Origin of the sequence: Nocardioides sp. YIM 152315, from assembly GCF_029210375.1 — a bacterium.
Lineage (GTDB): Bacteria > Actinomycetota > Actinomycetes > Propionibacteriales > Nocardioidaceae > Nocardioides.
Genome location: NZ_JARGER010000012.1, coordinates 111,665 through 156,047, shown reverse-complemented (window position 1 = coordinate 156,047; position 44,383 = coordinate 111,665). Strand labels below are relative to the sequence as shown.

The 44,383-nt window shown below is 72.0% G+C and carries 54 protein-coding genes and 1 pseudogene (1 of these 55 only partly in view); 30 read left to right on the top strand and 25 right to left on the bottom strand.

Annotation, left to right across the window (positions count from 1 at the left end):
- The 10 genes from PZ894_RS03045 to PZ894_RS03000 all read left to right on the top strand — a co-directional run.
- On the top strand, positions 1 to 339 hold a 339-nt coding region (locus PZ894_RS03045), incomplete at its 5' end, for a hypothetical protein (protein WP_275742337.1).
- A 6-nt stretch (positions 340 to 345) separates the two neighbouring features.
- On the top strand, positions 346 to 1,464 hold the full coding sequence (locus PZ894_RS03040; protein ID WP_275742335.1) for an SRPBCC family protein: 1,119 nt from the start codon (positions 346 to 348) through the stop codon (positions 1,462 to 1,464).
- A gap of 28 nt (positions 1,465 to 1,492) precedes the next feature.
- Positions 1,493 to 1,921, top strand: coding sequence for a gas vesicle protein GvpJ (gvpJ, locus tag PZ894_RS03035; protein ID WP_275742333.1), 429 nt, complete (start codon positions 1,493 to 1,495; stop codon positions 1,919 to 1,921).
- Positions 1,918 to 2,721 (top strand): GvpL/GvpF family gas vesicle protein, encoded by an 804-nt coding sequence (locus tag PZ894_RS03030; RefSeq protein ID WP_275742331.1) that lies wholly within the window; start codon positions 1,918 to 1,920, stop codon positions 2,719 to 2,721. Before gvpJ (PZ894_RS03035) ends, PZ894_RS03030 begins: the two co-directional genes overlap by 4 nt.
- Complete coding sequence (locus PZ894_RS03025; RefSeq protein WP_275742329.1) at positions 2,712 to 2,957, top strand: gas vesicle protein GvpG; 246 nt, start codon at positions 2,712 to 2,714, stop codon at positions 2,955 to 2,957. The genes PZ894_RS03030 and PZ894_RS03025 overlap by 10 nt, the downstream gene beginning before the upstream one ends.
- Positions 2,950 to 3,444 (top strand): gas vesicle protein, encoded by a 495-nt coding sequence (locus tag PZ894_RS03020; protein WP_275742328.1) that lies wholly within the window; start codon positions 2,950 to 2,952, stop codon positions 3,442 to 3,444. The genes PZ894_RS03025 and PZ894_RS03020 overlap by 8 nt, the downstream gene beginning before the upstream one ends.
- The gene (locus PZ894_RS03015; RefSeq protein WP_275742326.1) at positions 3,441 to 3,842 is read left to right on the top strand and encodes a gas vesicle protein; all 402 of its coding nucleotides are present in this window, start codon (positions 3,441 to 3,443) and stop codon (positions 3,840 to 3,842) included. The genes PZ894_RS03020 and PZ894_RS03015 overlap by 4 nt, the downstream gene beginning before the upstream one ends.
- Positions 3,839 to 4,627, top strand: a complete 789-nt coding sequence (locus PZ894_RS03010) for a GvpL/GvpF family gas vesicle protein (protein WP_275742324.1) — start codon at positions 3,839 to 3,841, stop codon at positions 4,625 to 4,627. Before PZ894_RS03015 ends, PZ894_RS03010 begins: the two co-directional genes overlap by 4 nt.
- Entirely contained in the window at positions 4,624 to 4,863 is a 240-nt protein-coding gene (gene gvpJ / locus PZ894_RS03005; protein ID WP_275742322.1) for a gas vesicle protein GvpJ, read from the top strand. The genes PZ894_RS03010 and gvpJ (PZ894_RS03005) overlap by 4 nt, the downstream gene beginning before the upstream one ends.
- Positions 4,860 to 5,225 carry a gas vesicle protein K gene (locus PZ894_RS03000; protein ID WP_275742320.1) on the top strand — a complete coding sequence of 122 codons (366 nt, stop codon included), beginning with the start codon at positions 4,860 to 4,862 and terminating at the stop codon, positions 5,223 to 5,225. The genes gvpJ (PZ894_RS03005) and PZ894_RS03000 overlap by 4 nt, the downstream gene beginning before the upstream one ends.
- Positions 5,226 to 5,242: 17 nt before the next feature.
- Here PZ894_RS03000 and PZ894_RS02995 read toward each other — a convergent pair whose 3' ends face one another.
- Positions 5,243 to 6,241 carry an NADP-dependent oxidoreductase gene (locus PZ894_RS02995; protein ID WP_275742318.1) on the bottom strand — a complete coding sequence of 333 codons (999 nt, stop codon included), beginning with the start codon at positions 6,239 to 6,241 and terminating at the stop codon, positions 5,243 to 5,245.
- An 87-nt stretch (positions 6,242 to 6,328) separates the two neighbouring features.
- Complete coding sequence (locus tag PZ894_RS02990) at positions 6,329 to 6,613, bottom strand: Fe-S cluster assembly protein HesB (protein ID WP_275742316.1); 285 nt, start codon at positions 6,611 to 6,613, stop codon at positions 6,329 to 6,331.
- Positions 6,614 to 6,723: 110 nt separating this feature from the next.
- Between PZ894_RS02990 and PZ894_RS02985 the strand changes: the two genes are divergently transcribed.
- The 3 genes and pseudogenes from PZ894_RS02985 to PZ894_RS23490 form a co-directional block, all read left to right on the top strand.
- Positions 6,724 to 7,173: an OsmC family protein gene (locus tag PZ894_RS02985; protein WP_275742314.1), complete on the top strand. Its 450-nt coding sequence runs from the start codon at positions 6,724 to 6,726 to the stop codon at positions 7,171 to 7,173.
- A gap of 35 nt (positions 7,174 to 7,208) precedes the next feature.
- On the top strand, positions 7,209 to 8,066 hold the full coding sequence (locus PZ894_RS02980; protein ID WP_275742312.1) for an oxidoreductase: 858 nt from the start codon (positions 7,209 to 7,211) through the stop codon (positions 8,064 to 8,066).
- A 32-nt stretch (positions 8,067 to 8,098) separates the two neighbouring features.
- Positions 8,099 to 8,539: pseudogene (locus tag PZ894_RS23490) on the top strand (CDP-alcohol phosphatidyltransferase family protein); the annotation flags it as partial.
- Positions 8,540 to 8,555: 16 nt separating this feature from the next.
- Here the strand turns inward: PZ894_RS23490 and PZ894_RS02970 are convergent.
- The 5 genes from PZ894_RS02970 to PZ894_RS02950 are packed head-to-tail and all read right to left on the bottom strand — an operon-like array spanning position 8,556 to position 12,484.
- On the bottom strand, positions 8,556 to 10,226 hold the full coding sequence (locus PZ894_RS02970; RefSeq protein WP_275742310.1) for a sulfatase-like hydrolase/transferase: 1,671 nt from the start codon (positions 10,224 to 10,226) through the stop codon (positions 8,556 to 8,558).
- 32 nt (positions 10,227 to 10,258) lie between these two features.
- Positions 10,259 to 10,942, bottom strand: a complete 684-nt coding sequence (locus PZ894_RS02965) for a peptidylprolyl isomerase (RefSeq protein ID WP_275742308.1) — start codon at positions 10,940 to 10,942, stop codon at positions 10,259 to 10,261.
- A gap of 20 nt (positions 10,943 to 10,962) precedes the next feature.
- Positions 10,963 to 11,799: an aldo/keto reductase gene (locus PZ894_RS02960; protein WP_275742306.1), complete on the bottom strand. Its 837-nt coding sequence runs from the start codon at positions 11,797 to 11,799 to the stop codon at positions 10,963 to 10,965.
- A gap of 29 nt (positions 11,800 to 11,828) precedes the next feature.
- Positions 11,829 to 12,263: a hypothetical protein gene (locus PZ894_RS02955; protein ID WP_275742304.1), complete on the bottom strand. Its 435-nt coding sequence runs from the start codon at positions 12,261 to 12,263 to the stop codon at positions 11,829 to 11,831.
- Positions 12,260 to 12,484: a hypothetical protein gene (locus PZ894_RS02950; protein WP_275742302.1), complete on the bottom strand. Its 225-nt coding sequence runs from the start codon at positions 12,482 to 12,484 to the stop codon at positions 12,260 to 12,262. Before PZ894_RS02950 ends, PZ894_RS02955 begins: the two co-directional genes overlap by 4 nt.
- Positions 12,485 to 12,526: 42 nt before the next feature.
- Here PZ894_RS02950 and PZ894_RS02945 point away from each other — a divergent pair, with 42 nt between their 5' ends.
- The 3 genes from PZ894_RS02945 to PZ894_RS02935 are packed head-to-tail and all read left to right on the top strand — an operon-like array spanning position 12,527 to position 14,837.
- Positions 12,527 to 13,273, top strand: a complete 747-nt coding sequence (locus tag PZ894_RS02945; protein ID WP_275742300.1) for a M50 family metallopeptidase — start codon at positions 12,527 to 12,529, stop codon at positions 13,271 to 13,273.
- A 9-nt stretch (positions 13,274 to 13,282) separates the two neighbouring features.
- Positions 13,283 to 14,155: an LLM class F420-dependent oxidoreductase gene (locus PZ894_RS02940; protein WP_275742298.1), complete on the top strand. Its 873-nt coding sequence runs from the start codon at positions 13,283 to 13,285 to the stop codon at positions 14,153 to 14,155.
- Positions 14,142 to 14,837, top strand: coding sequence for a sortase (locus PZ894_RS02935; RefSeq protein ID WP_275742296.1), 696 nt, complete (start codon positions 14,142 to 14,144; stop codon positions 14,835 to 14,837). Before PZ894_RS02940 ends, PZ894_RS02935 begins: the two co-directional genes overlap by 14 nt.
- A 6-nt stretch (positions 14,838 to 14,843) precedes the next feature.
- Here the strand turns inward: PZ894_RS02935 and PZ894_RS02930 are convergent, their stop codons facing one another.
- Complete coding sequence (locus PZ894_RS02930) at positions 14,844 to 15,341, bottom strand: VOC family protein (RefSeq protein ID WP_275742294.1); 498 nt, start codon at positions 15,339 to 15,341, stop codon at positions 14,844 to 14,846.
- A gap of 247 nt (positions 15,342 to 15,588) precedes the next feature.
- Positions 15,589 to 16,086 carry a pyridoxamine 5'-phosphate oxidase family protein gene (locus tag PZ894_RS02925; RefSeq protein ID WP_275742291.1) on the bottom strand — a complete coding sequence of 166 codons (498 nt, stop codon included), beginning with the start codon at positions 16,084 to 16,086 and terminating at the stop codon, positions 15,589 to 15,591.
- A gap of 58 nt (positions 16,087 to 16,144) precedes the next feature.
- Here PZ894_RS02925 and PZ894_RS02920 point away from each other — a divergent pair, with 58 nt between their 5' ends.
- Positions 16,145 to 16,540, top strand: a complete 396-nt coding sequence (locus PZ894_RS02920; RefSeq protein WP_275742289.1) for an MmcQ/YjbR family DNA-binding protein — start codon at positions 16,145 to 16,147, stop codon at positions 16,538 to 16,540.
- Between the two features lie 4 nt (positions 16,541 to 16,544).
- On the opposite strand, the gene PZ894_RS02915 is transcribed toward PZ894_RS02920, so the two are convergent.
- The 4 genes from PZ894_RS02915 to PZ894_RS02900 all read right to left on the bottom strand — a co-directional run bounded on the left by PZ894_RS02915 (position 16,545) and on the right by PZ894_RS02900 (position 20,454).
- Positions 16,545 to 18,902, bottom strand: a complete 2,358-nt coding sequence (locus tag PZ894_RS02915; protein WP_275742287.1) for an excinuclease ABC subunit UvrA — start codon at positions 18,900 to 18,902, stop codon at positions 16,545 to 16,547.
- Between the two features lie 76 nt (positions 18,903 to 18,978).
- The gene (locus PZ894_RS02910) at positions 18,979 to 19,602 is read right to left on the bottom strand and encodes a glyoxalase (protein ID WP_275742285.1); all 624 of its coding nucleotides are present in this window, start codon (positions 19,600 to 19,602) and stop codon (positions 18,979 to 18,981) included.
- Positions 19,599 to 20,009: a VOC family protein gene (locus tag PZ894_RS02905; protein ID WP_275742283.1), complete on the bottom strand. Its 411-nt coding sequence runs from the start codon at positions 20,007 to 20,009 to the stop codon at positions 19,599 to 19,601. The genes PZ894_RS02910 and PZ894_RS02905 overlap by 4 nt, the downstream gene beginning before the upstream one ends.
- Positions 20,010 to 20,019: 10 nt before the next feature.
- Positions 20,020 to 20,454: a helix-turn-helix transcriptional regulator gene (locus PZ894_RS02900; RefSeq protein ID WP_275742281.1), complete on the bottom strand. Its 435-nt coding sequence runs from the start codon at positions 20,452 to 20,454 to the stop codon at positions 20,020 to 20,022.
- 224 nt (positions 20,455 to 20,678) lie between these two features.
- Between PZ894_RS02900 and PZ894_RS02895 the strand changes: the two genes are divergently transcribed.
- Positions 20,679 to 20,834 carry a hypothetical protein gene (locus PZ894_RS02895; RefSeq protein ID WP_275742279.1) on the top strand — a complete coding sequence of 52 codons (156 nt, stop codon included), beginning with the start codon at positions 20,679 to 20,681 and terminating at the stop codon, positions 20,832 to 20,834.
- Positions 20,835 to 20,851: 17 nt separating this feature from the next.
- Here PZ894_RS02895 and PZ894_RS02890 read toward each other — a convergent pair whose 3' ends face one another.
- Positions 20,852 to 22,540 (bottom strand): alkaline phosphatase D family protein, encoded by a 1,689-nt coding sequence (locus tag PZ894_RS02890; protein WP_275742277.1) that lies wholly within the window; start codon positions 22,538 to 22,540, stop codon positions 20,852 to 20,854.
- A gap of 102 nt (positions 22,541 to 22,642) precedes the next feature.
- On the opposite strand from PZ894_RS02890, the gene PZ894_RS02885 reads away from it, so the two are divergent.
- Both PZ894_RS02885 and PZ894_RS02880 read left to right on the top strand, forming a co-directional pair.
- Positions 22,643 to 23,053 (top strand): hypothetical protein, encoded by a 411-nt coding sequence (locus tag PZ894_RS02885; RefSeq protein WP_275742275.1) that lies wholly within the window; start codon positions 22,643 to 22,645, stop codon positions 23,051 to 23,053.
- Between the two features lie 86 nt (positions 23,054 to 23,139).
- Entirely contained in the window at positions 23,140 to 24,666 is a 1,527-nt protein-coding gene (locus PZ894_RS02880; RefSeq protein WP_275742273.1) for a UDP-N-acetylglucosamine 1-carboxyvinyltransferase, read from the top strand.
- Positions 24,667 to 24,876: 210 nt separating this feature from the next.
- Here the strand turns inward: PZ894_RS02880 and PZ894_RS02875 are convergent, their stop codons facing one another.
- Entirely contained in the window at positions 24,877 to 25,152 is a 276-nt protein-coding gene (locus PZ894_RS02875; protein WP_275742271.1) for a zf-TFIIB domain-containing protein, read from the bottom strand.
- A 102-nt stretch (positions 25,153 to 25,254) separates the two neighbouring features.
- On the opposite strand from PZ894_RS02875, the gene PZ894_RS02870 reads away from it, so the two are divergent.
- The 3 genes from PZ894_RS02870 (at position 25,255) to PZ894_RS02860 (ending at position 28,024) form a co-directional block, all read left to right on the top strand.
- Positions 25,255 to 26,061: a glycerophosphodiester phosphodiesterase family protein gene (locus PZ894_RS02870; RefSeq protein ID WP_275742270.1), complete on the top strand. Its 807-nt coding sequence runs from the start codon at positions 25,255 to 25,257 to the stop codon at positions 26,059 to 26,061.
- Positions 26,058 to 27,437 (top strand): MFS transporter, encoded by a 1,380-nt coding sequence (locus PZ894_RS02865; RefSeq protein ID WP_275742268.1) that lies wholly within the window; start codon positions 26,058 to 26,060, stop codon positions 27,435 to 27,437. Before PZ894_RS02870 ends, PZ894_RS02865 begins: the two co-directional genes overlap by 4 nt.
- Positions 27,438 to 27,640: 203 nt before the next feature.
- Positions 27,641 to 28,024, top strand: coding sequence for an RNA polymerase-binding protein RbpA (locus PZ894_RS02860; RefSeq protein WP_275742266.1), 384 nt, complete (start codon positions 27,641 to 27,643; stop codon positions 28,022 to 28,024).
- A gap of 3 nt (positions 28,025 to 28,027) precedes the next feature.
- Here the strand turns inward: PZ894_RS02860 and PZ894_RS02855 are convergent, their stop codons facing one another.
- From PZ894_RS02855 to lnt, 3 genes are all read right to left on the bottom strand, one after another.
- The gene (locus tag PZ894_RS02855) at positions 28,028 to 28,534 is read right to left on the bottom strand and encodes an FxsA family protein (RefSeq protein WP_275742264.1); all 507 of its coding nucleotides are present in this window, start codon (positions 28,532 to 28,534) and stop codon (positions 28,028 to 28,030) included.
- Entirely contained in the window at positions 28,531 to 29,250 is a 720-nt protein-coding gene (locus PZ894_RS02850) for a polyprenol monophosphomannose synthase (protein ID WP_275742262.1), read from the bottom strand. The genes PZ894_RS02855 and PZ894_RS02850 overlap by 4 nt, the downstream gene beginning before the upstream one ends.
- 73 nt (positions 29,251 to 29,323) lie before the next feature.
- Complete coding sequence (gene lnt, locus PZ894_RS02845; RefSeq protein WP_275742260.1) at positions 29,324 to 30,871, bottom strand: apolipoprotein N-acyltransferase; 1,548 nt, start codon at positions 30,869 to 30,871, stop codon at positions 29,324 to 29,326.
- A gap of 540 nt (positions 30,872 to 31,411) precedes the next feature.
- On the opposite strand from lnt, the gene PZ894_RS02840 reads away from it, so the two are divergent.
- The 5 genes from PZ894_RS02840 (at position 31,412) to PZ894_RS02820 (ending at position 37,388) form a co-directional block, all read left to right on the top strand.
- A complete protein-coding gene (locus PZ894_RS02840) occupies positions 31,412 to 32,173 on the top strand; it encodes an enoyl-CoA hydratase/isomerase family protein (RefSeq protein WP_275742258.1) in 762 nt (253 codons plus the stop codon).
- The gene (locus PZ894_RS02835) at positions 32,166 to 33,584 is read left to right on the top strand and encodes an AMP-binding protein (protein WP_275742256.1); all 1,419 of its coding nucleotides are present in this window, start codon (positions 32,166 to 32,168) and stop codon (positions 33,582 to 33,584) included. The genes PZ894_RS02840 and PZ894_RS02835 overlap by 8 nt, the downstream gene beginning before the upstream one ends.
- The gene (locus PZ894_RS02830; RefSeq protein ID WP_275742254.1) at positions 33,581 to 35,191 is read left to right on the top strand and encodes an amidohydrolase; all 1,611 of its coding nucleotides are present in this window, start codon (positions 33,581 to 33,583) and stop codon (positions 35,189 to 35,191) included. The genes PZ894_RS02835 and PZ894_RS02830 overlap by 4 nt, the downstream gene beginning before the upstream one ends.
- Complete coding sequence (locus PZ894_RS02825) at positions 35,188 to 35,781, top strand: hypothetical protein (RefSeq protein ID WP_275742252.1); 594 nt, start codon at positions 35,188 to 35,190, stop codon at positions 35,779 to 35,781. Before PZ894_RS02830 ends, PZ894_RS02825 begins: the two co-directional genes overlap by 4 nt.
- Positions 35,782 to 35,921: 140 nt before the next feature.
- Positions 35,922 to 37,388, top strand: coding sequence for a lysine 2,3-aminomutase (locus tag PZ894_RS02820; RefSeq protein WP_275742250.1), 1,467 nt, complete (start codon positions 35,922 to 35,924; stop codon positions 37,386 to 37,388).
- Between the two features lie 220 nt (positions 37,389 to 37,608).
- Here the strand turns inward: PZ894_RS02820 and PZ894_RS02815 are convergent, their stop codons facing one another.
- Positions 37,609 to 38,061 (bottom strand): AsnC family transcriptional regulator, encoded by a 453-nt coding sequence (locus PZ894_RS02815; protein WP_275742248.1) that lies wholly within the window; start codon positions 38,059 to 38,061, stop codon positions 37,609 to 37,611.
- Between the two features lie 67 nt (positions 38,062 to 38,128).
- On the opposite strand from PZ894_RS02815, the gene PZ894_RS02810 reads away from it, so the two are divergent.
- Entirely contained in the window at positions 38,129 to 39,031 is a 903-nt protein-coding gene (locus tag PZ894_RS02810) for a 5'-3' exonuclease (RefSeq protein WP_275742348.1), read from the top strand.
- A 38-nt stretch (positions 39,032 to 39,069) separates the two neighbouring features.
- On the top strand, positions 39,070 to 39,717 hold the full coding sequence (locus PZ894_RS02805; RefSeq protein ID WP_275742246.1) for an SDR family oxidoreductase: 648 nt from the start codon (positions 39,070 to 39,072) through the stop codon (positions 39,715 to 39,717).
- 5 nt (positions 39,718 to 39,722) lie between these two features.
- Here the strand turns inward: PZ894_RS02805 and PZ894_RS02800 are convergent, their stop codons facing one another.
- The 6 genes from PZ894_RS02800 to PZ894_RS02775 all read right to left on the bottom strand — a co-directional run.
- Complete coding sequence (locus PZ894_RS02800) at positions 39,723 to 40,238, bottom strand: hypothetical protein (RefSeq protein WP_275742244.1); 516 nt, start codon at positions 40,236 to 40,238, stop codon at positions 39,723 to 39,725.
- Complete coding sequence (locus PZ894_RS02795) at positions 40,235 to 40,678, bottom strand: SgcJ/EcaC family oxidoreductase (RefSeq protein ID WP_275742242.1); 444 nt, start codon at positions 40,676 to 40,678, stop codon at positions 40,235 to 40,237. The genes PZ894_RS02800 and PZ894_RS02795 overlap by 4 nt, the downstream gene beginning before the upstream one ends.
- Entirely contained in the window at positions 40,656 to 41,333 is a 678-nt protein-coding gene (locus tag PZ894_RS02790) for an NAD(P)H-binding protein (RefSeq protein WP_275742240.1), read from the bottom strand. The genes PZ894_RS02795 and PZ894_RS02790 overlap by 23 nt, the downstream gene beginning before the upstream one ends.
- Positions 41,330 to 41,803 carry a hypothetical protein gene (locus PZ894_RS02785; protein WP_275742239.1) on the bottom strand — a complete coding sequence of 158 codons (474 nt, stop codon included), beginning with the start codon at positions 41,801 to 41,803 and terminating at the stop codon, positions 41,330 to 41,332. The genes PZ894_RS02790 and PZ894_RS02785 overlap by 4 nt, the downstream gene beginning before the upstream one ends.
- A 75-nt stretch (positions 41,804 to 41,878) precedes the next feature.
- Complete coding sequence (locus PZ894_RS02780; RefSeq protein ID WP_275742236.1) at positions 41,879 to 42,370, bottom strand: MarR family transcriptional regulator; 492 nt, start codon at positions 42,368 to 42,370, stop codon at positions 41,879 to 41,881.
- 66 nt (positions 42,371 to 42,436) lie between these two features.
- Positions 42,437 to 44,383 carry the 3' portion of a DEAD/DEAH box helicase gene (locus tag PZ894_RS02775; RefSeq protein ID WP_275742234.1) on the bottom strand. It continues 858 nt past the right edge of the window, so 1,947 of the gene's 2,805 nt are visible here — the last part of the coding sequence; its start codon lies beyond the right edge, outside the window — the gene reads right to left on this strand; it ends in the stop codon at positions 42,437 to 42,439.

Here is a 44,383-nt window from a genome sequence, read left to right as displayed (position 1 = left end):
CCGGAGGACGAGGAGCCGGAGGACGAGGAGCCGGAGGACGAGGAGCCGGAGGAGGAGCCGGAGGAGGAGCCGGAGCCCAGGCGGTCGACTGCCAGGAAGACGGCGAAGAAGGCGCCGGCCAAGAAGACCGCGGCCAGGAAGGCACCCGCCAAGAAGGCGTCGGCCAAGAAGGCCGCGAAGAAGGCGCCGGCCAAGAAGGCGCCGGCCAAGAAGGCCGCGAAGAAGGCGCCGGCCAAGAAGACCGCGGCGAAGAAGACGGCCAAGAAGGCACCCGCCAAGAAGACCGCGACGAAGAAGACGGCCAAGAAGGCGTCCTCGCGTTCCCGGTCGGGGAGGTGAGCGGCGATGGCGACGAGCAGCGACGCAGGCGGCCGACTGAAGTCGGCAGGTGAAGACCTCTTCAAGACCCTCGGCGACAAGGCCGTCGGGAGCATCGGTGACCGGATGGGAGGGCTCACCGATCGACTCGAGGACGTGGCGAGCGGCAACTCGACGCTGAAGGCAGCCCTCGGGTCCGGCAAGTCCGCGGCGAAGGGGGACAGTCCGGTCAAGGGCGCACTGAAGGGCGCTGCGTCCGCGGTGAAGGATAAGGTCCCCGGCCTCGGTGGGGGCGGGGGCGGTTCGGGTTCGGGGGGCTCGGGCAAGGCGACGAAGGCCACCAACATCATCGAGCAGGTCGACGTCGGCGTGCCGGTCGACGTGGCGTACAACCAGTGGACCGAGTTCGGTGGGTTCCCGTCGTTCATGAAGAAGGTCGAGAACGTCGACGCCGACGAGGACAACAAGCTGGAGTGGAAGGCCCAGATCGTCTGGTCGCACCGGCACTGGCAGGCCACCATTCTGGAGCAGGTGCCCGACGAGCGGATCGTGTGGCGCTCCGAGGGAGAGAAGGGCCACGTCGACGGCGCGGTCACCTTCCACGAGCTCGGTCCGAACCTGACCCGGATCATCGTGGTCCTCGAGTACTACCCGCAGGGCCTCTTCGAGCGCACCGGGAACCTGTGGCGCGCCCAGGGTCGCCGCGCCCGTGCGGAGCTCAAGCACTTCCAGCGGCACGTGATGACGCGGACGATCCTCGAGCCCGACGAGGTCGAGGGCTGGCGGGGCCGGATCGAGGACAGCGAGGTCGTGGAGTCCCACGAGGAGGCACTCGAGCAGGAAGAGGCCGAGTCCGAGGAGCCGGACGACGAGTACGAGGACGAGGAAGCCGGCGACGAGGAAGCCGAGGACGAGCCGGAGGACGAGTACGAGGAAGCCGAGGACGAGCCCGAGGACGAGCCCGAGGACGAGGACGAGCCCGAGGAGGAGCCCGAGGAGGAGCCCGAGGACGAGTACGAGGACGAGTACGAGGAGGCCCCCGAGGAGGCCCCCGAGGACGAGTACGAGGACGAGTACGAGGACGAAGAAGAGCCGGAACCGGAAGAAGAGCCGCAGCCGCGCTCGCGCCGCAAGCGTGCGAGCTGAGTGATCGGGAAATCCAGGAGGCCATGCCATGACCGTGCAGACGCAACGCCGGAGCGGCGGCGGTTACCTCGAGCGCCCTGCGCCGAGCGGACTCGCCGACGTCATCGACATCATCCTCGACAAGGGCATCGTGATCGATGCCTACGTCCGGGTCTCGTTGGTGGGCATCGAGCTGCTGACGATCGACGCACGCATCGTGATCGCCAGTGTCGACACCTACCTCCGGTTCGCCGAGGCGACCAACCGGCTCGACCTGTACGAGCACGGCGGGAAGGACCTCGGTGAGATGGTCCACGACCTGCAGGAGACCGGTGCCTCGGGCAAGACCCAGGGCGCGGTGGAGGGCGTCAAGCGCGCGCTGGGTCGTGGGCACAGCGACGACGACGACGAGGAAGATCGCGAGCGTCGGCCCGCGAAGAAGGCCTCGAGCCGACGGCGGTCTGAGTCCTCGCGATGAGCGCCGGTCACGTGACCGACGACACCACCCGCAGCGAGGTCGAGGTCGGCACCGACCGCGCCCTCTTCGTCTACGGCGTGGTCCGGGCCGCGGACACACGCGGCGGTGCCCCGGAGCTCACCGGGCTCGACGGCGCGCCCGTGGGCTTCGTCGTCGACGGGCCGCTCGCGGCGGCGGTCACGCCGGTCTCCCTGGATCGGCCGCCGGGTCGTCGTGCCGAGCTGTTGGCCTACCAGTCGGTCCTCGACGTGCTGGCGGAGGCCGGCCCGGTCGCCCCGGTCAGGTTCGGCTCGGTGCTCGCCGACGGACAGTCGGTCGTGGAGGAGCTGCTCGGCCCGCGTCAGGAGGGGTTCGTGGCGTTCCTCGACCAGCTCGACGGGAAGCGGCAGTACAACCTCCGCGCCACCTACGTCGAGGAAGCCGTGCTGGCCGACCTCGTGGCCACCGAGCCGGAGATCCGTCAGCTGAGGGACTACACGAAGGACCTTCCCGAGCACGCTGGGTACGGGGAGCGGGCGCGGCTGGGGGAGCTGGTGTACCACGCGATGCAGGACCGCAGCAGCTTCGACGCCGACGTGCTCCTGGACGCCGTGGTCCCGCTGGCCGTCGCGCACCTCGTGCGTACGCCGCCGTCCGCGACGCAGGTGCTCGACGTGGCGCTGCTGGTCGAGGAGGCCCGCGCGGAGGCGCTGGTGGCGGCGCTGGAGGACCTGGCGGAGGCCGTGCACGAGCGGATCCGGATGAGGTTGGTCGGTCCGCTGGCGGCCTACGACTTCGTCGGGGAGGCCGGATGGGGCTGATCACGGGAATCCTGACCCTGCCCGTCGCACCGCTGCGAGGCACGATCGCGGTCGCCGACCAGATCCTGAGGCAGGCCGAGGAGATCTACTACGACCCGGCGGCGATCCGCAGCGAGCTCGAGGAGGTTGACCGCCTGCGGCAGGAGGGCAGCATCGACGAGACCACCGCGACCGCGTGGGAAGACGAGCTGATCGAGCGCCTGATGATCGGGCAGGAGAGGACCGGAAATGGCTGAGACGACGCGCTCGGCACGACCGGGGGGCGACGGGAGCCGCAAGGCGCCGGCCAAGGAGACGGCCAGGAAGACCGCCAAGACGACTCCGAAGAAGACTCCGAAGACGGCGGCCAAGAAGACGGCCGGGAAGAAGACGGCCGGGAAGAAGACGGCCGGGAAGACCGCGAAGGCGGCGCCGAAGGCGTCCGCACGTCCGCGGCCGCGTGGCGGGTCGGACTCCGGACCGCCTCGGGGCGGCCAGGTCGCCCTGCTCGGCGCCCAACAGCTCGTCGAGCTGACCGGCAAGGAGCTCGAGGGTGTCGTCGGCATCTCCAGGGACGAGGACGGCTGGACCATCCAGGTCGAGGTGTTGGAGATGCGGCGGATCCCGAACACCACGGACGTCCTCGCGGTGTACGACGTCACGGTCGACCGGGCCGGCGACCTCGTCGGGTACCGACGGGCGGACCGCTACGTCAGGGGGAGCGCCAGGGAGGAGCCGCGATGACGGAGTCACCGGGCGGCGTACCGACGTCGCGTCCCTACTACAGCGGGCCGCCGAGCCAACCTGGCCGCACCCAGCCGGCGACGCTCGCCGACATCCTCGAGCGCGTGCTCGACAAGGGCATCATCATCGCCGGCGACATCCGCGTGAACCTGCTGGACATCGAGCTGCTCACCATCAAGCTGCGGCTCTTGGTGGTCTCGGTCGACAAGGCCGAGGAGATGGGCATCGACTGGTGGCGCCACGACCCGATGCTGACCGTCCGCGAGCGTGGGCTCGACGAGGAGAACCGGCAGCTGCGCGAGCGGCTCGCCGAGCTCGAGGGCGGCGGATCGGAGGACGGTTCGTCGGACGGCCAGCCGGCGAAGGAGTCCGGCCGCGCCGGCGGGAGGAGCAGGTGACCGCCCCGCAACCGCCTGTCGGGGTCTCGGCGGACACCGGTCGCTACCTGTACGCCGTGTGCCGCGGGCTCGACGCCGCCGCCGTCGACTCGGTGCAGGGCATCGACGGGGCCACGCTCGAGCTCGTCGACCACCGGGACCTGGTGGCGCTGGTCAGCACCGTGCCGCTGTCGTCGTACGGCGAGGAGGCGCTGCGCCGCAACCTCGAGGACCTCTCGTGGCTGGAGACGGTCGTCCGCGCCCACGACACCGTCATCCACGCCGCCGCGAGGCACGCCCCGACGGCGCCGCTGCGGCTGGCGACGGTGTGCTTCGACGACGCCGCCGTCCGCGACCGGCTGCGCGAGTGGTACGTCGCACTCACCGACGTGCTCGACCGGGTCGACGGGTGCTCGGAGTGGAGCGTGAAGGTGCTCGTCCCCACCGAGGCACCCGAACCGTCCGAGACGGCGGCGCCGACGAGTGGTGCCGACTACCTGCGTCGCAAGAAGTCCGACGCCGCCCGCCGCGCCGGCACGGCGGAGGCGGCGACGGCGACCGCGCACCTGGTGCACGACAGCCTCGCGTCCCACGCCCGGGACAGCCGTCAGCTGCCGCCGCAGGATCCCCGGCTCTCGGGTCACGAGGGCACGATGGTCCTCAACGCCGCCTACCTCGTCCCCGACGACGCCGCCGAGGCGTTCGCGGGACTGGTCGCCGGTCTCGGGGCCGAGCACCCCGACGTGGTCGTGGACGGTCGCGGGCCATGGCCGCCGTACTCGTTCGCCATGCTGGAGCAGCGGTGACGGTCCTGGACTCCGGCGAGCAGCGGGTCGAGCGACAGCCCGCCAGGGACCTGGCTCCGGTCGCGCTCGTCGACCTGCTCGACCGGCTCCTGGGGACCGGGGTCGTCGTCGCGGGCGACGTCGTCGTGTCGCTGGCGGGCGTGGACCTGGTCGAGATCCGGCTGCAGCTGATGATCAGCTCCGTGCGCGCCGCCATGGAGCAGGGCGAGCAGGGCCGGGAGGCGGGATCGCGATGAGCGGGGAGCCGTGGGACGACCTGGCTGCGCTCGGGTGGGCGCACGACCGTCCGGCCGACCGCCGGTCGGGTTCCGAGCGGCGCACCGTGCTGCCCCAGCGGCTGGAGACCGACGCCGAGGCGGTCGAGAGGGACCTGCTCAAGCTCGTGCTGACCATCATCGAGCTCATCCGGCAGCTGATGGAGAAGCAGGCGCTGCGGCGTGTGGACGAGGGCGACCTGACCGACGAGCAGGTCGAGGGTCTCGGCAACGGCCTGATGCACCTCGAGCGGGCCATGGAGGACCTCAAGGAGCGCTACGGGCTGACCACGGAGGACCTCAACATCGACCTGGGGCCTCTCGGCACCCTGCTCCCGGAGTGAGCGGGGGGTACGACGGCTCAGGGTCGGACGAGCATCTTCCCGGTGTTGTCGCCGCGATGCAGTCCGAGGAAGGCGTCGACCGCGTGGTCGAGGCCGTCGACGACGGTCTCGCGCCAGGTGAGCGACCCGTCGGCGACCCACTGGCCGGCCAGCCTGTAGAACTCCGCGGCCACGTCGCGGTGGTCGGTGACGATGAAGCCGCGCAGGGTCAGGCGCTTGCTCACGACCATCATCAGGTTGCGCGGACCCGGGGTGGGGGTGTCGGCGTTGTAGTCGGCGATCGCCCCGCACGCGGCGATCCGGCCGAAGTCGGACATCGCGAAGATCGCGGCCTCGAGGTGGTTGCCGCCGACGTTGTCGAAGTAGACGTCGACCGGGGCGTGTTCGCGCAGCTGCCGGCCGATGGGGGCGGCCTTGTAGTCGAGGGCGACGTCGAAGCCGAGCTCACCGGTGAGCCACTCGCACTTCTCCGGTGAGCCGGCGGACCCGATCACGGTGCCCGCGCCCAGCTGCCGGGCCATCTGGCCGGCCGCGGAGCCGACCGCACCCGCCGCCCCCGAGATGAAGACGGTCTCGCCCTCGGCGAGCGCGGCGACGCGGGTGAGGCCGACGTACGCGGTCATGCCCGGCATCCCGAGCGCTCCGAGGTACGCCGACGCGGGGACCTGTGACACGTCGACGCGTCGTACGTCGCGGCTCGGCAGGAGTGCATGGGTGCGCCACCCCGCCTGGTGCAGCACCGTGTCGCCCACGGCGACGTCGTCGGACGCGGACGCGACGACCTCGCCGACGGCACCGCCGTCCATCGGCGCGTCGAGGGCGAACGGAGGCACGTAGGACTTCACGTCGTTCATCCGTCCGCGCATGTAGGGATCGACGGAGACGAACGTGTTGCGGACCAGGACCTCGCCGGGGCCGGGGTCGGCGAGCTCGGTCTCGACGGTGCGGAAGTCGTCGGGCGTCGGCCACCCCTGGGGGCGGGAGGCGAGGTGGACCTCGCGGGCGGTCGTGGTCATGGCGTTGATCCTCGCAAGAGCGGAGTCCGGACAGGCAGCGGGCCCCGGTCCGTGGCCGGGGCCCGCCTTCCAGGGAGGTTCTGGGTGTCAGCCCTGGATCGCGAGGGCGAACTCGACCTTGCCGCTCGGGTCGACGGCGGCGTCGAGCACCTTGTCGTCGAGCATCGTGGCGGAGGTCTCGTCGAGGTAGATGGTCGCGCCGCCCTGCTCGACGACCTGGTCGCCGGGCTCGCCCTGGGCGGCCGCGGTGATCTCGAAGGCCTGGTCGGGCGTCGACGTCGAGGTGATGCGGAGACCGGCGCTCTCGTCGAGGCCGGGCTGGTGGGTGATCTCGTTGACGATGGCTGTGGCGTTCTCGGTGAGGGTGAGCATGCTCGCCTTTCCGATGGCGTTGGCTGGTCCAGACCAGCGTTGCCGACGGGATGGCTGCGTTCAAGGGCGGACGTCGTCCCGGGCGTGTCGCGGTCTGGCACGCTGTCGCCATGACCCCCGACCTGCCCGTCCCACCCGTCGCAGAGAACGCCCACCGTCACATCGACCTCACCAAGATCGGCGCGGGTCGCTACAAGGCGACGAATGCACGCGGGGGAGTGGTCGCGGTCGGCTCGGGCGACGACCCGGACTTCACGCCGGTCGAGCTGCTGCTCGCGGCGCTGGCCGGGTGCAGCGCGATCGACGTCGACCTGATCACGGGCAAGCGCGCGCAGGCGACGACGTTCGACGTGACGGCCGAGGGCGACAAGGTCCGCGACGAGCACGGCAACCGGCTGGTGAACCTCCGGCTCACCTTCGACGTGCGGTTCCCCGACGGCGAGGACGGCGACCGGGCGCGCGAGGTGCTGCCGCGCTCGATCGCGCAGTCGCACGACCGGCTGTGCACCGTCGGGCGCACCGTGCAGGTCGGCGGCCCGATCGAGTGCCTCGAGGCCTGACCGTGCCCCGCACGCGGGCGCCCCGGTGGGATGCCGTGCCCGCGCAGGACGGCCGCCGGTTCGTGGTCACCGGCGCGAGCGGCGGCCTCGGCCTCGAGACCGCCCGCGTGCTGGCCGGGCGCGGGGCCGAGGTGGTGCTCGCGGTCCGCAATCGCGAGAAGGGCGAGCGCGTGGCAGCCACGCTGCCGGGTGCGGTGGAGGTGCGCAGCCTCGACGTCGCGGACCTGTCCTCGGTGCGCGCGTTCGCCGCCGACGTCGGCCCGGTCGACGTGCTCGTCAACAACGCCGGTGTGCTCGCCGTGCCCCACGCGCTCACCGTCGACGGCTTCGAGACCCACCTGGCGACCAACCACCTCGGGCACTTCGCGCTCACCAACCTGCTGCTTCCCCGACTGCGCGACCGGGTCGTCGTGATCGGCTCGGACGCCCACCACTCCGCGCGCCTCGACCTCGACGACCTCAACTGGGAGCGCCGGACCTATCGGCCCTATGCCGCGTACGCCGCGTCGAAGCTCGCGAACCTGCTCTTCCTCGCCGAGCTCCAGCGCCGGCTCACCGCCGCCGGCTCGACGCTGCGCGCCACCGGTGCCCACCCGGGGTCGACGGCCACGGCGATCACGGCCAACACCGGCAACGCCTTCTTCACCTGGGTCGGCGGCTGGGGCCACCGCGTCGCGGGCATGCCGGCCTGGCAGGGGGCGCTGACCACGCTCTACGCCGCGACGATGGACCTGCCCGGCAACACCTTCATCGGTCCCGGCGGCCCGCTCGGGATGAGGGGCTGGCCGACGGCGGTCGGGCGCAGTCGCGACGCGATCGACCCCGAGCTGGCGCGCGGGCTGTGGCAGCGCTCCGAGAGGCTGACCGGGGTGGCGTTCCCGCTCGGCGACTGAACCCGTGAGCGGCCCCCGGCGTACTCCTCGACATGACCAGGCTCGGGCCCGCCGACCGCGTCACCGGCGTCCGTGCCGCGCTCGTCGTCGTGGTCGCCGGACTGCTCGCGGTCGGTCCTCCGCAGGCGGCGGTGCCGCTGGCGTCGGTCGCGCTCGCGCTCGACTTCGTGGACGGCCGGGTCGCGCGGCGCACCGGCACCGCTTCGGCGTTCGGAGCGCGCTTCGACATGGAGACCGACGCCCTGCTGATCCTCGTGCTGAGCGTCCACGTCGCGGCGTCGTACGGCGCGTGGGTGCTGCTGATCGGGGCGGCGCGCTATCTGCTGTGGGCGGCCGAACTGGTCTGGTCGTGGCTGAGGAGGCCGGTGCCGCCGCGCTACTGGCGCAAGGTCGTCGCGGCGGTCCAGGGCGTGGTGCTGACGGTGGTCACCGCGGGCCTGCTGCCGACGATGGCGGCGACCGCGGTGCTGCTGGTCGCGCTGGCGCTGCTCACCGAGTCGTTCGCTCGCGACGGGGTGTGGCTCGTGCGTACGCGGCCAGGAAGCGGTCGCGGAGCGCGTCCATCCGCCACACTGGCGCGTCGGCCGCGGGCCGCAGCCCCGGCCGCCAGTCCCACTCCGAGATCCGGTCGAGCACCGCTGGGTCCCGGGCGATGACCGACACCGGCACGTCGAAGGTCGCGTCGGGCCCGGACACGATCGTCGCGGGCTGGTGGTCACCGAGGAGGAGCACGACGGTGTCGTCGTCGCCGTAGGTCGTCAGGAACGACACGACCGAGCGCAGCGAGTACTCGACAGCCGCGCCGTACGCCGCGCGCACCCGGTCGGGATCGGGCCAGATGTCGCGCTCCGACGGCAGCGTCTCGGGCATCCCGTCGTAGACCGAGCCGTCGCCGACGGCCGACTGCGCCACCATCCGCGGCGTGCGAGACCACGGTGCGTGGCTGCTGATCAGGTCGATCTCGGCCATCACCGGTCGGCGGTCGCCGGGCGCGAGCTCGAGGCGGTGGAAGGCGTCCAGCGTGTACTGGTCCGGCATCGTCGGGTAGCCGAACCGCGGCCCCTGGTAGCCGACGTCGCGCGAGTCGTAGACCCGGTCGAAGTCGTAGTAGCCGGCCTGGGCCCAGTCGTGGGTATTGGCCGGCACGTCGGCGACCGTGCGCCACCCGGCCCGCCGGAAGAGGCGGCTGAGGGTGAGCCGGGGGCTGGTCACGAGCTGGTCATAGCGCTGCTCGCTGTCGACCCACAGGCCCGACTGCAGCGTCGCGTGGGCGAGCCAGCTGACGGCGCCGAAGGTCGGCGACGTCAGCCAGGCCGTCCGCGCCCCGAAGCCGGCCCCCGCCAGGTCGGCGGTCCCGTCGGCGAGGACCTCCCCGACGCCGGGGGAGACGTCCGGGTCCTCGACCGCGACCCGACCGTAGCTCTCGACGAACACGATGAGCACGTCCTTGCCGCGCAGCGCACCGAGGAGCCGCGAGCCGGGCACGTCGCGGTAGGGGTCCTGCTGCGCGGCCCGGGCGAACTCGCGCCGCTCGGCGAGCTCGCCGGGGATCCGCGCGACCTGGTCGTAGACGTACGCCGCGGTCCCGCGGCCCGCTGCCGCGCGGCCGTCGGTGCGGACGTCGAGCAGTGCGAGCACCAGCCACAGGGCCGCGAGCGCCGCGACAACGCGTCCGGCGGCGGCACGGTCGCGGGCCGCGGCGCGGGTCAGCCGGAGCACCGCGAAGGGGAGGGCTACGAGCAGCACCAGCCCGAGCAGGGTCGCCGCGACCAGCAGCAGCGTGCCGAGCCCGTCGCCCACCGAGGCGCGGAGCGTCCCGGCGACGCGGCCGGCGTACTGCCAGTCGACCAGAGGGTCGAAGGGGCGGTTGAGTGCCTCGCGGAAGCCCAGGTCGAGCACGCGCAGCACGCCGGCCACCGCGAGCAGCAGCCCGACGGCGACGGCGTACGTCGTGCGCAACCTCGGCCGATGCACCGGCAGCAGCAGCGCGATCGCGACCAGGGCCAGCAGCTCCAGCGGCAGGCGCACGAACGCCGCGACCTCCAGCCGGTCGAGCCGCTCGGGGACGTTGAGCACCGCGAGGAGCGGCAGCGTCGCCAGCCCGGTGAGCAGCACCGACCGCACCGGGTGCCGGCGGGGGGCACCACGCTCGAGGAGCACACGGGTTCACACGGGCCCGCGCGCCGGCGGGTTCAGCCGACGGTGACGGACTCGATGTCGACGGGGGTGTGGGGGTGGCCGTCGTTGGCGCCGTTCGCGTTGTCGCTGCCGTCGGCCGCAACCTTCTCGAGCGTCCGCACGGACGAGGTGTCGAGGTGGCCGAAGACGGTGTAGCTGGGCGGCAGCTGCGAGTCGGCGTACACCATGAAGAACTGGGAGCCGTTGGTGTCGGGGCCGGCGTTCGCCATCGCGAGCGTGCCGGCCTCGTAGGTCTCCGAGCCGCTGAGCTCGTCGGCGAAGGAGTATCCCGGCCCCCCGGCGCCGGTGCCCGTGGGATCGCCGCACTGGAGGACCGCGATCGAGGCCGGCGGCGTGACGAGGCGGTGGCAGCCGGTGCCGTCGAAGTAGCCCTGGTCGGCCAGCGAGCGAAACGAGCTCACCGTGCACGGGGCGGCATCGGCGTCGAGCTCGATCGAGAGGTCACCGACGCTGGTCGCGATCGTGGCCGGCACCGTCCCGCCGAGCGTCGTGGACGCCGGCGGCGGGTCGACCTCCTTGGCGGCACCCATCGGCGAGCTGGGGTAGTCGCAGGAGATCGCCTCGGTGGGCGCGGTGTCGGTGGCGGCCCCACCCTCGTCGTCGCCGTCGGAGCAGCCCGTCAGGACGACGCACCACGAGAGCACGACGACCGGCACGGCGAGCAGACGCGGACGCATGGGCCAGAGAGTAGACGAGGTCACATCTCCTCGTGGGTGTCCGGGTCACCGCCGAAGAGGCGGCCATCGGGGCGCGCGAGAGCGGTGATCGCGGCGACCTGGTCGTCGGTGAGCTCGAAGCCGAACACGTCGAGGTTCTGCCGCTGGCGCTCGGGCGTCGACGACTTCGGGATCGGGACGGCGCCGAGCTGCACCTGCCACCGCAGGATCACCTGGGCGGGCGTGACGCCGTGGGCCTCGGCCGCCTCGGCGACCGGCGGCTCGGCGAAGGGCGCCTGCCGCTTGCCGAGCGGGCTCCACGACTCGGTGCGGATGCCGAGTCGCTCGTTGACCGCGCGCATCTCGACCTGGGGGAAGTAGGGATGGAGCTCGATCTGGTTCACGGCCGGCGTCACCCCGGTCTCCTCGATGATGCGCTCGAGGTGCGCCCCGGTGAAGTTCGAGACCCCGATCCTGCGTACCAGGCCCTGCTCGCGCAGCGCGACCAGGGCGCGCCAGGCCTCGACGTACCTGTCCACGCCCGGGTTGGGCCAGTGGATGAGATGCAGGTCGAGGTAGTCGAGGCCGAGCCGCTCCAGCGACGCGTGGGTGCTGGCGATCGCGTCGTCGTACCCGTGGTCGCGACCCGGGATCTTGCTGCACACGAAGAGCTCCTCGCGCGGCAGTCCCGTCGCCCGCACGCCCTCGCCGACGGCCTCCTCGTTGCGGTAGTTCACCGCCGTGTCGAGCAGTCGGTAGCCGTTCTCGACCGCGGACACGATGGTCGAGACGGCCTCGTCCCCCTTGAGCGGGTAGGTGCCGAAGCCGATGGCGGGCAGCGTGCTGCCGTCGTTGAGCGTGTGCGTCGGAAGGACCATGCCGCTCAACGTACCCACACGTGGGGTGATCAGAGGTCCTCGGGCGTCGCCTCGTGGCTCGCTCGCCCGTGAGTGCGGCGGTCCTCCTTCATCTCGGCCTCGTAGAGGTGTCGCCGGCCCCCGACGAGCTGGTCGCGGGCCGCCTCGTCGAGCCCCTTGAACGCCGCGTAGTAGGTGTCGTCGTAGGCCTCGACGATCTGGAAGGTCCAGCGGCCGGGGATCACGTTGCGGCCGACGAGCTCCCGCTCGATCCGGTCGGCCAAGTCGTCGTGGCCGGCCGCGCGCAGGCGCCGTACGGCGTCGCCGAGGGTGAGGTCCGCGGTGCCCGAGAGGCGGTGGAACGCATAGAGGTGGCCGCGCGCGACCTCCACGGCCTCGAGCGCCTCCGAGAGCTTGCCGAGCGCGTCGACGGTCGCGTCGTCGACTCCCTCGGGACGCCGGTGGGCGGCATCGGGTCCGCTCACGCCCGGAGGACCTCCGCGGCGGAGACGGCGCCGTGCTCGCCCTCGATCGCGTCGGTCAGCTGCGTCACCTCGCCGTCCGACACGTCGACGCCGGCCTCGGCGAATCCCTTGCGCAGCTCGGACTCGACCGTGCCCTCGGTCGCGCCGTCCTGCCAGGAGGTGACCCGGTCGACGACGGCCTGGATCGCTTCCATCTTCTCTGCGGACTTCTCACCAGTCATGCCCGCGACGTACCCACCGCCCCGATCCGGCACGCTTGCCGCGTGAGCTTCCAGGACGTGTGGCGCGACGTGTGGCGCGACGTGTGGCGCGACGTGTGGGGCGACGTAGTCGGCACGCAGCCGGCGCCGGCCGACGGCGTCGTCGTGGCGAGCGCCGCCGTCGCGCTCGCGCTGGTCGCGACGCCGTCGGCGTGGCGGCTGACCCGCCACGTGGTGACGATCGCCCACGAGGGCGCCCACGGCGTCGCAGCGCTGGCGACCGGCCGCTCGCTCTCGGGCATCCGGCTGCACTCCGACACCTCGGGTCTCACGGTCTCGCGCGGCAGGCCGCGCGGACCCGGGATGGTCGTGACGGCCGCCGCCGGGTACGTCGGACCGGCGCTGCTCGGCCTCGGCGCGGCCTACCTGCTGCATCGGCAGCACGCGCTGGCCGTGCTGTGGCTCGGCGTCCTGCTGCTCGCGCTGCTGCTGCTCCAGATCCGCAACTTCTTCGGGCTGTGGTCGGTCGGCGTCGCCGCCGTCGCGCTCTTCGCGGTGACGTGGTGGGGGAGCGGGATGGCGCAGTCGATCGCGGCGTACGTCGGAACGTGGTTCCTGCTGCTGGCGGCCCCGCGGCCGGTGCTGGAGCTCCAGTCGTTGCGGCGCCGCGGGCGGGCGCGGACCTCGGACGCCGACCAGCTGGCGCGGCTCACCCGGGTCCCGGGCGTCGTCTGGGTCGGGGTCTTCCTGGGCGCCACGCTGGGCTGTCTGGTGGTCGGGGCAGCGTGGCTGTTGGGTGGGGTCGTCTAGGTTCGAAGGGTGCGAATCGGCATCCACTACGCCAACTTCACCCATCCCGAGTGGGAGTCGCGGCTCGCCTCGCGGCTGACCGACACCGCCCGCGTCGCCGACCAGGGCGGCGTGTCGATGTTCACGGTCATGGACCACTACTTCCAGATGGAGATGCTCGGCGGCCCACCCGAGCCGATGCTGGAGGGCTACACGACCCTGGGCTATCTCGCCGGGGTCACGTCGGACGTGCGACTGAGCCTGCTCGTGACCGGCACGACGTACCGCCATCCCGGGCTGCTCGCGAAGATCGTCACCACCGTCGACGTGCTCTCGCAGGGCCGCGCGATGCTCGGCATCGGGGCCGCGTGGTACGACCGCGAGCACCGCGGACTCGGGGTGCCGTTCCCGGCCACCGCGGAGCGGTTCGAGCGGCTCGAGGAGACGCTGCAGATCGTGCGGCAGATGTGGAGCGACGACGACGGTGCGTACGACGGCAGGCACTACCAGCTGGCCGAGACCGTCTGCGTGCCGCCGCCGGTGCAGCAGCCGTGCCCACCGATCCTGATCGGCGGCAGCGGTGAGCGGAAGACCCTGCGCCTGGTCGCGCAGTACGCCGACGCCTGCAACATCTTCCGCGACGACGTCGACGGCACCCGGCACAAGCTCGACGTGCTGCGGCGGCACTGCGACGACGTCGGCCGCGACTACGAGAGCATCGACAAGACCATGCTCAGCGGCGGCGTCGACCCGGTCGTCGACCCCGACGGCTTCGTCAAGGAGATGTCGGTGTACGCCGACCTCGGCATCGGCCTCGTCACGCTGATGCCGCCCACCGAGGACCCGGTCGGGTGGACCGCCCGGGTCTGTGAGGACGTGCTGCCGAAGCTTGCCGACCTCTGACCGCCTCCTGCTCGCCGCGGGCGTGCTGCTGCTCGCGGGCTGCTCCGCGCCGTCCGAGGCACCGTCCGGGGCGCCGGCCGGTTCACGTGCTCCCGCCGAGCCGCGGCCCTCGGCGCAGGCCACGGTGGGCGCCGAGCCGGTCGAGGAGGCCGCGCTCCACTCCGACGGCACACCGCGCGGGGCCATGCTCACGATCCCGTCGATCCGGGTCCGCGGTCTGGCCGTGGTGCCCTACGTCGGCTGGACCGACGACGCCCCCGGCACGAGGATCCAGAACCGTGGCCGGGCCGCCAGTCCCCACGGGCCGCGCGGCGGCGTCGGGCCGGGCGGGATCGGCAACTACCAGGTGACCGCGCACCGACTGTCGTCGACGCGGGCCTTCGAGCAGCTGCCGTCGCTGCGCCGTGGCGACGTCGTGCACGTGGCGGCCGGGGGAGTGCGCTACACCTACCGGATCGTCGGCACCCGGGAGACGTCCTTCCGGCTGCCCGGCTCGCTGCGGGCACAGCGCGCCGCCGTTCCGGGTCGCCCGGGGGTGACGCCCACGCGCGCGATGATCACGCTCTCCACGTGTGCCACGCTCGAGGACCACGCCGCCGGCAACTGGTGGGCCGACCGGTTCGGCAACCCCGAGCACCGCATCGACAAGATCGGGGTGCTGGTGACCTCGACGCCGGTGTAGGACGAATCAGAGCACGACCTCGCCGTACATCTCGCCCAGCGGGTCGGAGATCAGCTCGACACGGGTGCCGTCGGGGTCGTGCAGGTAGATCGAGCTGCCGCTCTCGAGGAGGTACTCCACCCCGGCCTCGTCGAGCTTGGCCTTCAGGCGCTCCCAGCGCTCGGGCTCGACCGAGATCGCGAGGTGGTGGAGCCCGCCGAGCACCTCGGCGTACGCCCCGACGTCGAGTCCGGGGAAGTCGAAGAACGCGATGAGGTTGCCGTTGCCGATGTCGAAGAAGAAGTGGTTCGACCCCGCGTAGTCGCGGTTCTCGAAGATCTCCGTCAGCGGGAACTCCAGCAGTCCCTGGTAGAAGCGGACCGTCGTCTCGACGTCGGCGCAGACGATCGCGACGTGGTGGAGGCCGCGCGCCGACGAGGCCGGCCGGGACGCCTCCGGGGCGAGGTACGTCGAGCGGATGCGGTCGCGCGCGGCGTTGATGGCGTCCAGGTCGAGGTCCGGCATGGAGCGACCGTACTCCCGATCTCGACCATGCGAGGCCGCCACCGGCGGCGTGGGAGACGGCTGGCGCGGGAATACCCGGTGCACCGGGTATTCCCGCGCTTCTCGGGTGTTGCAACGCCCGAGAAGCGACAGAACCCCCCGAGAAGCAGGGCGGACGGCCCGTCGGGGGCCTACGGCCGTCACTTGACATAATGTCAGTTATCGGCGATCTATTCAGGCGGAGCGTCAGCGTCGACCCGGTGCATCGTCACTCGCCCGCATCCGGCCAGACGTGGACACGGTGGTCAGCGTTGCGCCCGTGGAGACGGCACGGCTGCCGCGGCTCTCGCGGACAGAGCACCCAGACCGTGCCGGCCCTCGCGCGGTAGAGACGCCACGGCGAGGACCCGGAGACGTCCGCCGCGGTGAGGCGGGTCCCGCCGCGCGCCGGCGGCCCCGGGTAGACCGTCAGCCCCTGCGCCAGGTCGGCGTCCTCGAGCACCTCGGCCGTGGCCTCGGCGTACAGCGCACGGCCGTGGTACGGAGGCACGGTGGAGTCGAAGACGACCAGGCTGACGGCCGGCTGCTGCGCCACGTGCTGCGAGTGTCGGGACTCCTGGGTCGACATCCAGTAGAAGTCGCAGAGACCGTCCGCGGTGAAGTAGACCGGTGAGGTCCACGGTCGCTGGTCCGGACCGACGGTGCCCAGCGTCAGGTACGCGTTCCGCGCCAGCAGGTCGGCCGCGTGCTCCACCAGGTCGTCCACGACATCCGTACTACCGCCGGCCGCGGGGATGGAGCAACAGGTCGACTACGGTCGGGCCATGCCTCATCCGCGGATGTTCGACGACGACGACCCGGTGCTCGGCCGTCTCCGCGAGCTGGCGCTCGCGCTCCCGGACGCCGCCGAGAAGGTCTCGCACGGCACGCCGGCGTTCTACACGACGAAGGTGTTCGCCTACTACGGCGGAAGCGTCAAGGTCGGCGACGGCCACGTGCGCCGCAGCGAGTCGGTGCTCGTGCTCGCCGACCCGGTCGAGCGGCCGGCGCTCGTCGAGGAGGACCGCTGCTTCCATCCCATGTACCTCGGCGTCTCCGGCTGGGTCGGCCTCGACCTCGACGGCGAGACCGACTGGGCCGAGGTCGCCGAGCTCGTCGAGACCTCCTACCGGCTGACCGCGGGCGTACGCCGGGTGCGGCTGCTGGACGCACGCACCTGACGGTTCAGCTCTCGACGTACTCAGCCAGGTGCTGCCCGGTGAGCGTCTTCTTCTTCGCGCCCACGAGGTCGGTCGGAGTGCCCTGGAAGACGATCCGCCCGCCGTCATGGCCGGCGCCCGGGCCGAGGTCGATGATCCAGTCGGCGTGCGCCATCACGGCCTGGTGGTGCTCGATGACGATGACCGACTTGCCCGACTCGACGAGGTTGTCGAGGAGGCCGAGCAGGTGGTCGACGTCGGCGAGGTGGAGGCCGCTGGTCGGCTCGTCGAGGACGTAGACGCCGCCCTTCTCCCCCATGTGCATCGCCAGCTTGAGGCGCTGACGCTCGCCGCCCGAGAGCGTGTTGAGGGGCTGCCCGAGCTTGAGGTAGCCGAGCCCGACGTCCTCCAGCCGGCCCAGGATCGACGCGGCCGCTGGTGTCTTGGCCTCCCCGGACGCGAAGAGCTCGTGGGCCTCGGCGACCGGGAGGTCGAGCACCTCGGCGATGTTGAGCCCGCCGAACCGCAGCTCCAGCACCGCCGCCTGGAAGCGCTTGCCGCCGCAGTCCTCGCAGGGGGTGGTCACCGTCTCCATGAACCCGAGCTCGGTGTAGATCATCCCGTTGCCCTTGCAGGTCGGGCACGCGCCCTCGGAGTTTGCCGAGAAGAGCGCCGGCTTGACCCCGTTGGCCTTCGCGAACGCCTTGCGGATCGGCTCGAGCAGGCCGGTGTACGTCGCGGGGTTGGACCGCCGCGAGCCCTTGATCGCGGACTGGTCGACGTAGACCACGCCGTCCTCCGCGGGGATGGATCCGTGGATCAGCGACGACTTGCCCGAGCCGGCGACGCCGGTGACCACGCACAGCACGCCGAGAGGTACGTCGACGTCGACGTCGCGCAGGTTGTGCTCGGTCGCGCCGCGGATCTCCAGGTGCCCCGACGGCGTGCGTACGTCGTCCTTGAGCCGTGCCCGGTGGCCGAGGTGTCTGCCCGTCAGGGTGTCGGAGGCCTTCAGCCCCTCGACGGTTCCCTCGAAGCAGACCGTCCCGCCCCCGGTGCCCGCCCCGGGGCCGAGGTCGACGACGTGGTCGGCGATCACGACGGTCTCCGGCTTGTGCTCGACGACCAGCACGGTGTTGCCCTTGTCGCGCAGGTCGAGCAGCAGCTTGTTCATCCGGGCGATGTCGTGCGGGTGCAGGCCGACCGTGGGCTCGTCGAAGACGTAGGTGACGTCGGTGAGCGCCGACCCCAGGTGGCGGACCATCTTGGTCCGCTGCGCCTCTCCCCCGGACAGCGTGCCCGACGGCCGGTCGAGCGAGAGGTACCCGAGGCCGATCTCGACGAAGGAGTCGAAGAGGTGCAGCAGGCTGCGGACGAGCGGCGCGACCCCCGGGTCGTCGATCCCGCGGACCCACTCGGCCGCGTCGGTGACCTGCATGGCGCAGACGTCGGCGATGCTGGCGCCGCCGATCTTCGAGGAGCGCGCCGACTCGTTGAGGCGGGTGCCGTCGCAGGCCGGGCAGGTCTTGAAGACCGCCGCGCGCTCGACGAAGGCCTTGATGTGCGGCTGCAGCGAGTCGACGTCCTTGCTGAACATCGACTTGCGGATCTTCGGGATCAGGCCGTCGTAGCTGACGTTGATGCCCTTGGCCTTGATCTTGGTCGTCTGCTTGTAGAGCAGGTCGTGGCGCTCCTTCTCGGAGTAGTCCTCGATCGGCTTCCGCGGGTCGACGAAGCCGGACTCGATGTAGGTCGCCACCATCCACCCGTCCGCGGTGTAGCCCGGCACCAGGATGGCGCCCTCGACCAGCGACTTGGACTCGTCGATGATGACCGACAGGTCGAGGTCGGAGATGGTGCCGCGGCCCTCGCACTCGGCGCACATGCCGCCGAGGTAGACGGCGTCCTGGACGATCTTCTTCTCCCCCTTCGGCCCGGTCATCACGCCACTGGCCCTGGTGGTGGGGATGTTGAACGAGAACGCCGTCGGCCCGCCGATGTAGGGCTTGCCGAGGCGGCTGAAGAGCGAGCGCAGCATCGCGTGGGCGTCGGTCACGGTGCCCAGCGTCGAGCGGGGGTTCGCGCCGAGCCGCTCCTGGTCGACCAGGATGGCGGTGGTCAGACCCTCGAGGACGTCGACCTCCGGCCGGGGCAGGTTGGGCATGAAGCCCTGCACGAACGTCGAGTAGGTCTCGTCGATCAACCTCCGCGACTCGGCCGCGATCGTCCCGAACACCAGGGAGCTCTTGCCGGAGCCGGAGACCCCCGTGAAGGCGGTCAGTCGTCGCTTGGGGATCTCGACGCTCACGTCTTTCAGGTTGTTGACCCGGGCGCCGGTGACGCGGATCAGGTCGTGACTGTCGGCCGTGCGCTGGGTCGCCATGCCTTGATTCTCTCCATCTCTCATACGACGCGGCGGCCCGCCTCATGAGCGGGCCGCCGGTGAACTGGGCGCGCGGTCAGTCCGACCCGGACTCCCACACGTATCCATCGGGGTCGGTGAAGCCGTCGGTCGAGGCGCGCACGACGAGCCGGTGCGAGCCACTCCCCTCGGTCGGCACGCCGGCGTCCTTCGCGGCGGCCTTGCGGGGGTAGAGCGCGACCTTGACGCGCGGCCCGGTCTCGAGCTCGGCGTACTTGCCGCCGAAGCTCTTGCCCACGCTCAAGCCCTGCTGCTCGTAGAAGTGCCGGCTCGCCTTCACGTCGTCGACGCCGAGCAGGATCACGACCTCCTCGAACTCCCGCGTTGCGGGGCCGGTGTCCTTCTTCGATTGGGAGACGACCTTCCAGAGCGTGCCGTCGGGCGCCTGCACGACGCCGCCGTAGCCCCAGAAGCTCTTGCGCACCGACTTCACCTCGGTGGCGCCGGCGTCGAGCGCGGCCCGGACGATGGCGTCGACCGTGCTCGGCTGGGCGGCGATCAGCGAGATCGAGTAGCCGCGGAACCCGTCGGTCGGTGAGTCCGACTGACGACTGCCGACGACGTCGCCGAGACCGAGCGCCGCGTGGAACGCGTCGGTCGCCGCCGGGTCGGAGGTCTCGATGACCAGGGAGTCGACCGTCACGGTCGTGGTGGTGCTCATGACGCCGCCTGGATGCGCAGCATGTTGCCGGCGGGGTCGCGGACGGCGCAGTCGCGCACGCCCCACGGCTGGTCGGTCGGCTCCTGGACGATGTCGACGTCGGCCGCCTGGAGCTCCTCGAACGTCGCGTCGAGGTCCTTGCTCGAGAAGAGCATGCTGCCGAAGGTGCCCTTCGCCATCATCTCGGTGATGACCTGCCGCTCTGCCTCGGTGATGCCCGGGTCGGCGCCCGGCGGGTAGAGCACGATGTTGACGGACGGCTGCTGGGACGAGCCCATGGTGAGCCACCGCTTGCCGTCGAAGCCGACGTCGTTGCGCAGCTCGAAGCCGAGCGTGTCGCGGTAGAACCGGAGCGCTGCCTCCGGATCGTCCTGCGGGAGGAACGTGGTGTGAAGGTTGATGTCCATGACCACGACCCTAGGGACGCGGCGCGAGGGGCGCTTCTCGATTCCTGACCGGTCTCGTGACCTTCTTGAACTCGATCGACGGGACGCCGGCCATGTCGTCCCGGGCGTGCCGCTTGTACTCGCTGGGCGGCATGCCCACGAGCTCGGCGAAGCGGGTGCTGAACGTGCCCAGCGACTGGCACCCGACCGCGAAGCAGACGTCGGTGACGCTCAGGTCGCCGCGGCGCAGCAGCGCCATGGCCCGCTCGATGCGGCGCGTCATCAGGTACGAGTACGGCGACTCGCCGTACGCCGCCTTGAACTGGCGGCTCAGGTGGCCGGCCGACATGTTGACGCCCCGGGCGAGGGCCTCGACGTCGAGGGGCTGGGCGTACTCCCGGTCCATCCGGTCACGCACCCGGCGCAGCAGGGCCAGGTCGCGCAGTCTGTCGGCGTCGCTGCTCACCCGGACGATCGTGCCACGGGCCGGGCGGAGTCGCCCGCCGGGCACCGGCGGCAGGAGCCCGGTGGCCCGGATGGGCCATGCGGCGCTCACCACATTGGGGCAATTCGCCCCCGTTCTTCGCGGAATCGGGAACCGCTGCCGATGACCATGGCACCGTCGAAGAGTCCGTATCACCACAACCGGAAGCCGGGGGGCACCGGGGCGGTACGGGAGGAGGCAGCACCATGTGGGACACCGTTCAGACCAACACCGTGCACCTGTCGCACGACATGCCGTGCCCGCGCTGCGGCCACGCGCCGCACACCTACCTCGCGTGTGGCGACGGCTGTGACTGCGAGCCGGCCATGACGCCGGGTCGCGCGGGGCACCTCGCCGCCTGAGCCTGCCTCAGCCTGCCTCAGCCGACGGGGTCGAGGGTCGCCTCGCGGCGGAGCCGGGGGCGCTCCGGATCGCCGTCGACGACCTGGCCGCTGACCCATCGCATCCGGATCCCGCGCGGGTCGAGCTCGAGGACCGCGAGGTTGTTGGCGTACCACGGGCCCTGGACCACCGCCCAGCGCAGCGGCTCCAGCGGCACCCGCCCGGCCAGCGACAGCAGCCGGCCGATCATCGCGGCGGGGCGCTTCGCGGCGATCCCGGTCAGCGACCGCATCGACCGCGGGAGCGGGTTCCGGATCGGTGAGCACACGGCCTGGAGGATCCGGCTCGCGACGGTGCCGTGCCGCGGCCACGCCTCGGCGAGGTAGCTGTGGTGCACGTCGCCGGACAGGAACGTGATCGTCCGCGGTGCCCGGCCGCGGCGTCCGCCCGCCACCTCGAGCAGGATCTCGGCGACGTCGCGGAAGCCGCGCTCGAAGGCCGCCCAGTGCTCGAGGTCCGCGCGCCGCCGGAAGAGCTCGCCCAGCCACTTCCCCGGGCGACCCCACGCACCCTCCGCGATCGCCTCGCCGAACGACTCGGCGTGATGCAGCCCCGGCGCGAGGAGGAACGGCAACGACGTGCCGACCAGCAGGTGCTCGACGTCGCCCCGCAGCTGCGCGTCGAGCCACATCAGCTCCCCCGGGTCGAGCATCGAGCGCCGGGCCGGCTCCAGCACGCGAGCGGCGCGCGAGTCCACGACCACCAGCCGCGCCTGGGTGTCGAAGTCGCGCGCGAAGCTCCACCGGTAGGTGTCGGGGTGCTGGTCGGCGCGGTCGGCGAGCGCGTCGAGAGCGTCGCTGACGTCGAGCTCGCCCGGACCGTCGTACGTCGAGATCCGCTTCCACAGCTCGTCGCCGCGCCGCTCGGTGGGTCCGAGGTTGCCGAGGTGCTGGTGCACCCAGTAGGCGGCCAGGCCGCCGACGACCCGGTCGTGCCACCAGTCGGTGGACTCCATGGCCTGCCGCCACGTCCACGACGTGTTCCAGTCGTCGCGGATGTCGTGGTCGTCGAAGATCATCGCGCTCGGCACCGTCGAGAGCAGCCATCGCAGGGCGGGCTCCGACCAGGCGAGGCGGTAGAGGCGGGCGTACTCCTCGTAGTCCCGGAGCTCGAACCATGGCGGCTGCTCGGGGTCGCGCCTCGCGGCGATGAAGTCGCGCATCGGGTCGCTGGTCTCGTCGGCGTAGACCTGGTCGCCGAGGAAGAGCGCGAGGTCGGGCCAGCGCTCCCCGGGATCCTCCGACCCGCTCTCGGTCAGGCCCGCCATGAACAGCGCGTATGCCCGCAGGGCGTCGACGCCGAAGGCGGCCGTGCCGTCCGCACCGTGGTCGACGCTGACGCGGCACGACCCGAACGCCAGGCGCAGCGGCTTGCCCGGCTCGAGCGTGGAGATCACCGACGGTGGGAAGTCCGCCAGCTCCGGGTCCGTCGAGGGCCAGACCTGCTCGCCGTCGACATGCACGACGTACGGCGTGATCGTGGCCGGCGCCAGCCCGTCGAGCTCGACGAGCGCGTAGTGGTGCCCGTGCGCGCCGAAGGTCCGGGCCGCGGCCCGGTGCTCGCCGGCGGTGACCGCCACCTCGCCGGGCGCGGCCGTCTCCACCCACACCGTCGCGGACGTGGCGTCGACGTACCGCAGCAGCGGGCCGAGGACGAGAGCGGTCATGTCCCGGACCTACCCAGTTGACGTCTCCACGATGCCCGTCGCGATGCCCGAAACGCCGCCCCTGCCGCGACGGAGCGCCGTCGGGGCAATAGGATTCGCACCATGGCGACTCCCGAGCGACGCACCGAGCCCGGCACCCCGGCAGTTCCCACCACGGCGCCCACTCCGACAGGCCCCGTGCCGGTGATGGCACCCTTCGGCTGGCTGCTGATCCTCTTCGCCGGCATCGGCCTGATCCTCGCGACCTGGCTCCTCTACGGCACGGGGTACGACGGCATGTGGGCCGGCTACCGCGACGGCGTCATCGGCACCGTCGTGGTGCTGTGCGCCATGGCCCTCAACACCACGCTCCCCCAGCAGCCGATCCTCGGCCTGGTCGGCCTGAGCGGCATCCTGCTGATCCTGTTCGCGGTCTTCCTCGAGAACGACACGGCCGTCTTCGTCGCCGAGCTCACGGCCGGGATCGCGCTCCTCGTCGGCGCCGGCCTCTACGCCTCGGGCCGCCGCGACTGAGGCTGCCCGCGCCGTACGCCGTCACGACACACCCGGGCCACCGCCCGTTTGTTGTGTTATCTCATATGTGAGTTACCGTGGCGGGCATGACCGAGGGCTACAAGAACCGCATCGGCAACCTCATCCGCGACGCCCGCAAGCACCGCGGGCTCACCCAGCACCAGCTGGCCGACCTGCTCGGCACCAGCCAGTCGGCGGTGAACCGGATCGAGAAGGGTCACCAGAACCTCTCCCTCGAGATGCTCGCCCGCATCGGTGCCGCGCTGGACTCCGAGATCGTCGCCGTCGGCGCCGGCCCCACCCACCTGCGCGTCACCGGCCCGACGACGCTGTCGGGTGAGATCGACGTCAAGACCTCCAAGAACGCCGGCGTCGCGCTGCTGTGCGCCACCCTGCTCAACCGCGGCCGCACGACGCTGCGCAAGGTCGCCCGCATCGAGGAGGTCAACCGGCTGCTGGAGGTGCTGGGCAGCCTGGGCGTCCAGTGCCGCTGGCTCAACGACGACAACGACCTCGAGATCGTCCCGCCGCGCGAGCTCGACCTCGGCAACATCGACGCCGCGGCAGCGCGTCGTACCCGCTCGATCATCATGTTCCTCGGCCCGCTGCTGCACCGCTCCGACACCTTCGAGCTGCCGTACGCCGGCGGCTGCGACCTCGGCACCCGCACGGTGGAGCCGCACATGTCCGCGCTGCGGCCCTTCGGCCTCGAGGTGAAGGCGACCGAGGGCCACTACCACGCCTCGGTCAACCGGGCGATCGAGCCGGACCGGCCCATCGTGCTCACCGAGCGTGGCGACACGGTCACCGAGAACGCGCTCATGGCCGCGGCACTGCACCCGGGCACGACGGTGATCCGCAACGCGTCGTCGAACTACATGGTCCAGGACCTGTGCTTCTTCCTGCAGCGTCTCGGCGTGCGGGTCGAGGGCGTCGGCACCACCACTCTGTCGGTCACCGGCCTGACGGAGATCGACGTCGACGTCGACTACGCCCCCAGCGAGGACCCGATCGAGGCGATGTCGCTGCTCGCGGCGGCGATCGTGACGAAGTCCGAGATCACGATCCGCCGGGTGCCGATCGAGTTCATGGAGATCGAGCTCGCGCTGCTCGAGGAGATGGGCCTGCGCTACGGCCGCTCGGAGGAGTACGTCGCGCTGAACGGCCACACCCGCCTGGTCGACATCACGACCCGGGCGTCGGAGCTGCACGCCCCGCTCGACAAGGTCCACCCGATGCCCTTCCCCGGCCTCAACATCGACAACCTGCCGTTCTTCGCGGTGATCGCGGCCGTCGCCGACGGCCAGACGCTCCTGCACGACTGGGTCTACGAGAACCGCGCGATCTACCTGACCGACCTCAACAAGCTCGGCGCGCGGGTCAAGCTCCTGGACCCGCACCGGGTGATGATCGAGGGCCCCACCAGCTTCAGCGGCACCGAGCTGGTCTGCCCACCGGCGCTGCGGCCCGCGGTGGTCATCCTGCTCGCCATGCTCGCGTCGAAGGGCACCTCGGTGCTGCGCTCGACGTACGTCATCCACCGGGGCTACGAGGACCTCGCCGAGCGGCTCAACCAGCTCGGCGCTCAGATCGAGACGTTCCGGGACATCTGAGCGCGCCGCGACCGAGCTTGCGAGGCCGCGGAGTGCCGCGCCAGGTCGAGGAGCCCCGCGGCTGAGGAACGAAGCCGCGACGGGCGTCTCGAGACCTCGGACGTGGTCTCGGGAGTCCGGTCTCGAAACCCCGCCGGTCGACCGGATCGAGTCGGCTGGGGTGGTATCGAGACGGTTGCTGCGCAACCTCCTCAACCACCGCGCAACGGCTCAGTGGAAGAGCGTCTCCACCCATGCCCGGGCGGGCGGCTTGCTGGCCGGCGGGGCGGTCATGTCGGGGGTGATGCGCGGCATCGGCGCCGTGTGCTGCCCGGCGTGGCGGTGCCAGTCGTTCTCGGACTCGATCAGGCCGCCGAGGTCGGCGCGCGCGAGGAAGACCCCGTGGCCGTCGGGACACACGTTGACCGCGCCGTCCTCGCCCAGGGAGGAGCTGAGGGCGCGCGACTCCATCTCGGCGCCGCATCGTGGACAGGTCAAGGTCTCCATGTCACGACGCTACCGCTCCCCCGGTGAGTGTCGGCGGTCCCGCGCCGGACGCACCCCTGCGCCTGCGCAGGTCCCGCCCGGCCAGGGTGGATACTGCCGCCTGTGACGACGCCACCGACCGGGTTCGCCTTCCTCGACTCGGTGCTCGACCGGCCGGGCCAGGTGCTGGCGTTCGCGCACCGCGGCGGCGCCTACCACCCGGAGGTCGAGGGGCTCGAGAACACCCTCGCGGCGTTCCGGCACGCCGTCGCACTCGGCTACGACTACCTCGAGACCGACGTCCACGTCACCCGTGACGGCGTGCTGCTCGCCTTCCACGACACCGTGCTCGACCGCGTGACCGACCGGCGCGGTGAGATCGCCAGCCTCAGCCACGCCGAGGTCCGCGAGGCCCTGGTCGGCGGCAGGGAGGCCGTGCCCGCGCTGGCGGACCTCTTCGACGCCTTCCCCGACGCGCGGTTCAACATCGACCTCAAGTCCGACGGCGCCGTCACCGCCCTCGCCGACTTCATCGACGCCCGCGCCGCCTGGGACCGGGTCCTGGTCGGATCGTTCTCGCGACGCCGTACGGCGCGGTTCCGGCGGCTCACCCACGGCCGCGTGCCGACGAGCGCGACGCCGGCCGAGGTCGTCGCGTTCCGGCTGCTGCCCAGCGCCCGGCTGGCCGCGCTGCTCTGCGGCGCCGCGGCGCTGCAGATCCCCCACCGGCGTGGCCCGCTCGTCGTCGCCACCGCCGGACTCGTCAGGCGAGCGCACGCGGCCGGACGGCACGTGCACGTGTGGACGGTCGACGAGGACGCCGAGATGCGGGCACTGCTCGACCGGGGCGTCGACGGGCTCTTCACCGACCGCACCGACATACTCAAGGCCGTCCTCGTCGAGCGAGGCCAGTGGACGGAGGAGCGATGACCGCAGCGGGCATCGACCCGGAGGTCCGGGTGCGGGAGCAGAAGGCGTGGTACTGGTACGACTGGGCCAACAGCGCCTACGTCACCACGACGGCCGCCGTGCTCTTCGCGCCGTACCTCACCTCGGTCGCCGAGAAGGCCGCGTGTGGCCGCGCCACCGACGAGGACGCCGGGTTCAAGTGCACCACCGACCTCCACGTGCTCGGCCTCGACGTCTCCGCCGGCTCGCTGGTCTTCTACATCGTCACGATCGCCACGATCATCTCGGCGGTCGTGCTGCCGATCGTCGGCGCGGTCGCCGACCGCAGCTCGAGCAAGCCGAGGCTGCTCGGCGGCTTCGCCTGGACCGGCAGCCTGCTGGCGGCCCTGATGTTCCTCGTGGCCGGCAGCAACTGGCAGCTGGGCGCGGTGCTGCTGCTGCTCGCCGCCCTCTGCCTGGGCTCGAGCCTCGTCGTCTACGACGCGATCCTCGTCGAGATCGCCGATCCGGACGAGCGGGACAAGGTCTCCTCGAAGGGCTGGGCGCTCGGCTACCTCGGCGGTGGCCTGCTGCTCGCGCTGAACTTCGTCCTGCTCACCGTGATGAGCGACAACACCGAGATGGCGGTCCGGATCAGCCTGCTGTCCGCCGGTGTGTGGTGGGCGGTCTTCACGATCATCCCGGTGCGCGGCATCCGCTCGCGGCCACCCGTGAACCCCGTCGGTGGGCAGGACGCGCAGCGCGGCGGCCTGGTGCGGGCGAGCTTCGGACAGCTGTGGCACACGCTCAGGGACCTGCGCGGCTACCCGGTCACGCTCACCTTCCTGGTCGCCTACCTCTTCTACAACGACGGCATCCAGACCGTCATCTACGCGGCCTCCGTCTACGGCGAGAAGCAGCTCGGCTTCGAGAAGAGCACCGTCCTGTTGGCGTTCCTGGTGGTGCAGTTCGTGGGCATCGCCGGTGCGCTCGGCTTCGGCCGGGTCGCCGGACGGTTCGGCGCCTACCGGGTGATCCTCACCGGGCTGTTCGTCTGGCTGGCCGTCGTCGTCGCCGGCTGGTTGACGCCGGCCGACAACCTGGTCCTGTTCCTGCTGCTCGCGGTCGGGATCGGTGTGGTCCTCGGCGGCACCCAGGCGCTGTCGAGGTCGTTCTACAGCCAGCTCATCCCGCGCGGCCGCGAGGCGGAGTACTTCTCGCTCTACCAGGCCTGCGAGCGCGGGACGAGCTGGATCGGCACGCTGATCTTCGGCCTCGTGCACCAGTGGACCGACTCCTACCGCCCGGCGCTGTTGGCGCTGATGGTGCTCTTCCTGCTCGGCATCGTGCTGCTGGTCAGGGTCGACCCCCGCCGCGGGATCAGCGAGGCCGGCAACGCGCTGCCGCAGGTCGTCTGACCCGAGCGGCCGCGCCCTGCCTGAGAAGACTCTGTGAAGGCGCCCACGCGTGGCGATTCCCGGAATCTTGCCTGGACCTCTACCGTTGATCGGGTTGAGAGCATGACGGGCGGGGTACACGATCCTCGAGACTCGCGCCACGGAGGGCGCGGCTCGTCTGTCTCGGACAGGCACATCGGGGGACAAGATTCGGGAGGTGGCTCATGGCGGAGCGCACACTGCGTGGAGCGCGGCTCGGGGGCCAGAGTTTCGAGGACGAGCGCGGCATCGAGTTCGCGGCTCGTCAGCAGGTCGGTTACCGGTGCCCGCAGGGGCACGAGTTCGAGATCACGATGTCGGTCGAGGCCGACGTCCCCGCCGTGTGGGAGTGCCCGCGCTGCGGCGCCGAGGCGCTCAGCGTCTCCGGCATCCAGCCCGAGGCGAAGGCCGAGAAGCCGGCCCGCACCCACTGGGACATGCTGCTCGAGCGGCGCTCGGAGAAGGAGCTCGAGGACATCCTCAAGGAGCGCCTCGAGCTGCTCCGCGGGGGCGAGATCGGCCCCGCACACCTCCACCGCGCCAGCCAGAAGAAGCGTCGCGCGGGCTGACACTCACCGGTCGTCGTCGACGACCTCGCCCCGGACCACGGGCCCCTCACCGGGCCCGGGGCCGGGGCCTCGTCGTGTCTGGGGCCCCGGACGACCCACGTCGAGGAAGCCGACCGACATCCGCCGGGCGACCGCGGCACCCAGCACCCGCCGGAAGACCGGCCGCGTGAACGGCAGGATCAGCAGGATGCCCACGACGTCGGTGAGGAAGCCCGGCGCGAGCATCAGGGTGCCGCCGACCAGGATCAGCGCCCCGTCGGCCAGCTCGGTGGCCGGCATCCGGCCGCTGTCGAGCGCCTCGCGCAGCACGCGCCAGGCCCGCGCGCCCTCGTGCTTGATCAGCCACGTGCCGAGCACGGCGTCGGCCACCAGCAGCAGGATCGTCCAGCCGGCGCCGATCACCTGACCGACCTGCACGAGGACGTAGATCTCGGCGAGCGGGACCAGGACGAAGAGGACGAAGAGGACCGCCTGCAGCGTGCGGCGGCTGCGGATCCCGGCCCCGGTCACCGGCCGACCCTCCGGCGTACCTGCGCCACCCGCTCGCGCACGCCCCACGCGGTGATCCGGCGCAGGGACTCGACGGCGATCGCGCCGCTCATCTTCGAGTCGCCGCGCACGCGCTCGACGAACTCGATGGGGACCTCGCGGACGGTGAGGCCCGCGTTGAGGGTCCGGGTGACCATGTCGGTCTGGAAGACGTACCCGGTCGACTGCACGGAGTCGAGGTCGATCTTCTCGAGCGTGGCCCGGCGGAAGAGCCGGTAGCCGGCCGTCGCGTCGCGGACCTGCACCCCGAGGAGGAGCCGGACGTAGAGGTTGCCGCCTCGGCTGAGCAGTTCGCGGCGGACCGGCCAGTTGGTGACCGCTCCCCCGGGCACCCAGCGGGAGCCGATCACGAGATCCGCGTCCGCGAGCGCCTCCAGGAGCCGGTCGAGCTGCTCCGGCTGGTGCGAGCCGTCGGCGTCCATCTCCCCGATGACGTCGTAGCCCGCGTCGAGGGCGACCCGGAAGCCGTGGAGGTACGCCGCGCCGAGGCCCTCCTTGCTGGTGCGGTGGACCACCCTCACGGCGGCGTCGGCGGCCGCGAGCCCGTCGGCGACCGCGCCGGTGCCGTCGGGCGAGTCGTCGTCGACGACCAGGACGTCGACGGTCGGCTGCGCGGCGCGGAGCCGACCGACGATCCAGGGCAGGTTCTCGGCCTCGTTGTAGGTCGGGATCACCATGACCACACGGCCCAGGCCGGCGACCGCATCTCGTGCTGGGTCCAGTTCTTCGGGGGTCACCGGTGCCGCCTGCTCACTCGCTCCTGCTCTCCTCGCCGCCGGCGACGCCGGTCGGCTGGGGGGTGTCCTCGGCCGCCTGCCGGGCACGGGTCCGACGATACGGGACCAGGGCCAACACGAGGCCCACCGCGGTCAGGCCGGCGAGGATCCGCCCTGACCACGGGCCGATCCGCACGGCGGGGGTGACCGACGACACCAGGTCGACCTGCTCGACGAGCGCGGCCTGGGTGCGCGGCTCGGCGCTCGCGACCACCGTGCCGTCGGGGGCGATCACGCCGGTCACGCCGTTCGTGGAGGCCACCACCAGCCAGCGCCCCGTCTCGATCGCGCGCAGCCGGGTGATCGCGAACTGCTGGTCGATCTGGTCGGTGTGGATGAACGTCGCGTTGCTGGTCTGGACCGTCAGCATCTCGGCTCCCCGCGAGACCTGGGCGTAGATGCCGTCGTCGTAGGCGACGTCGAAGCAGATCGAGTCCGCGACCCGGACGCCGGCGATGGTGAGGGGTTCGCTGCGGGTGCCGCTGAGCATGTCGCGCGGGATCTCGGCGAGCCGGCCGAACTGGCGGGTGAAGAACTGGCGTGCCGGGATGTACTCGCCGAACGGCACCGGGTGCCGCTTGGTGTAGCGGTCCCCGGCGCCGGTGACCGGGTCCCAGACGATGCCCTGGTTGAGCACGTGGTCGGGGCCGGCGTCGACGATGGCCCCGACCAGGATCGGTTCGCCGATCGCGTCGCTGGCCGCCAGGATCCCGGCGTTGGTCTGCTGGTCGCGGAACGGGTCGATCGCGGTGGAGTTCTCCGGCCAGACCACGAAGTCCGGTGCGGGCTCCCGGCCGGCGGCGACGTCGTCGGCGAGCCGGGTCGTGACGTCGACGTGGTTCTGCGTGACCTGGCGGTAGTCGTAGAGGATGTCGTCGCCGTCCCCGGGGACGTCCCCCTGGACGGCGGCCACGACCGCGGTCCCCGAACGCTCTCCCTGCCACGAGACCGCCACCGGCAGGAGCGAGACCGCCACCAGCCCGGCGAGCAGGCCGGCCGCCAACCGCCGCTCCCGGCCGCGCGCGACGACGAGCCACGCGAGGAGCGTGCCGCTGAGCGCCAGCACGAAGCTGACGCCCACCGAGCCGATCCAGGGCAGCGAGTCCGCGACGAACGTGTCGGCGGTGGCGAACGCCAGCCGCCCCCACGGCATCCCGCTGAACGGCCAGCCGCTGCGCCAGACCTCGATCGTCGTCCAGCCGGCCGCCACCCACAGCGGCCACCAGCGATGCCGGACGAGGACCGTGGTGAGCGAGCCGAGGAGGGCGATGAACACGGCCTCCACGGTCGCGAGCGCGAGCCAGGCGTCCGGGCCGACGGCGCGCATCCAGAACAGGTGCACCCACTGGAAGCCGATGCCGAACGCGAGGGCGGGGACCCACCCGCTGCGCAGCCGCAGCCCGCGGCAGCACAGCGCGAACCCGGCGATGCAGAGCGGGATCACGACCGGCTGGGCGACGGGCTCGAACGCGAGCGAGAGGCCCACGCCGCACAAGGCGGCCACCAGGATCCGTGGCAGCACGGCCCCGACGATATCTCCCGGAGGCGAAACGCTCCCCGGAAGGATCCCGCGCCCTTCGGACCAACCCGAACCCGACCGGCTGCCGGGGCCGTGCTGTTGTCTAGGGGACGCGGGTCCCTTCCGCGTCCGCTCTCGGGCTGACGGGCCGACCTCCGCGAACAGGGTCGGACGTGTGGGTGGCACGCCCACCCCCGACCCGGCCACTCGGACGTCGGTCCGTCAACCGCGATCTGCATGAACGGACCGCGCCACAGTGGTGCGCGATCCGCCCGCTGTCAACCGTCCGATGACCTGCACGGATGCGCGAAGCCGCAGGTCAGACAGGCCTGCGGCGGCGCGCGATCCGGTCAAAATTTTCCACGTTCGTCGGCGTGTCGGTGGCGACGCGCCGCGCTGGTCCGCCCGGGACCGCAGCGGCCGGCGCTCCCGCCCGCGGCGACGGGGCCGGCCCGGGCGCGTCGGCCGGCCCCTCGCCCGCCCATACTGTGGTCCACCGAGAGCGCCGAGAGCCCCGAGAGCCCCGAGAGCAAGGAGCCGACCGTGTCGGTCGAGACCGCAGCCGTCGAGTACGTCCGCGACGGGAACGTCGCGCGGATCCACCTCAACCGTCCGCACCGGCTCAACGCCGTGACGCCGGCGTTGACCGAGGGTCTGTCAGCCGCGCTGGCGCGTGCCGCGCGCGAGGGCGCGCGGGTGGTGGTGCTCGCCGGACGCGGCCGGGCCTTCTGCGCCGGACACGACCTCAAGGAGCCCGAGCCGGTGGAGACGCCGGCGCAGACCCGGGCGCGGCTCGAGGAGATCCAGGACGTCACCCGCCTGGTGCGGCGCTTCCCCGGCGCCGTGGTCGCCGCGGTCCACGGCTACGCGCTGGGCGCCGGCTGCGAGTTCGCGCTCGCCTGCGACGTCGTCGTCGCCAGCGAGGACGCGCAGTTCGGGTTCCCCGAGGTCGGGGTCGGCCTGAGCGTCACCGGCGGCGTCTCCAAGCTGCTGCCGGCGCTGGTCGGCTGGGCGAAGGCCAAGGAGCTGCTGCTTCTCGGCGATCGGGTCACCGGGGCGGAGGCCGGTCGGCTGGGCCTGGTCGCGCGCGTCGTGGTCCCCGGCGAGCACGAGACCGCCGCCCTCGAGCTGGCGCGGCGCCTGGCCGAGCGCCCGCCGCTGGCCCTGAGCCTCGCCAAGCAGGTGCTCGACCACGGCATCGACGCGACCCTGGAGGACGCGATGGTGCGCGAGGTCGACCACGCGATCCTCACCTCCCTCTCGGGTGAGAGCGCCGCGCCCACCGAGGCCTTCAACCGTGGGTGAGCGCACACTGGTCTCGCTCCTGGTCTGGGCCGAGGAGCGCTGGCCGGAGCGGTCGGCCTGGACGTTCGTGGCGGCCGACCGGTCCGAGCGGACGCTCACGTTCGCCGACGTGGGGGCCCGGACGGCGGCCCTGGCCCAGGCGCTGCGCGAACGCGGCGTGGCCGCGGGCGACCGGGTCGCGGTGATGCTCGACAACGAGCCGGAGTTCCCGCTGGTCTGGCTGGCGCTCGCCCGGCTCGGCGCGGCGATCGTGCCGCTGAACGTCCGCTACCGGACCGTCGACGCCCAGCACCTCCTCGACGACGCCGACGTGCGACTGGCGGTCACCTCCTCGGCGTACGCCGAGCGTCTGCGCGCGCTGGCGCCCGCGCCGGCGGTGGTGCTGGTCGACGCGCTGGAGCCGGATGGCGAGTTCGAGCAGGGCCCGGTCGACGCCGCGACGATCGTCAACGTCCAGTACACCTCGGGCACCACCGGTCGGCCCAAGGGCTGCCTGCTCTCCCACCGGTACTGGACGACGCTGGCCGCCAGCCTGGTCGAGGAGTTCCCGCGCATCACCTCCGACGACGTCATGCTCACCGCGCAGCCGTTCTTCTACCTCGACCCGATGTGGAACGTCGTCACCGCGCTGATGTCCGGCGCCCACCTGGTCGTCCTCGACGGCTTCCACCCCTCGAGCTTCTGGGAGGCGGTGCGCCGCCACGAGGTCACCTACTTCTACTGCCTCGCGGCGATGCCGACGCTGCTGCTGAAGATCCCGCCCGACCCCGCCGATCGGGACCACCGGGTGCGCGCGGTGCAGTGCTCGGCCATCCCCACCGCACTGCACTCGGACCTCGAGGAGCGGTGGGGCGTGCCCTGGTTCGAGGCGTTCGGCATGACCGAGACCGGCGCCGACCTCCGCGTCTCCCCCGCCGACCACGACGAGCTCGTCGGCACCGGCTGCCTGGGGCGCCCCGCCGCGCACCGCGAGGTGCGCATCGACGACGACGGCCAGATGTGGCTGCGGGGGCCCGGGATGATGGACGGCTACCTGGGCCACCCCGACCCGTTCGTCGGCGGCTGGTTCCCCACCGGGGACCTGGCGCGGCTCGACGACCGGGGCCGCGTCTACCTGACCGGGCGCCTGAAGGACATGATCCGCCGCAGCGGCGAGAACGTCGCGGCGCGCGAGGTCGAGGAGGTGCTGCTCGCCCACCCCGCGGTCCGGCTGGCCGCGGTGGTCGGCGTACCGGACGAGATCCGGGGCGAGGAGGTCAAGGCGTACGTCGTGGCACCGGGCGCGTCCTCCGAGGCCCTGACGGCGTGGTGCGAGGAGCGGCTCGCGGGGTTCAAGGTGCCGCGCCTCTGGGAGTTCCGCGACGACCTGCCTCTGACGCCGTCGCACCGGGTCGAGAAGAGCAAGCTGTGAAGGCGGACCTGCTGCTGACCAACGCCCGGGTGCGCACGCTCGAGGGGCCCGCCCACGACGACGTCGTGAGCGCCGTGGCGATCTGGCGCGACCGGGTCGTCGCCCTCGAGGAGGTGGCCGCCCACCGCACCGTCGACCTCGGTGGCGCCGTCGTCACTCCGGGCTTCCACGACGCGCACAACCACATGGCGTGGTACGGCCTCTCCCTGGCCGAGGTCGACCTCCGGGTGCCGACGCTCGACGCGCTCTACGACGCGATCGCGAGACGGGCCGCCGAGGCGCCCGAGGGCGAGTGGATCGTCGGGGCGGGGTACGACGAGAACAAGATCGGTGCGCACCCCGACCGCGACGCGCTCGACCGCGCCGCGCCGGGCCGGAACGTGTGGCTCAAGCACACCTCGGGCCACATGTGCGTGGTCAACGGGCCGCTGCTCGCGGAGCTCGGCATCGCCGAGGCCCCCGTCGACGTCCCCGGCGGCCTCGTGGTCACCGACGCGTCCGGCCGGCCGACCGGCCTGCTCCAGGAGCAGGCCCAGCAGCTGCTCAACCGGCTGGTCCTCCCCTACCCCGTCGACACGCTGGTCGACGCGATCGAGCGCGCCGGGGCGGTCTATCTGTCGCAGGGTCTCACCAGCGTCACGGAGGCGGGCGTCGGCGGCGGCTGGATCGGCAAGAGCCCGGTCGAGGTGGCGGCCTACCAGCGCGCCCGCGACCTGGGCCGGCTGCCGGTGCGGGTCGAGCTGATGGTGGCGGCCGACGTCCTGCACGAGCTCCCCGCGCACGAGTCCGACGACCTCACGCTCGGCCTGGACCTCGGCATCCGCACCGGCCTCGGCGACGACCGCCTGCGGATCGGTCCGGTGAAGATCTTCAGCGACGGCTCGCTCATCGGGCACACCTGCGCGATGACCGAGGACTTCGCCGACACCCCCGGCGAGCGCGGCTTCCTCCAGGGCGACGCCGCCGCGCTCCGAAGCCGGATCGTCGAGGCGCACCGCTCCGGCTGGCGGGTCGCGGCCCACGCGATCGGCGACGCCGCCATCGACCTCGTGCTCGACGCCGTCGAGGAGGCGCAGCGACGCTGGCCGCGGCCCGACGTGCGCCACCGCGTCGAGCACTTCGGGGTCTCCCGGCCCGACCAGGTCGCGCGCGCGGCCGCGCTCGGCGTCGTCCCGGTGCCCCAGGGCCGGTTCGTCGGCGAGATCGGCGACGGCATGCTCCGCGCGCTCGGCCCGGAGCGCGCCGGCTGGGCCTACCGCTACCGGTCGCTGCTCGACGCCGGCCTCACCCCGCCGGGCAGCTCCGACCGGCCGGTCGTCGACGGGGCGCCGCTGCGCGGGATGCACGACATGGTCAACCGGCTGACCGACGGTGGACTGCCCTGCGGCCCGGAGGAGGCGATCGGCGGCCTCGAGGCGCTCACGGCGTACACGCTCGGCTCGGCGTACGCCTCCCACGCGGAGCGCGACCGCGGCACGATCGCGGTCGGGAAGTACGCCGACCTCGCGGTGCTCTCCGACGACCCCGCTACCGTCGACCCGGCCGGGATCCGCGACATCGAGGTGCTCTCGACGGTGCTGGCCGGAGAGGTGGTCTGGGAGAGGTGAGCCTGGTCGACGCGTCGTCGCTGACGGCGGAACAGCGCGAGGACGTGCGCGCGATCTACGAGGGCGCGTTCCCGGCCGAGCTGCGCGCGCCCTTCGACGACCTCGCGGTCGACCGGATGCTCGTGCTGATCGACGACGAGGGACCGGCCGGGCTGGCGCTCGTGCGCGACCTCGCCGGGACGACGTGGACGTTCCTGCGCTACTACGCCGTCGGGCGTCGCGGCCGCGGCACCGGGTCGGCGATGTGGCGGCTGCTCACCGAGCGGCTCGCCGCCGACGGGCGCACCCGGCTCGTCTGGGACGTCGAGGACCCCGAGGAACCGGGCCTCTCCCCCGCGTCGGTGGACGAGCACCGCCGGCGGATCGTCTTCTACGAGCGCCTCGGCGGTCGGCTGCGGCCGGTGCGGGAGTACCTCCCCCCGCACGACGACGGCCACGCGCCGCGACTGCTGCTGATGGACACCCCGCTCGCCGACGAGCCGGAGCCCGCCCTGCGCGACCTGGTCGAGACCGTCTACCTGCGGCGGTACGGCGTCGCGGCCGACGACCCCGCGGTGCGCCGTACGTTGGCGGCCAGCGCGCTGCTCTGACCGCAGGATCTGCGGCGTTTCGTTTGCACGACCGCAAGATCCACGCCTACCCTCAGAGACATGAGCGAGCGCAGCGAGCGAATCATTCAACACGGCGCATCCCGAGCCTCAGGCGCGCACGGAGCGAAGCGAGTACGCGCATGAGCATCGAGACGTCCATCGCAGCGCTCGTCGAGGACCAGACCGGCCAGCCCTACCCCTACCGGCGCGCCGAGCTGGTCGAGCCCGACTGGACCCGCTTCCCGGGGTGGCGCGACGTCACGGCCGCCGAGTGGGAGTCCGTGCAGTGGCAGCGGGCCCACTGCGTGAAGAACCTCAAGCAGCTGCGCGAGCTGATGGGCGACCTGCTCGACGAGCGCTTCTACGCCGACCTCGAGCGCGACCAGGCCGAGCGGGCCACGATGTCGATGCTCGTGCCGCCGCAGATGATGAACACGATGGTGCCCACCTTCGTTCCGGGCGGTCCCGGGTCGATGACCGACGCCTTCTACGGCGACCCGATCCGGCACTACATGATCCCGGTGTTCTCCGACCGGCGCACCGACTGGCCGTCGCACCCACACGCCACCCGCGACTCGCTGCACGAGCACGACATGTGGGTGGCCGAGGGGCTCACCCACCGCTACCCCACGAAGGTGCTCGCCGAGCTGCTGCCGACCTGCCCGCAGTACTGCGGGCACTGCACCCGCATGGACCTGGTCGGCAACTCGACGCCGACCGTCGACAAGCTCAAGTTCGCCGGCAAGCCCCAGGACCGCCTCGGCACGATGCTCGACTACCTGCGTCGTACGCCGCAGGTCCGCGACGTCGTCGTCTCCGGTGGAGACGTGGCCAACATGCCGTGGCCGCGGCTGGAGGACTTCCTCACCCGGCTGCTCGAGATCGAGAACATCCGCGACATCCGGCTCGCGACCAAGGCGCTGATCGGGCTGCCCCAGCACTGGCTGCAGGACGACGTGGTCGACGGCGTCTCGCGGGTCGCCGGCCTCGCCCGCTCCCGCGGTGTCTCGCTCGCGATCCACACGCACGCCAACCACGCCAACTCGATCACCCCGCTGGTCGCGCGGGCGTCCGCGGCGATGCTCGAGGCGGGGGTCCGCGACGTGCGCAACCAGGGCGTGCTGCTCAACGGGGTCAACGCCGACCCGCACGCGCTGCTCGACCTCTGCTTCCGGCTGCTCGACGGCGCGCAGGTCATGCCCTACTACTTCTACATGTGCGACATGATCCCGTTCTCGGAGCACTGGCGGGTCTCGGTCGCCGACGCGCAGCGGCTGCAGCACCACATCATGGGCTACCTCCCGGGCTTCGCGACCCCGCGCATCGTGTGCGACGTCCCGTTCGTCGGCAAGCGCTGGGTGCACCAGCTGACGTCGTACGACGCCGAGCACGGCATCTCCTACTGGACGAAGAACTACCGCACCTCGATCGAGGCGGCGTCGGCCGACGCCCTCACCAGGACCTACGAGTACTACGACCCGATCCACACGCTGCCCGCTGCGGGGCAGGCGTGGTGGGCCTCCCACGCCGACCTCTCGGCCGCCGACCTGAAGGCGGCCGAGGTCGCCGAGGCGTCGCGTCGTACGGCGGCGCTGCAGGCCTGGTGAGCCGGCCGACGCCGGGTGGCGCACCACGTGTCACTCCTGGCGCGGGAATACCCGGTGCACCGAGTATTCATGGACCTCTGGGGCATTGCAACACCCGAGAAGCGAGGGAAGAACCCGAGAACCCCCGGCGCCTTCCGGACATGTCGACGTTTCGCCCACCCCGCCGGGGACGGCGTGGGCCGAGTCCGCACCGCCCGCAGAGGTGTCGGACGAGCCCGTGTCAGGTGACCGGTCGGCCCTCGTAGGGCGTGGACAGCACGATCGTGGTGCGCGTCGAGACGTTGGCCGCGGCGCGGATCCGGGCGAGCAGGTCCTCGAGGTCGGTCGGCGCGGCGACGCGGACCTTGAGGATGTAGGACTCGTCGCCGGCGACCGACCAGCAGGACTCGATCTCGGCGATCCCGCGCAGCCGCTCCGGGGAGTCGTCGGGCTGCGACGGATCGATGGCGCGGATCGAGATGAAGGCCGTGAGAGGCAGCCCGAGCTGCTCGTGGTCGATGCTCGCGCCGTACCCGCGGATCAGTCCGCGTTGCTCGAGCCGCTTGACCCGCTGGTGCACCGCGGACGTCGAGAGCCCGGTCGCCTTGCCCAGATCGGTGAAGGACATCCGGCCGTCGCTGGCGAGCAGCTCGAGGATCCTGCGGTCCGTGGCTTCGAGTTCGGACTGGCTCACGGCCGACAGACTAGCCGTGAAGTCGTGCGAGGATGCGGCGGTGACCGATTCGCAGTCCGGCCGGCTGATGCTCCTCGACAGCGCGTCGATGTACTTCCGCGCGTTCTTCGGCGTCCCCGAGATCAAGTCGCCGGACGGCACGCCGGTCAACGCGGTGCGGGGTTTCCTCGACTTCATCTCCCGGCTGGTCGCGGACTACCGGCCGAGCGACCTGGTCTGCTGCTGGGACAACGACTGGCGCCCGCAGTGGCGGGTCGACCTGCTGCCGTCCTACAAGGCGCACCGGGTGGTCGCTGAGCGCAACGGCGCCCCGGACGTCGAGGAGGTGCCGGACCCACTGGAGGTGCAGGTGCCGATCATCCTCGACGTGCTGGAGGCGTTCGGCCTGTGCGTGGCCGGTGTGGACGGCTACGAGGCCGACGACGTGATCGGGTCGTTCGCGACCCAGGCGCGGCAGCCGGTCGACGTCGTGACCGGCGACCGTGACCTCTTCCAGCTCGTCGACGACGCGCGCGACGTCCGGGTCCTCTACATCGCCCGCGGCGTCGGCAAGCACGAGCGTGTCACGAACGACTGGGTGCGCGAGAAGTACGGCATCGACGCTGCGCAGTACGCCGACTTCGCGACGCTGCGCGGCGACGCGTCGGACGGGCTCCCGGGGGTGGCGGGCATCGGCGAGAAGACCGCGGCCACGCTGCTCGGCCGGTTCGGCGACATGGACGGGATCGTCGCGGCCGCCGTGGACCCGGGCGCGGACATGGGCCCCGGACCGCGCGGGAAGATCAAGGCGGCGGCCGACTATCTCGAGGTCGCACCGCAGGTCGTCGCGGTCGCCCGGGACCTCGATCTCCGAGCGCCGGACACCCGGCTCCCCCGAGAGCCGCGGGACCTCGCGCGAGTGGCCGAGCTCGGCACGAGGTGGGGCATCGAGTCGCCGGTCCAGCGCCTGACCGAGGTGCTCTGCCGATAGCTGTCACCCTCGTTGGGACCGGACCGTAGCGTGGGCTCATGAGCCGCATCGCGATCGTCGGGGGCCACGGCCAGGTGGCCCGACAGCTGATTCCCGAGCTCCGCCGCACCGGGCACGACGTCGTCGCCCTGGTCCGACGGGAGGCCTACCGGGCCGACCTGGAGGACCTGGGCGCCGAGGTGCGCCTGCTCGACATCGAGACGCAGGACGCCTCGGCGTTCGCGGCGGCGTTCGCGGGCTGCGACGCGGTGGTCTTCGCCGCGGGTGGCGGACCGGACGGCAACATCGAGCGCAAGCGCACCGTGGACCTCGAGGGGTCGCTGAAGTCGATCGAGGGCGCCCGCTCGGCCGGGATCCGCCGCTTCGTCCAGGTGTCCGCCATCGGCGTCGACGACGCGCTGCCGCCCGACACGGGCGACGTCTGGCGGGCGTACGTCGAGGCCAAGCGTGATGCCGACGCGGCCCTGCGGTCCAGCGGCCTCGACTGGACGATCGTCCGCCCCGGCCGGCTGACCGACGACGCCGGCACCGGCCTGGTGAGCCTGGGGCCCGACGTGGTCCGGGGCGACGTCACGCGGGCGGACGTCGCCACCGTCCTGGCCGCGACCCTCGACGCGCCTGCCGCCATCGGGCAGCAGTGGAACCTCGTCAACGGTGACGTGGCGGTCCGGGACGCCATCGGCTGACCCGGTCAGGTCCTGACCACCGCAGGTCGCACGAGGGCGTAGAGCAACGGGTAGGTCAGGGTGATCGTGACCAGGTTGCGCAGCGCGAACGAGGTCATCGGTCCGGCGCGCGGGGCGTCGACGAGCCGCCCGACGCCGCGCGCGAGCTGGTCGAGGCCCACGCTGACCGCGGCGAGCAGGAGCGTTGCGATCAGCAGGCCGAGCAGGCACCGGTCCCAGTCGCGCCTCAGGTAGCGGCCGAGTGCCCGGATCGCCCCCCACCAGGTGGGCGCGGTCCCGGGGGGAGGGCGCTCGGAGCGCCACCCGAGGGCGACGACGAGCCCCAGCGACAGCATGCGGACGAGCCCGATGAGGGTCTCGGCGGGTCCCGAGACCAGGATGGCGCGGCCGGGATCCCCGGCGTAGAGCGTTCGCGCCGTCGCCGGGAGGGCGCCCAGCGCCAGCAGCAGGATCACGTGCTGACGCACGAACCCACCGGCCCAGGCGACGTCGGACCACGCCTCGAGGAACGCCTGCTTCACTGCGCGCGGTCCAGCTTCGTCAGCACCCGGCCCACCAGCGTCCGCGCCCAGGGGCGGTACCGCGTGTTCTGGAACGCCGCCGCGCGCCATCGCTCGCCGTCGCGCACCAGCACGTAGGTCACCGTGGAGAGGCGCTTGCCGGAGGGCTCGGGTCCCCTCTGCCATCGCATCACGATGCCGCCGATCGTGCAGACGACCGCGACGTCGTCGGTGAGGTGGCGCACCCCCGGCTCGCGATGCGTCATCCGCGAACCACGCATGATGCCCGCGAACAGCGCCCGGTGTCCGTCCGCGATCTGCCGGGCCCCGACCATCCGGGTCCCGTCGAAGGCGACGTAGTCGGCGTCGTCGGTGAAGAGTGCGGCGTACGCGTCGGCGTCACCCGCGGCCCAGGCCGCGGCCAGGCCGTCGATCACGTCACTCGGGTCGATGACGTCCATCTCGGTCTCCTCGGTCGGTGTGGGCGATGCCGGTGATCTCCACCGCCATCCGGGTGAGGCGGTCGTCCTCGAGGACGTCGAGGATCGTCGCGGCCAGGTCGGCGCGCGGGAGCACGGAGGCGCCCGTCGCGAAGTCGGCACCGTCGGGGGCGCGGACGACGGCGCCTCGGGCCGGCGCATCGACGAGCCTGGTGGGTCGCACGATGCGCCAGTCGAGCCCGGAGCCGCGAACGATCCGCTCCATCTCGCGTGCGTCCGCGAACGGATGACGCAGCACCGACCGGACCAAGGGCGCCAGCACGGGTGGCCGGGTCGCCACGAGCGCGTGACTGCTGGTGACGACCAGCCGTGACGTGCCGTGCTCCCCCATCGCAGCAACCAGGTGGCGGGCGACGGTCTGGTTGACGGTCGTACGTCGGACGCTTCCGCTCGCGACGATGGAGACCACGGCATCGTGATGAGCGACGGCCGCGGTGACCTCGTCACCTCGGAGGCCGTCGCCCCCGAGGACCGTCAACGCCGGGTGCTCGGTGGCGACCATCTCGGGGCGCCGGGCGAACCCGGTCACCCGATGTCCCCGCGCGAGCGCCTCGGCCACCACCAGCCGCCCGGTGCGGCCGGTCGCGCCGATCACCAGGATCCGGGCCGCCCTCACGAGGCCCCCTGCCCCGAGACGAGAACGATGGCGTACCCCTCGAGGACGGCGCAGACCGCCCAGAACAGCACTGAGAGAGCGCTCAGGGCGAGCGGCGAGTGCAGCACGTTGAACGGCCCCATGAGCTCCGCGAAGACGCCACCGAGCCAGATCACCAGCGCCATCCGCACGGCACGTCGGTGCGTGCCCGCGGGCCAGCCGGGCGAGAGAGCCCGGTAGAGGACGGCGTACGCGATGCCGAGGAGCAGCAACCCGCCCAGGATCAGCAGGGGCGTCTCGGTGATCCGTGGCAGCGGCTCGATCTCCTTCCACACCGCGATCACCTTCGCCGACTGTGTCTCGGGGTCGAACAACAGTCCCTGGCGACCTTCCTGCGCCCCACCGAGGAGCCGGAACGTCATGAAGGTGCCCAGCACGAAGGCCAGGCCGCCCGCGAGTCCGGCGAGGATCGTTCGCAGCGACGGGTTCATGTGCATCCCTTCCTATTTGATAAACATGGCAACTATGAGTGTGAACCGAAGCCGGGTGTCGCCACCCGGGTGTCGTCAGCCCGCGTCGGCCGGTCGTGCGAGTCGGTCCCGCCGACCCTCGGTGTCGCGCAACAGGCGCTCCAGTGACGCACGGAGCGCCTCGGACTCCGCGCTCCGGGGTCCGCCGAGCACGCGGAGCCGGTCGTCGTCGATCGCGCGCACCTGTGCCCGCGCGGCCCTCACCGCCGCGTCCCCGGCCGCGGTGATCTCCAGCTGTACGGCGCGGCTGTCGTCCGGATGGGTTGCGCGGCGCACCAGGCCGGACCTCTCGAGTGCGGTGACGAGCTTGGAGACGTACATCGGCTCCAGGCTCGCGAAGTCGGCCAGCTCGCGTTGGCTGGGACGCGCCCCGCCCGTGGTCAGTGCATGGAGCGAGGCGAGCACGGCGTACTGGGCAGAGGTGAGTCCGTGTGCGGCGAGCGCGCGGTCGAGCTCGGCACGCCAGCGCATCGCCAGGTGCCAGACCAGGAATCCCGCTGACGGCGGAGGGAGGTCACTGGGATGCACGAGCCGAGGAAACCACGAATTTGCTAACCATGGCAACTATATCCGGGGCTCGCACGGCGAAGCGCCCTACTCCTCGTCGTCGGCCAGGCTGGAGTAGGCCACGACGCCGCGCCGGAGCGCCGCGATGACCTGCCGCGCGGTCTCCCGCACCGGGCCCGGTCCGGCGGCGTCGGCGACCTGGCCGGCGAGGTCGACGAGCTGCTTCATCCAGCGCACGAAGTCGCCTGCCGCGAGGTCGCTCACCATCAGCACGTCGTCGAGGTCGTCGCCCTCCGCCCAGCGGAAGGCGACCCAGGCGAAGCCGAGGTCGGGCGCGCGCAGGAAGTCGAGCTTGTGGTCGCGCTCGAGAGCGTCGAGGCCGCCCCAGAGCTTCACCATCTCGCCGATCGCCTCCCGGATCGCCCCGCCGGGCAGGCGTGGCGAGGAGGCGTCGTCGGGGCGGCGGGCCTCGAACACCAGCACCGACAGCGCCGCGGCGAGCCCGGACGGCGACAGGTCGTCCCACAGCCCGAGGCGCATCGACTCCGCGGCGACGAGGTCCATGTCGGAGTAGAGCCGCATCAGGTGCCGGCCGCGATCGGTGATCGTGTCGCCCTCGAGGTAGTCGAGCGCGGTGAGCACGTCGCAGACGCGGTCGAACTGCCGCGCGACCGTGTTGGTGCGCTGCTCGACCCGCCTGCGCAGGGTCCGGGCGTCCTTGTCGAGCTTGATCCACCGCTCGGCCCAGCGGGCATGGTCCTCGCGGTCGGGGCAGTCGTGGCACGGGTGGGCGCGCAGCTCCGCCCGCAGCCGCGAGATCTCCTCGTCGGCGTGCGTCCGGGAGGCGTCGTGGTGCCGCCCGCCCTGCTTCGCGAGCCGCGGCGGCGCCAAGTCGTGGGTCTTCGACCGCAGCGCGGAGGCCAGGTCGCGCCGCATCTGCGGGTTGCGGCCGTTGAAGCTCTTCGGGATCCGCACCTTGCCCTGCGCCTCGACCGGCGCCGGGAAGTCGATCATCGCCAGGCGACGCGCCTGACGGTCGGACGTCACGACGTACGGTCGCGGCCCCTCCGGCGACCAGCCGGGGTCGACGACCACGGCCCAGCCTGCGAACTTGCCGGTCGGCACCATGATCACGTCGCCGGGCCGCAGCGCCCGCAGTGACTCGATCGCCTCCTCGCGGAGGTCGGCCTTCCGCGCCTTGCTGGCGCCCTTCTCGGCGTCGTTGATGCGGCGGCGGAGGTCGGCGTACTCCATGAAGTCGCCGCGGTCGCAGGTCGCCGCCTCGCGGTAGCCGTCGAGTGCCTCCTCTGCCTTGTGCAGCTGCCGTGCTAGCCCCACGACCGCCTTGTCTGCCTGGAACTGCGCGAACGACTGCTCCAGCAGCTCCCGCGACCGGGCCCGACCGAACTGGTGCACGAGGTTGACGGCCATGTTGTACGACGGGCGGAAGGACGACCGGAGCGGGTAGGTGCGCGTGGAGGCGAGGCCGGCGAGCTCGCGGGGGTTCATCCCTGGCTGCCAGAGCACGACGCCGTGGCCCTCGACGTCGAGTCCGCGGCGCCCGGCACGGCCCGTGAGCTGGGTGTACTCCCCCGGCGAGATCGCCGCATGGGTCTCGCCGTTCCACTTGTCGAGCTTCTCGATGACGACCGTGCGGGCCGGCATGTTGATGCCGAGCGCGAGGGTCTCGGTGGCGAAGACGACCTTGCACAGGCCGCGCACGAAGAGCTCCTCCACGCACTCCTTGAACGTCGGCAGCATGCCGGCGTGGTGGGCGGCGACGCCTCGCGTCAGGCCGTCGAGGAAGTCGTGGTAGCCGAGCACGTGCAGGTCCTCGGACGGGAGGTGGCCGCAGGCAGCCTCGACGAAGGTGTAGATCTCGTCGCGCTCCTCCGGTGTGGTGAGCCGGACGCCGGCGCTGAGGCACTGGGTGACGGCCGCGTCGCAGCCGACGCGGCTGAAGATGAAGACGATCGCCGGGAGCAGCCCCTCTCGGTCCAGCCGGTCGATCACGTCGACCCGGCTCGGGATCCA

Excerpts from the sequence above, each read along its gene's own strand:
- PZ894_RS03030 (WP_275742331.1), top strand. The coding sequence starts at position 1,918 with ATGAGCGCCGGTCACGTGACCGACGACACCACCCGCAGCGAGGTCGAG.
- PZ894_RS02810 (WP_275742348.1), top strand. The coding sequence starts at position 38,129 with ATGCTCCTCGACAGCGCGTCGATGTACTTCCGCGCGTTCTTCGGCGTC.
- PZ894_RS02860 (WP_275742266.1), top strand. The coding sequence starts at position 27,641 with ATGGCGGAGCGCACACTGCGTGGAGCGCGGCTCGGGGGCCAGAGTTTC.
- PZ894_RS02920 (WP_275742289.1), top strand. The coding sequence starts at position 16,145 with ATGCCTCATCCGCGGATGTTCGACGACGACGACCCGGTGCTCGGCCGT.
- PZ894_RS02905 (WP_275742283.1), bottom strand. The coding sequence starts at position 20,009 with ATGGACATCAACCTTCACACCACGTTCCTCCCGCAGGACGATCCGGAG.
- PZ894_RS03020 (WP_275742328.1), top strand. The coding sequence starts at position 2,950 with ATGGCTGAGACGACGCGCTCGGCACGACCGGGGGGCGACGGGAGCCGC.
- PZ894_RS02820 (WP_275742250.1), top strand. The coding sequence starts at position 35,922 with ATGAGCATCGAGACGTCCATCGCAGCGCTCGTCGAGGACCAGACCGGC.
- PZ894_RS03015 (WP_275742326.1), top strand. The coding sequence starts at position 3,441 with ATGACGGAGTCACCGGGCGGCGTACCGACGTCGCGTCCCTACTACAGC.
- PZ894_RS02785 (WP_275742239.1), bottom strand. The coding sequence starts at position 41,803 with ATGAACCCGTCGCTGCGAACGATCCTCGCCGGACTCGCGGGCGGCCTG.
- PZ894_RS02995 (WP_275742318.1), bottom strand. The coding sequence starts at position 6,241 with ATGACCACGACCGCCCGCGAGGTCCACCTCGCCTCCCGCCCCCAGGGG.
- PZ894_RS02895 (WP_275742279.1), top strand. The coding sequence starts at position 20,679 with ATGTGGGACACCGTTCAGACCAACACCGTGCACCTGTCGCACGACATG.
- PZ894_RS02880 (WP_275742273.1), top strand. The coding sequence starts at position 23,140 with ATGACCGAGGGCTACAAGAACCGCATCGGCAACCTCATCCGCGACGCC.
- PZ894_RS02805 (WP_275742246.1), top strand. The coding sequence starts at position 39,070 with ATGAGCCGCATCGCGATCGTCGGGGGCCACGGCCAGGTGGCCCGACAG.
- PZ894_RS02915 (WP_275742287.1), bottom strand. The coding sequence starts at position 18,902 with ATGGCGACCCAGCGCACGGCCGACAGTCACGACCTGATCCGCGTCACC.
- PZ894_RS02850 (WP_275742262.1), bottom strand. The coding sequence starts at position 29,250 with ATGGTGATCCCGACCTACAACGAGGCCGAGAACCTGCCCTGGATCGTC.
- PZ894_RS02910 (WP_275742285.1), bottom strand. The coding sequence starts at position 19,602 with ATGAGCACCACCACGACCGTGACGGTCGACTCCCTGGTCATCGAGACC.
- PZ894_RS03025 (WP_275742329.1), top strand. The coding sequence starts at position 2,712 with ATGGGGCTGATCACGGGAATCCTGACCCTGCCCGTCGCACCGCTGCGA.
- PZ894_RS02890 (WP_275742277.1), bottom strand. The coding sequence starts at position 22,540 with ATGACCGCTCTCGTCCTCGGCCCGCTGCTGCGGTACGTCGACGCCACG.
- PZ894_RS02965 (WP_275742308.1), bottom strand. The coding sequence starts at position 10,942 with ATGCGTCCGCGTCTGCTCGCCGTGCCGGTCGTCGTGCTCTCGTGGTGC.
- PZ894_RS02865 (WP_275742268.1), top strand. The coding sequence starts at position 26,058 with ATGACCGCAGCGGGCATCGACCCGGAGGTCCGGGTGCGGGAGCAGAAG.
- PZ894_RS02885 (WP_275742275.1), top strand. The coding sequence starts at position 22,643 with ATGGCGACTCCCGAGCGACGCACCGAGCCCGGCACCCCGGCAGTTCCC.
- PZ894_RS02795 (WP_275742242.1), bottom strand. The coding sequence starts at position 40,678 with ATGGACGTCATCGACCCGAGTGACGTGATCGACGGCCTGGCCGCGGCC.
- PZ894_RS02950 (WP_275742302.1), bottom strand. The coding sequence starts at position 12,484 with ATGACTGGTGAGAAGTCCGCAGAGAAGATGGAAGCGATCCAGGCCGTC.
- PZ894_RS02960 (WP_275742306.1), bottom strand. The coding sequence starts at position 11,799 with ATGGTCCTTCCGACGCACACGCTCAACGACGGCAGCACGCTGCCCGCC.
- gvpJ (WP_275742333.1), top strand. The coding sequence starts at position 1,493 with ATGACCGTGCAGACGCAACGCCGGAGCGGCGGCGGTTACCTCGAGCGC.
- PZ894_RS02875 (WP_275742271.1), bottom strand. The coding sequence starts at position 25,152 with ATGGAGACCTTGACCTGTCCACGATGCGGCGCCGAGATGGAGTCGCGC.
- PZ894_RS02985 (WP_275742314.1), top strand. The coding sequence starts at position 6,724 with ATGACCCCCGACCTGCCCGTCCCACCCGTCGCAGAGAACGCCCACCGT.
- PZ894_RS02930 (WP_275742294.1), bottom strand. The coding sequence starts at position 15,341 with ATGCCGGACCTCGACCTGGACGCCATCAACGCCGCGCGCGACCGCATC.
- PZ894_RS03040 (WP_275742335.1), top strand. The coding sequence starts at position 346 with ATGGCGACGAGCAGCGACGCAGGCGGCCGACTGAAGTCGGCAGGTGAA.
- PZ894_RS03000 (WP_275742320.1), top strand. The coding sequence starts at position 4,860 with ATGAGCGGGGAGCCGTGGGACGACCTGGCTGCGCTCGGGTGGGCGCAC.
- PZ894_RS02990 (WP_275742316.1), bottom strand. The coding sequence starts at position 6,613 with ATGCTCACCCTCACCGAGAACGCCACAGCCATCGTCAACGAGATCACC.